Here is a 57,671-nt window from a genome sequence, read left to right on the forward strand (position 1 = left end):
ATACTATACAAAGTAATGAACGTATTATAGTTGAAGTACAACCTAATAAACCTGCTAATTATAAAAGTAAATTTTCAAAATCTAGAATTCCAATATTTAAATCACTTATAGATTCTGCCGATACCTATTTAAAAAAAGATGCAAAAAAAAGTATTCAATTTATTGCTGATGCTTTATTAGAAAGTAATTCGGTAAAAGAAAATAGTGAAGCTTACGAAGTTTTAGGCGACATCTATATGTACTGGAAACAGTATGATTTAGCAGTTTCAAATTATAGAATTAGTATTCAAAACCGAGAAACTAATGATGCTAATTTGAAACTTGCGAATGCTTATAAATTAAATAAAAACTACCAAGAAAGTATACAAACGTATAAGGATATTAATAAAACAGAGCTATCAAATTGGCAATTAGTGTCTTTATATGAAGGCCTAGGCGATATTTATCTTTTAACGAAATCTTATGATCTTTCTGTTAGTGCTTATAAAGAAGGGTTACAGGTAGCACAAAAACATTTAATTACACCCAAAATAACCGATTTAAACTCGAAAATAGCTCAAACTTATAATGAGAAAGGAGAAATAAATGAAGCAAAAGGGTATTTTAAAAATTCATTAAAATTAGCTAATACAGAAAATAAAAAGCGCGCAGTAGAAGAAAAACTTAAAGTCGCCGATTTTCGAAATAATTTAAACGATTATTCTAACGAAATAATACTTAGAAAAGAAGCCTTAGATGATATAAGTGACATAGAACATGATTCTGTTTTTGATAACGAAAGTGCGTTGACACCGCAAAAGCAGAATTATAAAATTGGTAATGCCTATGCTTTACAAAATGATTTTCCTAATGCCATTACTTATTTAGAAAAAAGTATTGCTGAAGCTGATAAAAAGGAAGATGTTATTGTACAAAAAGATGCAACCAGAAAGTTATCTGATGTATATCGTGATGCTGGAGATTATAAGAAAGCGTTAAGTATTTATCAAGATTACGTAAGCTTAGTAGATAAAGCTTATATTAAAAAAGAACAAGAAATATCTCAAGCGGCCAGATTTAGTAAAGATATTGTAAGTAAACAAAATAGAATTATAAGTTTAGAAAGCGATCGTGCATTATCTGAAAGTAAATATCAACTTACTACAGAACAAACTAAAAGACAAAAATTAATTATTTATTCATTAATAGGTGGTTTAATTTTATTGTTGATTGCAGCCTTTTTAATGATGAAATATATTAAACAACAACGTTTAGCAAATAATTTGTTGGCATTAAAAAGTTTGAGAAGTCAAATGAATCCACATTTTATTTTTAATGCTTTAAACTCGGTAAATAGTTTTATCGCTTCAAACGACGAGCGAACAGCCAATAAATATTTAACCGACTTCTCCTTATTGATGCGTGCTGTTTTAGAAAATAGCGAAGAAGATTTTATTCCGTTAGAAAAAGAAATAGAACTCTTGCAATTATACACCAAATTAGAGCATTTTAGATTTAAAGATAAGTTTGATTATAGTATTAAAGTTGATGAACATATTAATATTAATGACTTTGTAATTCCTCCAATGCTATTGCAACCCTATATCGAAAATGCCGTTTGGCATGGGTTGCGTTACAAAAAAACAAAAGGATTTTTAGAAATAAGAATTACACAATCTAACACAGATGAAATTGTTATTACAATTACCGATGATGGTATTGGACGACAAAAATCTAAAGCTTTAAAAACTGAAAATCAACAAAAACAGAACTCAAAAGGCATGGGTAATATTAAAAAACGAGTAGCGATTTTAAATACGATGTATAAAGATAAAGTAGATGTTTTTATAGATGATTATAAAAATGAAGAAGACTCAGGTACAAAAGTTGTTGTAACACTTAAAAAGGATTAACGAATTGCGGTTAACGATTTTTGAATTAAGAATTAAAAAAAAAGAATCTATTTGTCACCTCGAGCGCAGTCGAGAGGTCTCATAATTTATGAAAGATGAAGTTTAAAGTGTTTTTACATTATTAATTTTTATGATGAATTCTTGTAAAACAGCAAGAGAAAGAAAGGCATGTATTAAATTAGTTAATGAAAATAAAAGTTTAGGAATAGAAAATTTTGATGAGTTAAGAGAATATACAGGTGTAAATTGGGTTAAATTATTAGCTGCTGTTTGGATACTTGATGGAGAAGTTTTCACTGAAGATGAAATCAAATATAAGATAAATGAAAAAAAGTTTGACATATTAAAAGTTCAAATTTTAGATGGTGATTCCATACAATTTGTTTGTAAACGAGTGCCTTTTTATGTTATAATTTCAACGAACAATTGTTTAAAAAACCATTAGTGTCAAATTTAAAAATATGAAATTAACCTCCATTATAGTAGAAGATGAAGAAATAAGTCGAGATATTCTAAAAAATTATCTCAAAAAATATTGTCCTAATGTACATGTTATAGGAGAAGCATCAAACATTGAAGAAGCCTTAGTTTTAATTCGGAATAACGATTTAGATTTGGTGTTTCTCGATGTAGAAATGCCTTATGGAAATGCTTTCGATTTGTTAGATAAAGTAGGCGATGTGAATTTTGAAACCGTGTTTGTAACGGCATATAATCATTATGCTATTGATGCCCTAAACGCACATGCTTCATATTATTTAATGAAACCTATTTCAATTGACGAACTTATTAAAGCAGTCGATTATGTAGCCGAAATTAAAACCAAAGAAGATGCCCTTCAAGACGAAGTTTTAATACCAAAAACCAATAGTGTTCATGGTAAAATAACCATTCCGCAACAAAACGGGTTTGAAGTTATTAATACGGCAGATATCTTGTATTGTAAAGCCGATGATAATTATACGAATATCTATCTAAATAATAATAAAAAGAAACTGGTAAGTAAAACACTTAAATATTTTGAAGACGCTTTAAACAATGCTAATTTTGTACGTGTACATAAATCGTATTTAGTAAACGTAAACGAAGTGGTAAAATACTTAAAAGGAAAAGGAGGAAGCGTTATATTAAGTAACGGACAAGAAATTATGGTATCAGCTTCAAAGAAATCCGATTTATTATCATATTTTAAATAATATATTCCTGCGAAGGCAGGAATCTCATAAACAGAAAATAAAACTCAATATTAATTAAAAGGAAACTTATGTGGTAAATATATGATTCCTTTTTTCAAAGGAATTTAATATGCCAGTAATAAAATCAGTAAAAGGAAAATTACCTCAAATACCAAATGATTGTTTCATAGCCGAAAATGCGACTATAGTAGGCGATGTTGTTATGGGAAATGAATGTAGTGTTTGGTTTAGCGCCGTAATACGAGGCGATGTAAATTTTATAAAAATGGGTAATAAAGTCAATGTGCAAGATGGTGCCGTTATACATGCTACATACAAAACAGCTCCAACAACCATTGGTAATAATGTATCTATAGGGCATAATGCTTTAGTACACGGTTGTACCATTCATGATAATGTTTTAGTAGGTATGGGAAGTATTATTATGGACGATTGCATTATAGAAAGCAATAGTATTATTGCTGCAGGAGCCGTATTAACTCAAAATACACATGTAGAGTCAGGAAGCATTTATGCAGGTGTTCCAGCAAAAAAAATAAAAGATATTAGTCAAGAATTAATTTCAGGGCAAATAGATAGAATTGCTAATAATTATATAAAATATTCTAGCTGGTTTAAGGAAGAGTAGGGCGTTACCCTTTGGGTCGCGCTTTAAGCAGTCGCTCTTTTCAAGGAGCTCCAACAAATGCTTCAATCGCTAACGCAGTTTATAACTTCAATTAAAAATTTAGATATTGTACTGCAAATTTAGAATTTAATAGTGATGCCAAAACATCAGGATTTGAATTTGTGTAAAATTTATTTTTAGTTTTTAAAAATTCGGTATTTAGAAGATTGTGTTTTTCTAATACAGCTTTTGTTTGTCGTGCTACGGCTTCACCAGAATCTATAATTTTAACATGATTAGGAAGTATATCTATAAGTAATGGCATTAAGTAAGGGTAATGAGTACAGCCTAAAACCAAATAATCAATATTGGCATCTATCATTGGTTTTAAATAGATATCTAAAAGTGTTTGCATCTCTTCAGAAAATAATTTACCATTTTCAATAAGCTCAACAATACCTACGCCTTGTTGCTCTATAACGTTAACATTACTAGCAAATAGTCCAGAAGTTTTAGAAAATAGCGCACTACTTAATGTTCCTTTAGTTGCTAAAATACCAATAGCGTTTGTTTTTGTGTTAAGTGCAGCGGGTTTTATGGCAGGTTCAATACCTATAAACGGTACGTGGTATGTTTTTCTAAGAAAGTCAATAGCATTTGTAGTTGCCGTGTTACAAGCCACAACAATTAGTTTGCAACCTTTATTAATTAAGTATTCTGTGTTTTTGATGCTTAAGTTAATAATAGCATCTTTCCCTTTTAAGCCATAAGGTGCATTGGCACTATCGGCTAAATATATGGTATGCTCGTTTGGTAAAAGATTATGAATTTCTTTCCAAATTGAGGTGCCACCAACACCCGAATCAAAAATACCAATAGGGTTTGTATCCATATATTACAAAAATAAAAAAGCTGCCTTGTAAAAAGCAGCTTTTAATATATTTATTTTAGGTTCTCCGATTTTATATATTGGAGTATTCTTTAATCAATTAGATACCTAATTCTTTTTTAACGTCGTCAAGTAAGTTTTTACCATCAGCTAAAATAGTAACACCTTGTGAAGAATCTAAAACATAGTCATATCCTTGAGCTCTAGATACTTTTAAAATAGCAGCTTTTGCTTTTTCTGAAACAGGTTGCATTAAATCAATTTCTTTCTTCTGTAAATCTTTTTGAGCATCTGCTTGAAATTGTTGAATACGTTGTTGTTTCTCTTGAAGTTCTTGACCTCTTATTGCGTTTTCTTCTTGAGTTTTTGTTGCAGCTTCAGCTTCAAATTGTTTTACCGTATTTTGATATTCTGTAGCCATAGCTTGAAAATCTGTTTGGTACGTTTTGCCTAATGCTTCTAATTCTGTTTGAGCTGCTTTAAACCCTGGCATCGCAGCAATTAATTCTTGTGTGTTTATATGGGCAACTTTAGTTTGAGCTTGTGTGAAACTGATAGTTCCAATACATAATGCAGTTGCTAATAATAGAGTTTTTAATTGTTTCATTTTAAATAGTATTAATGTGTTATAAATTATTAATTGTTTTTAGTTTATACTGTCTTTTGCCTTTTGGCGATCTTCTAAAATTTTTCTTTTTCTTTCTTCCAATTCTTTTTTACGAGCTTCTCTTTCAGCTAATTTTTTTTGTCTGTTTTCTTCAATGAGTTGTGCTCTTGTTTTGGTTTCAACTTCGCCTTCTTCTTCACCTTTTTTTGTTGTTTCAGATTTTGCGGCTTCTTCTTCTCCTTTAGCTGTTTCTGTTATTGTGTTTCTTTCAGCTAATTTTTCTTGCTTTACTTTTTCTCTGTCGTCTAATATTTTTTGGCGTCTAGCTTCAGCTTCTTTTACCTTTGCTTCTCTAGCGGCTAATTTTTCTTGTCTAGCTTTTTCAATAGCACTTTCACGTGTTTGTTTTCTTTCTTCTAATGCTTTTTCACGTGCTTCTTGCTCATAATTAATTTCTGGAACTAATTCTTCTTCTTTAGCTGCTTTTCTTTCAGCTTTTGAGGCTGCCTGTGTTCGTTTTGCAGACCTTGTAATACTTCTTATTATCTGATCGCTTAAATCATATTGCCTTGCCGAATATAACATAACAGCGTCAGATGATTTATCAAAAATAAAATCATATTTTCTGCTTGCTGCTAAATCTTGTACCGCTGCAAAAATTTGATCTTGTATGGGCTGCATTAATTGCTTTTTCTGAATAAACAAATCACCATTAGGACCAAAACGCTTTTGTTGATAATCTAAAATTTCTTTTTCTTCAAAAGAGATATCTTCTTCACGTTCGTTTATAAGTTCATTTGTTAAAAGTGCTTTTTCATTGCTTAAATCTTTTCGTCTTTGCTCGATAGTACTTAGTTTAGCTTGAACTTCATTTTTCCATTTATCAGCTTTAGCATTTAATTGTGTTGTTGCTTCTTGATATTCTGGAACATTCTCTAAGATATATTCTGTATCTATATAAGCTATTCTTACCCCACGTTGTGCATGTGTTGAAAGGCATAACATAAAAACTATTGTTAGTAAAAAAAGAACGTAATTTCGCATCTGTTTAATATTTTTATAATTTATCAACTCATAAATTCTAAAAAAAAGACAGATGATTTTTTTAAGTCTGTCACTTTTTTGAATTGTGTTTTCAAAATTAACGAATTTTAATCTTAAAAATTTCAATTCTCATTTAAATCATCATAGTGTTATTAGAAAATATCGTGCCAAAATTAAAATTGTTGTCCAATAATGAAATGAGTTTCCCAACCATGCATACCTGTTTCTCCTGGTAATGAATCGAATCCATGACCAAAATCGATACCTAATAATCCGAAAGCAGGCATGAAAATACGAATACCTAATCCAGCAGATCTCTTAATATCGAAAGGGTTATAATCTCTAAAATTATTAAATGAAGCACCGCCTTCTAAAAACCCTAAGGCGTAAATTTTTGCAGATGCAGCTAAAGTTATTGGATAACGAAGCTCTAATGAGAATTTATTATAAATAGTTCCTCCATCTTGGTTAGATAAAGATTGATTAGGGTAGCCTCTTAATGCAATGGCTTCTCTACCATCTAAACTGTAACTACCTAAACCATCACCACCAACAAAGAAACGTTCAAAAGGAATAACACCTCTATCATTATTATAAGCGCCTAAGAATCCAAACTCTACACTTGGTCTCAACACTAAATTTTTTGCTAATTGTGTATACCATTCGCCTTTAAATTTAACTTTATAAAATTCTAACCATTTATAACGTTCTTGGTCTATCTCGGCTATTTTAGTAGATGCATTAGTTTTTTGTACATCAGTTGTTGTTGCATCATTAATAATAGATTGTTGAGCCTCACGGTCTTCAGCAATTGCTTTGTAATCAATTCCATTTATTAAAGAATAAGGAGCTGAAAATTTTGCTGTTGCAGAAAAACTAGATCCACCAGTTGGGAAAATAGGATCTACACTGGTGTTGTTTCTGCTTAACCCTACTGTGTATGATAAATTATTAGAATATCCATTTCCGAACGTAAATAATCCAGTATTGTAATTTTTTAAATCGTAACGTTGAAAACTTACGGCTTGAGATAATGTAAAGAAATCATCTGGAACCGATAAACGTTTTGCTAAACCAAAAGTAATTCCGGTAATATTAAAGCTTTTGCTTTTATCTGCATTACCAGTTCTATAATCATATAAAAACTGTTTGGTATGAGATAAAGATGTTGAAAATTGTACAGGGCGTTTTCCTCCTAGCCAAGGTTCTGAAAAAGAAAAACTATAAGTTTGATAAAAACGACTGGCTTGTAAACGCAACGCTAGTTTTTGTCCGTCACCCATTGGTATTGGCTTGTAGGCGTCTTTTTTAAAGATATCTTTTATAGAAAAGTTATTAAATGATAAACCAAGTGTACCTATAAAGCCACCACCACCATAGCCACCTTGTAATTCGATTTGGCTAGATCCTGTTTCTTTTACAGAATACTCCATATCAATAGTTCCTTCGTTAGGGTTTGGGTTGTTAAAGTTTGGCGATATTTCTTGAGCATCAAAAAATCCTAATTGCCCTAATTCTCTAACGGTACGTACTACATTGGCTTTACTGTATAATTGTCCTGGTCTAGTGCGTATTTCTCTGTAAATAACGTGATCATTCGTTTTATCGTTACCTACAATAGATACGTTATTAAAATAAGCAGGTTTTCCTTCAGAAATTCTTATTTCTAAATCTATTACATTATCATCTGCACTAACTTCAACAGCATTAATGCTAGAAAATAAGTAACCATGATTTTGATATTCATTTGTTATATCAAAAGCATCTGGTTTACTACCGTCTGCAATTCGTTTTTGTAATAAAACACCATTATAAGTATCGCCTTTATTTATTCTTAAAAGTCTACTTAAATATTCGTTACTATAGACTGTGTTGCCAATAAATGTAATATTACCAAATTTATATAGGTTTCCTTCAATTACATTAATGTTAAGCGAAATGGTTTTATCATCATTTATAATAATACTATCTGATAAAATACGAGCATCTCTATAGCCATTTTCTTTATAGGTATCTATTATGTGACCTAAATCTGCTTGATAAGCCGAATCAATAAACTTAGAGCGTTTTAATAATCGTAAACGATTAATTTTTTTTGTGGTCTTCATGCTTTTTCTAAGCTTTTTAGCACTTAAAACATCATTTCCACTAAATACGATATCTTTTATTTTAACTTTTTCGCCTTTATCAATATTAAGAACCATGTTAACTCTAGCCGTTGGTATAGAGTCTTTTACGTCTATGGTGTTAATATGTACTTTAGAATTTAAAAACCCTTCTTTTTTGTATTTTTTCTCAAGAAAATTTTTGGTAGTTGTAATCAGGTTTTCGGTAACTTTAGTTCCCTTTTTTAATTTATTGTCACTAATAATACCTTCTTTTTTACTTTTTTTACACCATTAATTTTTAATTCATTTAGTTGAGGTAAATCTGAAAGGCGTATTTCTAAATAGGCAACATTACCTTCAATTTTAGTAATGTAAAGCTCAATGTCGCTAAATAGTTTTGAATTCCAAAGTTTTTTTATGGCTGTACTTATTTCTTCTCCTGGAATGGTTATTTCTTTTCCTTTTGTTAATCCTGAATAGGTAACTATAGTTTGTTCGTTAAAGCTAGTATTGCCTAATACAGATATGCCTCCAAGGGTATATTTTTTACCATTACTATAAGGTAATTCTTGTGAATGAATATTAACACTACAAGCAAAAAAGAGTGCTATTAAAAAATACTTTAAATATGTTAAAGGTAAAATGCTAGTTAAGTTGTTCACTTGTTTTCCCAAATCGTCGTTCTCTTTTTTGATATTCAATAATAGCTTCATACAAATGCTGCTTTGTAAAATCTGGCCACAATACACTTGTAAAATACAATTCAGCATAGGCAATTTGCCAAAGCAAAAAATTACTTATACGTTGTTCGCCACTTGTTCTTATGAGTAAATCTACATCTGGTAAATTTTGCGTGTAAAGATGCTCATTTATAATTGATTCATCAATTTTATCGGGCGAAATTATATTATTTTTAACTTTAATACTAATCTCTTTAACAGTATTTATGATTTCCTCACGCGAACCGTAGCTTAACGCTAGTGTTAGAGTCATTTTGTTATTGTCTTTTGTGTGCTTAATAACTTCATGTAGCTCTTTAAAAACCTTTTTCGGTAATGTGTTTAAATTACCAATGGCCTCTAGTTTTATGTTATTGTCTTGTAGTGTTTTAATCTCTTTTTTTAACGAAGTCACTAACAGTTTCATAAGTGTTTGTACTTCTAGTTTGGGCCTGTTCCAGTTTTCTGTAGAAAACGCATAAAGCGTTAAGTTTTTAACACCAAGTTCGGCACAAGCTTCAACGGTTTGTCTGACCGATTTTGTGCCATTTTCATGACCAAAAGCCCGTAACATACCTTTTTGTTTAGCCCAACGTCCATTACCATCCATGATAATAGCGATGTGTTCTGGTAATTTTGTGCTTATTATGTTCTCTTTTAAATCCATTTTAGTTTATGCAATAACATGGGTTTTCTCCAAAGGTATAGGTTAATGTAATACCAGAAAAAACATACCAGTCGTTATTGTTTATATTTCCAAATCTATATGGTAGATGCGATTGGGTGTCTGGAAGACTACCGTCTAATTCATCAGTAAATGTATAGCGGGCTCCTACTTCAATTCCTAAAATAAGATTACCCATGAAGTTCGTTTTAAATCCTAATGCCATGGGGATACCAAAAGCCCAACTTGTATTGTTTTCTGAAGTTTGTAAACCATTTAAAAAATAGTAGTTATCATGGTGTGCAACACTTATACCTGAATATAGATAAGGTGTTGCTATTTTTTTTCCGGAATGCAAATTAAAATCAATAAAAGTAAATTCCATTCCTGCTGAGCCTTCAATTATTTTACTTGAAAACTCATAGCCTCTTTGAATACGTCTTGGGTCATCTGAATTGACATCAACACCTTCTAAATCAGTGAAAATTAGGGAAACTCGATAGGAATGTCTTCGGCTTCTATTCCATTTATAAAGGCCTCCAACCGCCAATTGGTTTGGTGAAATATAATCGGTTGCTCCAACATCACCAATAAAATTACTTCCACCAACAAATATTCCTATTTCATTAATTTGAGAATGGCTTAATTGGATGCTTAAAATACTTAAAATCAATACGGTTAAATGCCTCATAAATATTCAAAAGTTTGCAAATATAATAAATAAGATTAGCCTATTATAATTTGAGCTAATTTGTATGAGTTTAAAACAGTATTTCTGTTAAATTATTGTTTAACCTAAATTATGTGTAAAAAAATCTATTATGTCTTATAACTATTGCAAAATATAATGTTTCACTACTTTTTTAAGTTTAGCCGTAGCGATGCTTTGCTAATATTTATAAAAAGTCATATTTAATTATAGATTTAATCTTCATGACGATTTTTTATGCTTAATTAGGGTTTAATTACGGTTGTCTTCGCCCCAAAGTAGTTTTTTACGGAGTGTTACTAAAAAGCTTTCATCTAAAAGGTCAATCATTTTAATTTTAAAATCAGCTTTTTTAATTTTGATAATGGTGCCATTATCTAAAGTTGCAATTCTAGAGTCTAATGAAACTAAATGCTGTTCTTCGCGACCATCAACTTTTAATTGGATCTCTGTAGAATCGGGTAAAATTAATGGACGTGCACTTAAATTATGAGGAGCAATAGGAGTTAAAGCAAAACTATTAGTGCTAGGTGTAATTACGGGTCCGCCACAACTTAAAGAGTAACCTGTAGACCCTGTTGGAGTTGAAACAATTAAACCATCACTCCAATATGATGTTAGATATTCGCCGTCTAAATAGGTTTCAACAGTAATCATTGATGTGGTGTTTTTTCTACTAACAGCTATTTCGTTTAAAGCAAAATTTAAAGATTTGATATCTTCATTTTCTGGAGATGTTTCAATAGAAAGTAAACTACGCTCTGAAATTTTGTAGTTACCATCAATAATATCTTGAATGGCTTTTTCAATTTGATTGACTTGTATAGTGGCTAAAAAACCTAATCGTCCAGTATTAATACCTATAATAGGAATGCCTAAATCTTTAACAAAAGTAATGGCTCTTAAAATGGTGCCATCGCCACCAACACTCACTAGTAAATCAAAAGTCTGGTCTAAAGTATCAAAAGTTTTAAATGATGAATAGTCTTTTTTGTTTTTTGATTCACATTTAATAAGGTTAGAAAATTCGGTTTCTATGTAAGCATCAAAATCTTTCTTTAAAAGATAATTAAAAAGTGTTTCTACCGAAGTTGTGGTAGTTTTATTGTAAAATCGTCCAAAAACAGCAACCTTCATTATTTACATGTTTAAATATTTGTTTAAATAATCCGATCGTTCTTTCAAGCTTTCAATATACCCATCTTCTTCGTGTCCAGATACAATGTTATAACTATATCTTCTAAATGTTTGAATAATATCATTAAGACCTGTGTTGCCAATTTTTAAAGTGATTTGAACTAAATCACTAGTCATTTTAGAGATAAAAGCACCAAGAATTTTTCCGTCATTAGACTCTATAATTTGGCTAACTTCACTAAACGAATAGTCATTAATGCCTTTTTCAACAACTAAAATACCTCCAGCTTCAGAGAAGAAAGGCGATTCGCTAAACAAACTAATAACATCATTAAGTTCGTAATATCCTAAATATTCATTATTGATATTTAAGACAGGCATAATGTTAGTCGAATTTACAGCAAAAGCTTCTAAAACATCTAGCCATAAAGTGTTGTCGCGAACAAAAAAGTCTTCAAGAGAATAAATGTATTCACTCAAAGGTTTTTCACTGTCAAAACAATGCGCGTCTGTTTCAAAAAAAGAACCTAAAAACACCCCTTCATCATTTTGAACTGGGATATGAGAATAAGTTAACTGATTAAATAATAATTGCAAATCTTTAATTTTGCTATTACTATTTAAAGGTTTTATATCGTTAATAATGTATTCTGAAAGTTTCATCGTTTCGCTTTAATACCTATGCAAATTAATCAAAAAAAAAGTACATAAGGCTGTTCTACTTTGTATTTTTGTCATTTAAAACAGTGATACATGACAAAATTAAGCGTAAATATTAACAAGATAGCTACTTTAAGGAATTCAAGAGGAGGCGATTTACCTAATGTGGTTCAGTTTGCAAAAGATGTTCAACGTTTTGGTGCTGAGGGAGTAACGATTCACCCTAGACCAGATGAGCGCCATATTCGTTATCAAGATGCGCGCGATTTAAAACCAGAGGTTTATACTGAATATAATATTGAAGGTAACCCCGTAGAATCCTTTTTAAATTTAGTACTTGAGGTGAAACCAACTCAGGTTACTTTAGTGCCAGATGCCGTTAATGCTATTACAAGTAATGCGGGATGGGATACCATTAAGCATAAAGATTTTTTAATAGATGTTATTAAAGAATTTCAGCAAAACGGTATTAGAACGTCTATTTTTGTTGACCCCGTTTTAGAACAAATAGAAGGCGCAAAAGCAACAGGAACCGATCGTATTGAATTATATACAGAATCCTTTGCTCATCAATATAGTTTAGGAAATAAAGACGCTATAAAACCATATACTGAAAGTGCCGTTTTAGCAGAAGAATTAGGGTTAGGAGTTAATGCAGGACACGATTTATCGCTTGATAATATTAAGTTTTTTAAAGAACATATTCCAAATTTATTAGAGGTTTCCATTGGACATGCACTTATTTCAGAAAGTCTGTATTTAGGTGTTGAGAATGTTATTCAAATGTATTTACGTAAATTAAAATAGAAACTTCAAAAACTGTTATTCGTTAATCAAAAATCATTATGCTATTACATTCAAATATTTTAGGAGAAGGAAAACCATTTGTTATACTTCATGGTTTTTTAGGAATGAGTGATAACTGGAAAACACTAGGCACACAGTTTAGTGAGCAGGGTTTTCAGGTGCATTTAGTCGATCAACGAAATCATGGACATAGTTTTCATGACGATGAGTTTAATTATGAAGTTTTAGTAGAAGATTTAAAAAACTATTGCGATGCGCATAAACTAAATAACATAGTGCTTTTAGGACACTCTATGGGAGGAAAAACAGCCATGTTATTCGCTACCCAATATCCAGAACTCGTTTCAAAATTAATAGTAGCCGATATTTCACCACGATTTTACCCTGTACATCACGATGCCATACTAGAAGGTTTAAGTGCTTTAGATTTTAATGATATTAAAAGTAGAGGACAAGCAGATAAACAGTTAAGTAATTATGTTCATGATTTAGGAACGCGGCAATTTTTACTTAAAAATCTATATTGGGTAGAAAAAGGTAAACTTGCATTGCGTATCAATATTGATGTGTTAAAAAATGATGTTGCAGAAGTTGGCGAACCCTTACCAAGTTATGCAACTTTTAATAAGGATACGTTGTTTTTAAGAGGCGATAGATCGGAATATATTGGTGTAGGAGACGAAGCTATTATTGCTAATCACTTTCCAAAAGCAAAAATAAAAACAATTTCAAATGCAGGACATTGGTTGCATGCTGAAAACCCTAAGGAGTTTTTTGAGGCTGTGGAGCAGTTTGTTTAGTGATATTTTTTTGTACATTTAATAAAAATATTCAATCATGAAACTAATAATTAAACTTTTATTAAACGCTATAGCCGTATTTGTAATTGCTCATTTTTTAAATGGTGTTAATGTAGATACTTATACAACTGCTATTATTGTAGCAATTGTTTTATCTGTTTTAAATCTATTGGTAAAACCAATATTAGTAATCTTAACATTACCAATAACCATACTAACTTTAGGTTTGTTTTTACTAATAATTAACGCATTAATTATCTTATTAGCCGATAATTTAATTGATGGATTTTCAGTTAGTAGTATTTGGATTGCTGTGTTATTTAGTATATTACTTTCTATTCTGCAATCTATCCTACATTCACTTTTAAAAGAAGGTAAAAAATAGCTTATAATCAAGCGATTAAAAACTTTGTTGGGATGTAAAAATATATTATTTTTGCATCCCAATTTTGGTAATAAAAAATTCTACGAGTATTTATCTCGGAATTTCCATTAAAATTGTCATTCTCGCAAAAACGAGAATCTATAAATTTAGACCAAAACCATTTGTTAAATAGCCTGTAAAGGTTTTATATCATTAAAATGAATATTACAAGAGAAAACGTAGATGCATTAAATGCTGTAGTAAAAGTAGATATCGCTAAAGAAGATTATAGCGATAAAGTAGAAAAGATCTTAACAGATTACCGTAAAACAGCAAATATTCCTGGGTTTAGAAAAGGACACGTACCAATGGGAATGGTGAAAAAACAATATGGAAAAGCTGTTTTAGTTGATGAGGTGAATAAGTTATTACAAGATGCTTTAAATAAATACCTTACTGAAGAAAAATTAGATGTATTAGGACAGCCTTTACCAAAAACACAAGATGAAATTGATTGGGATGCCGATAAATTTTCATTTGAATTTGAATTAGGATTAGCTCCAGAATTTGAAGTGGAGTTAAAAAGCAAAAAAGCAATCACACAATATCATATTATTGCTGATGATAAAATGATTGATGAGCAAATAGAACGTATTCAAAAACAATACGGAAAATTAGTTTCTCAAGACACTGTTGAAGTTGACAGTGAAATAACAGGAACTTATACAAATGAAGAAAAAGAAATAGATAATACAGTTACAATTACTTTAGATAAATTTAAAGGAAAAGCAACAGCTAAGCAATTTATTGGAGCTAAAGCTGGTGATGTTATTGTATTAAAAACAAAAGGTCTTTTTGAAGATGATCATGATTTAATGCATGCTTTAAAATTAGGTCATGATGAGGTTCATGGTTTAGATATTGAAGTGTCATTTACAATTTCAGAAATCAATAAAAGAGAGTTAGCAGATTTAGATCAAGATTTATTTGATAAACTTTTTGGTAAAGATGGTGTTACAACGGTTACCGAATTAAGAGATAAAATAAAAGAAGATGCTGAAAAACAATTTGTACAACAAGCCGATCAAAAATTATTAAATGATGTTACCGAGCATTTAGTTGATAATACTAAATTTGATCTTCCAGCAGAATTTTTAACAAAATGGATGCAAACAGCAGGCGAGAAACAAATTGATGCTGATCAAGCTAGAGAAGAATATGAGAAATCTGAAAAAAGCTTGCGTTACCAATTAATTGAAGGTAAATTAATTGAAGGTAATAACATTCAAGTTACTATGGATGATATTAAAAATCATGCAAGAGAAATGATTAAAGGTCAAATGGCTCAGTTTGGTCAATTAAACCCTTCAGATAAAGAATTAGATGATATCGCAGCTCGTGTATTATCAAACCAAGATGAAGCGCGTCGTATATCAGAACAATTAGTCAGTCAAAAGTTAATTACGCTATACAAAGAGAAAGCAAATATAAAGGTAAAAGAATTGAGCTATGAAAACTTTGTAAAAGAAGTTTATGGCGATAAATAAACCACCTTTTAAAGAATAATTCCTTATATTTAGGCGCTTCAATTTATAAATTAAAGCGCCTAATTTGTTAAGTGAATTCTATTTATTAAGAATAATTTTTTTTAAATGCTTTGTAGTTAAATCACTTATTATAAAAATTAGAATCTTAACCTAAATAAGAATAAATAAAATTATGGATTACGCTAAAGAATTTGAAAAATTCGCGATAAAAGATCAAGGTATAAGTAGTACATATTACAATAAAATTGTAAGCAGTATGTATCCGCAAAGTATGACTCCGTACATTATTGAAGAGCGTCAATTGAATATTTCTCAATTAGATGTATTTTCTCGTTTAATGATGGATCGTATTCTTTTTCTAGGAACAGGAATTGATGATAATATTGCTAATATTGTTCAAGCACAGTTGTTGTTTTTAGAAAGTGTTGACGCTAATAAAGACATTCAGATGTATATTAATTCTCCAGGAGGAAGTGTATATGCTGGTTTAGGTATTTACGATACTATGCAGTTTATAAAACCAGATGTAGCAACTATTTGTACTGGTATGGCGGCATCAATGGGGGCTGTATTATTATGTGCAGGAGCCAAAGGAAAACGTAGTGGATTAACGCATTCTCGTGTTATGATTCATCAACCTTTAGGTGGTGCTCAAGGACAAGCAAGTGATATAGAAATTACTGCTAGAGAAATCTTGATTTTAAAAGAAGAACTTTATAAAATTATTAGTAATCATTCAGGTCAAACTTACGAAAAAGTATATGATGATAGTGACAGAGACTATTGGATGAAAGCAGATAAAGCTAAAGAATATGGTATGATTGACGAGATTTTAGCTCGTAATTAAATAAAATTTTTGTAATTTTAAAGACTTGTCACAGAATGATTTGTGACGTTTTCTCTCAAAAACAAATTAAGATTAATGGCAAAAGAAGAGTTAGAATGTTCGTTTTGTGGTCGTAAAAAACCCGAAACAAATTTATTAATAGCAGGATTAGATGCTCATATATGTGATAGATGTATAGAGCAAGCACACGGTATTGTTTTAGAAGAATCTAAACAAACAGATAGTAGTGATTTATCTGCGGAGTTAAAATTACGCAAGCCACAACAAATTAAAACATTCCTTGATGAATATATTATTGGGCAAGACATGACTAAAAAAGTTATGTCTGTTGCCGTTTATAATCATTATAAGCGTTTATTACAACAGCCTACAAATGACGATATTGATATTCAAAAAAGTAATATCGTAATGGTTGGACAAACAGGGACGGGTAAAACTTTAATGGCTAAAACCATAGCGAGAATGCTTAATGTACCTTTGGCAATTGTTGATGCAACTGTTTTAACAGAAGCGGGTTATGTTGGTGAAGATGTAGAGAGTATTTTAACACGTTTGTTACAAGCTGCCGATTATAATTTAGAGAAAGCCGAAAAAGGTATAGTGTTTATAGATGAGATCGATAAGATTGCTCGTAAAAGTGACAATCCATCTATTACTCGTGATGTATCTGGTGAAGGCGTACAACAAGCTTTACTTAAACTTTTAGAAGGTACTATTGTTAATGTGCCGCCAAAAGGTGGTCGTAAACATCCAGATCAAAAGTTTATAGAAGTTAATACTGAAAATATTTTATTTATTGCAGGAGGAGCCTTTGATGGTATTGAACGTCATATTTCAAAACGATTAAATATGCAAGCCGTTGGGTATAGTGCTTCTATGTCTGATGATGCCGTAGACCAAAGTAATTTACTTCAGTATATTATTCCAAAAGATTTAAAAGATTTTGGATTAATTCCTGAAATTATAGGAAGACTTCCAGTGCTTACGTATATGGATCCTTTAGATGCTAAAACATTAAGAGCCATACTTACAGAGCCTAAAAATGCCATTATTAAGCAGTATAAAAAGCTGTTTACTATGGATGAAATTGATTTTACAATTACCGATGGTGCTTTAGATTATATCGTAGGAAAAGCTATAGAATATAAATTAGGAGCTAGAGGATTGCGTTCACTTTGTGAAGAGATTTTAACCGATGCTATGTTTGAATTACCAAGTAGTGATGAGAAAAGTTTAAATGTTACAAAATTGTATGCAGAAGATAAACTAGCTAAAACAACTTTAAAGAAGCTTAAAGCCGTTTCATAATTAAAGTTGAGACTATGAGTTATAAAAAAAACCACGCTATTAGCGTGGTTTTTTTGTTTTATGGATGTTAATTAATAAAGGACATTATGGATAAATCTAAATTATCATTTGATGTAAATATTTAATGAGGGAACTAAATATTTACTGTCTTTATTTCAATTTGTTTTTTAAAACTTTGTTAAAAGTATACTTAATTAGCACACTTGCAAAGATTTTATTTTTGTTTTAGATAATGAGAAGATATATTCGTTTAAAATCTTTTATGATTGCATTTAATCGAAGATTAGTGTTCAATTATGAATTTAATCCAAGTAAATCGTCTATATAATCTCTAGTATTTGAAAGACGCGGTATTTTGTGTTGTCCACCTAATTTGTCATTTTGTTTTAACCAATCATAAAACAAATTTTCACGAGCAATATTTATTTTTGGCTTATTTAGTGTGATATTATTATAGCGTTTTGCTTCATAATCGGAGTTTAGTGCTTTTAGTGCATTATCAAAAAGTTCATTAAAATAATGAATATCTTTTGGAGGTGTTTTAAATTCAATAAGCCATTCGTGTCCTCCTTTTTCTTTGCCTTCCATAAAAATAGGAGCTGCTGTATAATCTACAATTTCAGACCTAGTTCGTTTACATACTTTTTTTAAAGCGTCTTCAGCATTTTCAATAATAAGTTCTTCTCCAAAAACATTAATATGATGTTTGGTGCGTCCTGTAACTTTTATTCTGTATGGGTTTGTTGAGGTAAATCTAACAGTATCACCAATTTTATAACGCCATAGACCAGCATTGGTGGTAATAATAACCGCGTAATTTTGGTTTAATTTGACTTCGCTTAGCGGAATAGCTTTTTCTTCAGGGGTAGCATAAATATCTATGGGAATAAATTCATAAAAAATACCATAATCAAGCATTAAAAGTAATTCGCTAGAATTGTTTTTATCTTGAATAGCAAAAAAGCCTTCCGAAGCATTATATATTTCGTAATATTTAAAATCTTTTTTAGGGAGTATTTTTTTGTATTGATCCTTATAAGGAGTAAAGCTTACACCGCCATGAAAATACACTTCTAAATTGGGCCAAACATCATGTATATTTTGTTTACCAGTAGTTTCTAAAACATTATTAAGTAATACAAGCATCCAGGATGGTACACCTGCAAGACTGGTTACCTTTTCATTAATAGTTTCATCAACAATAGCTTGCATTTTATATTCCCAATCATTCATTAAAGACACCTTATTGCTCGGGGTGCTGCTAAATTCTGCCCAAAAAGGCATATTGTCAATTAAAATAGCCGACAAATCGCCAAATATAGTGCCGTTTTCTTTTAGTAATTCTTTACTACCACCTAAGCGTAAACTCTTTCCTGTAAATAATTGTGAATCTTCATTATTATTTAAATACATGCATAATAAATCTTTACCAGCAGCATAATGACAATCTTCAAGCGATTCTTGACTAACGGGGATGAATTTACTTTTTGCTCGCGTAGTGCCGCTAGATTTTGCAAACCATTTTATAGGCGTAGGCCAAAAGAGATTATTTTCGCCTTTCATAGCACGTTCAATAACATTTTGCCAACCATCATAGTTTTTTATAGGAATACGTTCTGAAAATTCTCTATAATTTTTTATTGAAGCAAAATCATATTCTTTGCCAATTTCTGTGTCTTTAGCCGTATCTATAAGACTTAAGAGTAATTCGTTTTGTACTTCGTTAGGGTATTTTAAAAACAATTCTATTTGATGAAATCGTTTTTTTAAAAACCAAGAAGCAACAGAATTAACTAATGGTATTGGCATATTTGTTTTATATTTAAGTTCTTAAAAATAATACTTTTTTTTATGACCTACCAAGGTGTTTTAACAAAAATGGAAACAGAGTTTTCTCAACCTATTCAATACTATTTAGTATTTGAAAATGACTTTTTAAATATGAATCAGTTATTAAATAAGGATATTACGATTCAATTTGTTAAATATCAATGTTTAAATTGCGGATTAGACATACCAATTTATAGACAAGGTTTTGATAAACAATGCTTTTATGAAGTGCCTCAAGCAGCCGACTGGATTATGCGACCAGAGCTAAGTAAAGCGCATTTGGGTATAGAAGATCGTGATTTGGAGTTTGAAAAGAAAGTGCAATTACAACCTCATATTGTGTATTTAGCTAATTCTAGTAATGTAAAAGTAGGGGTTACAAGGAAAAACCAAGTGCCAACCCGTTGGATAGATCAAGGTGCGCATGAAGCTATTGAAATTGTTGAGGTACCCAATAGGTATTTAGCAGGTGTAACAGAGCTTGCTTTAAAAAACTATGTAGCAGATAAAACGAATTGGCGTAAGATGCTTAAAAATGACATAGAAGATGAAAATTTAGTTGAGTGGCGTGAGCGTTTAAAACAATATATTCCTGTTGAAGCAAAAGATTATTTTATAGAAAGCAATACAGAAACAAATTTAGAGTTTCCAGTTTATAAGTATCCAGAGAAACCTAAGAGTTTAAATATTGTAAAAGAACAGCAGTATTCAGGGAAATTAGTAGGAATAAAAGGGCAGTATCTTATTTTTGAAGACAATACAGTTTTTAATGTGAGATCCAATGAGGGTTTAGTTGTAGATATTACTGTAAAATAAAAATCCCATTTATAAAGGTTATTATAAACGGGACATATATTTGGTAGAGAATTAAAGACTAAATTTCTTCTTGGTCTCTTAAGTTTTGAATGTATTCAGCTTTTTGAATTTGACGACGTCTTTTTACAGATGGCTTAGTGAAAAATTGACTTTCTCTTAAGTTCTGCATTACTTTAATATTTCTGTGTTTACGTTTGTAACGTTTTAAAGCGCGTTCTATGTTTTCGCCGTCTTTAATAATAATTTTTAACATATATAATTTTTAATTAATTGATTTGTTATTTTAGGATTGTCCTAAAATGAATTCTTAATCGAGGATTTATAATTTAATAATCCCGTTTATTTCTGTGTTAAAACGATTTTGTCTGTTATCCAAAAGCGTCATTTCTATGAAGTTAAAAATGTAATATTTCTTACTGTAGAAATTTTTTCTTGAAAAAGAACGCTACAAAGATAAGGTTTTATTTTTGTAATAACAGAAACTAATTTAGTAAACGGTTAAAAGAGATTATATTAATTAAAAAGTGATATAAGCTTAGTTTATTGTTTAACAGTATCTTTTTGTTTTTTATTTCCACCTAATAAACCGCCTAAAACATTTTTAACAGCGTCTTTAGTTGTGTTTGTTTTTGTAGAATCAGTTTTTGTTTTATTGTTACCAACAATATCATTTAAAACATCTTTAACCGTATTATTTTGTTGCTGTTTTACAGAGTCGGTTTTAGTTTTATTGCCTCCAATAACATTTCCAATTAAATCTTTGACTTTGTCTTTGCCTTGATTTAGTAGTTTTTGTTTTTCTATCTCAACAAGTTGCTTCGTTAAATTTGAAACACCACTTGTTAAATCGGTTTTTACTGTTGGACTCGTAAAACTTCCACCAATATTGGCAGTTATCGGAACAGTAATTTTGTTTACCTCACTATCATTTATTTTACCAATAAGTCTGTTTACCTCGCTACCTAAATATTTTGCAGGAACATTAAAAATAGCACTATACGCTAATGTTTTGTCAAAACCATGACTTCCCGAAACGGTAATGGCAATATCTTCATATTTTAGGTCAAAAGGTTTAACACTTACTTTGCCATTTGCGAATTCTAATTTTGTTTTTAAGTCTTTTAAATTCAGTTTATCAAAATCAATAAAGCTTAAGGCTCCTTCAAGTTTATTCATTAGCTCACCTTGGTCGTTACCAATTCTTGTAGCTAATAATTCTGCCAAAGCATTACCAGAAACGGTGCTTAAATTTGGTGAAAAATCATCATCTAAATCTCCAGATAAACTTATACCGGTGTTTAGTTTTCCTTTAAGTAATCCTGCAATGGGAGCAAGGTTTTGAAGTAGCTCTAAATCTTTAAAAGATTTTGCTATATCAAATCCATCAGCTCCTATAATCATGTTGAAAGTTGGTGTTTTATCTTTGGTTGAAACCTCTCCAGAAATAGATAATGCTCCATCAAAAATATTAGATTTCATATTTTGAAGCGTTGCTTTTTGATCTTTCAATAAAAGAGTTCCAGTAACATCTTTTAAATTTAAATTATCGTAAACGACTGTTTTTGCATGGGCATTAATAGTACAATCTAAAAAGTCGGGTATTTTTAACGATTCGGTATCACTTGTTGTTTTGTCTTCTTCTGAACTTTTATCTTCCGACATAAAATCACTCACTTTAAATAGGTTTGAGTTTACATCAAAATTTCCTTTTAAAGTGTTGTTGCTTAATAAAAATCCAAGTAAATTTTTAATTGTTCCTGTGGCGTTTAAATCGCTATCACCTGTTTTAGCTTTAAAATTATTTAATGATACAGTTCCTGGATTAAAGGACATACTTGCTTGTGAAATATGAATGGGATTAACAATATCTTCCGAAGAAAAAACAAAATCAGTAATACTTGCAGAACCATTATTTTTAATGCGTTCATATGCATTGGTTTCAATTGCTTTCATATCAAAAGCAGTATTTAATTTTGCCTTCAATATACCTGTAAGCGCATTTTCTAATTCAATAGGATAGGCTTTGGTTATGTTAGCTAAATTTAAAACACCATCAATATTTGCATTTACTAGCATGTTTTTTGTGATGTTTTTTAAAGTTGCAGAAGATTTAAAAACATCATTATCAATTTTAAAATTTAACTTTTCGATATTTACATAGGTGTCATCTAGATTTCCTGTTGTGTTTTTAATTGAAGTATTTATGGAAATGTTTTCAACACGTTTTGGTAGATCTGGGTATTTAAATGATGCGTTGTTTGAAGTTATATTGATATCTAAATTAGGAATGGTTTCATCCGAATTTATTCCTTTTATAACGCCATTTACTTTAAAATCGCCAGTAGTTTGAACGTCTTCTATGTTTTTTGAATATTCTTTAGGTATTACCGCTAAGAAATTTTTGAAATCAGATTCTGGGTTTTCAAATGTAATATCTATGTCTTGTCCGTTTTCTAACAATTTTAAATATCCTTGAAATTCTAATGGCAATTGGTTAATGAAACCTTTGTTGTCTTTAAAGGTATAAACGCTGTTAGTAAGGTCTAAACCAATTATAGCATCTAATTTTATTGGGTTATTGTTTAAATAATTAGTGCTATCCATGGTAATACTAATGTTCGCATCACTTTTGGTGTTTAGCTCAGATTTATCAGTAGAAAAAACACCATTGCCTTTATGGTTAAGTTCTGAAATATGAACCAAAATATTAGCAGCTTCATCTATATAAGTAAAGGCGCTATTATTAATACTATAATCTTCTAAACTAAATGAAAAATTACCTTGGCTTGTTGGAGTTGTATTCGCATTTTTATCTTCTTTTGTAATGTCGTAATTATTGTTGCCAAATTTATCTGTTTTTAAGGTGATTAGAGCTTCGTCAACGTTTATAGAGTTAATAACAATAGGCTCGTCACTAGCGCTTTTAAACAGTTCTTTTATAGACATGGTGAACGAAATGTCTTTAGCAGTCGCAAAGGTTTCGTCTTTAAAAGGTTCAAAATTAGTAATGGTCAAATCACTTACGCTTACATGCGCTTGCGGAAAACTTTTAATAAAACTTAAACTAACATCGCTAAATTCTACTTGGGCGTTTACGTTTTCGTTTATAAAACGTTTCACTAGGTCTTTAATTTGACCTTGAAAAGCAAAGGGAATAGCAATTAAAAGTGCAAAAATAATTAGAATGCTAATACTGAATATTTTTAAAGCTTTTTTCATGTGTTTTTAATTATTGTTTTTTAGCGGTCACTTGTAACATTCATTTAATTATTTCCTTGGGTGTTGAAAATTTAGATATGAATGTTTCAAGAATTTTATTTTTTCATTAGTAAGGATTTGGTCTTCTTTACTTTGAGGTTTACAAAGATATACGTAAAAATGACGATAAAAGCTTACGTATGCGTTAATCTATTGCTAAATTTTATTTAGAGTAAATCTATTTCTTCATTCACTTTTAAGTTGAAACGTTTTCTGAATAAATACACGCCTAAATATAAAAAAGGCGTGTCACAGGCAGCAATAATAACTTTAAAAAGAAATCCACTTATAAGTAAGCCTTTAAAGTTTACCCAATCAATAATACCAAAAGAACAAAGAAGTGTTACTATGGTTAAAGTATCTACAAACTGGGAAAACCAGGTTGAAAAATTATTTCGTAACCATAAATGCTTGCCTTTGGTTAAGCGTTTCCAGAAATGATAAATTTGTATATCTACAAATTGTGCAAATAAATAGGTAAGCATACTTGCAAAAACAGCAATTGCCGAATTACCAAAAACGGTATTAAACATGTGGTCTTTTACGTAAGACCATGAGGTTGCTGGCACATTACTAGCGGTATAAATAATTAGAAGTGAAAATAAAGAAGCGAAAATACCAGTAATAACAACATCGTTAGCACGTTTTTTACCGTAAATCTCACTTATCAAATCGGTTATTAAAAAGGTAATGGGATAAGGTAAAATACCAACGGAGATTTCAAAAAGCTTATTTCCAAAAATTTCAATATCGAACGGATACCAATAAAAGAATTTTTGAAAAATTAAGTTCGAAACTACTAACGAGGTTATAAATAAAGCACCTAAAAGGATGTAAATACGTTGTGCAGCAAGTTTATCTTTTAATGTCATACAATTTGTGAATAAATGTTTTTTGTCAGTTCGAGTGATGCGACGATAGGAGCATTGTATCGAGAACTAATGTTAACTAAACTTCTTTTTTGCTAAGTTAGGAAGCTTTTCAAATTCATTTTTAATTAAAGCTTCTTTTTTAGCCCTTGACCATTTTTTAATTTGTTTTTCTGTTTGTATTGCTAATTCAACATTCGTGAATTCTGCATAAAATTCTAAACTAATTGGTATGCGCTTGTAAGTATAACTATTTGGGTGTTTCCCTGATTGATGTTCTATAGTTCTCTTTGTTAAATTAGAAGTTATACCTGTGTAGTAAGTTTTATCAGAACATTTTAAAATATAAACATAATATACTTTCATATTTAAAGAAATATAGCTTCTCGATACAATTCCGATAAAAAAATCGAAATTACTCGAAGTGACATTCGATTTCTCATTATGGTGTCAGTTAGAGCGATATGACATAAGAATATTGTATCAAGACAATTTGTGAATAAATAGCTTCTGTAAATATAAAGTAAACCATTTACTTTTCATTATTTTGCTTTTCTATGGTGAAACCAACAACATATTATATAGCATTAGGAAGTAATAAAGGCGATAAATTGAAAAATTTACAAGACGCCGTAGATGTTATTTATATGCGTATAGGGAATATTAAACTGATTTCTAAAGTTTATAAATCGCCAGCTTTTGGGTTTGAAAGTGACGATTTCCTTAATTGTTGTTTGGTTTTAGAAAGTGATTTTCAACCTCAAGAGGTGCTTGATAATTTGCTGGATATTGAAACTCAATTGGGAAGAACACGAAGTGAAGATGCTGGTTACGAAGCCAGAACTATAGATTTGGATATTGTTTTAGCTGAAGATGAAATTATCGATACTAAAACCTTGCAAGTGCCACATCCTGAAATGAGTAAGCGCAAGTTCGTGTTGTTGCCGCTTAGCGATATCGCTCCAAAAGTAAAGCATCCAAAATTTGAAAAAGAGGTATCTGTTTTATTAAATGAAAGTGAAGATACATCGGTTTTAGAGCCTATTAAAATCGGGTTAAAAAACCCAAATATGGCTTGCAATTTAGCGAAGTATAATTACATCGCAATTGAAGGTAATATAGGTGCTGGAAAAACCAGTTTAGCAACGAAAATAGCACAGGATTTTAATGCGAAACTGATTTTAGAACGCTTTGCCGACAATCCGTTTTTGCCAAAGTTTTACGAAGATCCTCAACGTTATTCGTTTCCTTTAGAAATGTCTTTTCTTGCAGATCGGTATCAGCAAATTTCTGACGATTTATCGCAACTCGATTTATTTAAAGATTTTATTGTAAGTGATTATGATGTGTTTAAATCACTCATATTCTCTAAAATCACCTTGCAAGATGATGAGTTTATGTTGTACCGAAAACTCTTTTATTTAATGTATAAAGAGTTGCGGAAACCAGATTTATACGTGTATTTATATCAAAATACAGAACGCTTACAAGCCAATATTAAAAAGCGCGGACGCGATTATGAGCAAAATATTGCCGATGATTACCTTGAAAAAATAAACACAGGCTATTTAGAGTTTTTAAAAACACAAACCGATTTTAACGTTAAAATTATTGATGTTTCTGATAGAGACTTTCTTCAAAACCGAGCCGATTATTTATGGGTTTTGAGTGAGATTTGCGGGGAGTGATTGGAGTTGCTTTTATCGGTTATTTATATGAAATGTTACGTGTTTGAGTGCGAGGATTTTTCGAAGGAAAATCAGAAGCTAGCAAACGAGCAATTAACATTGGTTTAGCTAAATTAGAAATTTTTTATGCATGGTGTTACCAAACGTTATTTATTTCTGTTAAACGGAGGCAATTCGCCAAATTCTTGTTCGTAATTGTTTAATAGTTCTTTTTCTTTTAAATGAATTTCCTCATATCCATTTAATTCAATTTCCAAATGCTGAAATTGAAATTTGCTTTTAATTAAGTCCGAATTTTTATATCTAATACCGCATTCATGATTTTCAGAGTAATAATCTGGGGAAATGGATTTTTTTAAATTAATAACTCTGTCTAAAAAGGAAGTTGCCTTTCCAATATACAAAATTCCGTTCGGGTCAGTTTTTAAAAGTCAGATTCTATTTTGTACCATAATTGAGAATCAGAAATTTTATACTTTTTTGAAGTCATTTGCTATTTGTTTTTTATTGCGGAAACTATTTTGTTAGTTCTTCTGTCCGCATACATTCTATTCAAAGCTGATATTGCCCAAATACTTGCAGGAATCCAACCAATAAATGTAATTTGCAGGATTAAACAAACAATTCCTGCTCCAATTTTTCCCTGAAGCATTAGAGAAAGCCAAGGAAGAAATAATGCTAAAATATATCTCATAATTTTTAAATTTAGTTATTCGGTTCTAATGTGTGGTAATATTTGAAATATAAATCCGTTTTTAATGTTTATATGTGCTAATAAGCGAATTTAAATTTTTTAAACTTTAGAATCAAGTTAAATTGTATATAAAAACTTTCAAGAGAAACAATTGTCATTCCTGCGCAGGAATGACAAAAAAGGTTTAGATTAAAACATAGAGGTTATTTAAAATACTCTAAACAAAGTCGTCAAAATTCGTCCTTTTCCATTTTCTAGAACATATTCATTAAGTTGTTTTTGTTCTTTAATTTTTAAATTAAAAGGAGACTTTAATATATTAACACCACTGTTTTGTTTTATTCTAATACCTTGCCCAGAAATAATGTCTTTGTTAGGTGTAAAGTCTCCCAGCGGGATGTGTTCTGTTAGAATAATGTATTTGTAAGCGCTTAATTTTTTTGTTATATCTTCTATGTCTTTATTAGACAAATGCTGTAATACTTGTCGTAATATAATACAGTCTCCAGATGGAAGTTCATCTTCTATAATATCTAAACAATAAAACTCTAAATTGTTTGCTTTGTATAATGTTTTGTTTCTGTTTATAAGGCTTTCAACAATATCTACAGCAATATACTTTTTCGCATATTTAGTGAGTTGTTTTCCAATATTAAAATCGCCACAACCTAAATCGCAAACCACTAAGGTGTTATTGTGAGATTCTAAAAATGCTATAATAACTTTTAAATAGGGATTTATAATTTCTGGATTATGTGAACCTGCGCCAGAATAAAAATCGAATTGGTTTCCTCCCCAAAGATGCATGTCGTAAATCTGGTTCATGGCATCTTTGGTTGGCCAAGGCGTCTTTATTTTTTTTGTCACTTAATATATTCTTCTATAAACGAAATTATAATTTTTAAGCCTTAGAGTCAAGTAAAACTTAGTAGTTTCTTCAGTAGTAAAAAGAATTCGCATTCAGTATAAGTCTTTTTATGATAAATAGTTAAGTATTGTAAATGTATTGCTATTTAAATTCACAATCTTTAAAAGTAATATCGTTAACTTTTCCAGTTATATTTTTTGTTTTTAACTCAGCACCATTCAAATTAAATAGCACATTTTCAAAAGCTATATTTGTACCATTAAGAACATTTATTAAAGAATCTGGTGTTTTTATACTGGTATTTTTAATGTTTATATTTTTAGCATCATTTATAATAATAAGATTAGAGCAGTTTGCATCTACATTATCTATGGTTAAGTTTGTTAGCGGTGATTCTGGAATGCCGTATACTTTTAAAAAATGTGTGCCATTTTCAATAATAATATTCGATATGCTAATATTTTTGTAAAAAGGAGTTAAGCTATTTACGTCTCTTATGGGTAATCTTTCTGCTAATTCGCCAACATAAGCAGGTGTGCCTAACATATCCCATTTAATACATGTAGCTTTAAGGTTCATTCGGATTCTATCATAATACAAATTTTCGCCACCGCCGCCTCTTGGTCGTCTGGTTTTAAATCGGATACCTACACCAGTGCCATCAAATACACAATCGTGTACATATAAATTACGAATCGTTCCTGCTGTTTCGCTTCCGCAAGTTACACCACCATGTCCCTTTAATGCTAGACAGTAGCGAACTACAATGTTTTCGGTAGCTTTATTTACTTTTAAACCATCTTCACCACGTCCAGATTTCATGGTAAATGCGTCGTCGCCAGTACTTAACGTGCAATATTCAATAAGGACATTTTTTGAGGATTCTATATCGATACCATCACCACGAGGAATGCCTACAGAATTTACAGAAACCCCTCTTATAATGACATTGTCGCAATACACGGGGACAATATTCCAGAATGCTGTATTTTCTAAAGAAATACCTTCTATATACACCTTTTTGCAATTAATAGGCGATATGAATTTTGGTGGAAGTATCCAGTCTTCTTTTGATCCGTCATGAATACGTTCTCTAGCAGGTTTGTTTAAATTTACAAGGCTTTCAATGGCTTTCGTATATGAACGTGCTTTTATTTCGCCATTGTAAGGCCCTATGAGTTTTCCTTTTCCCGTAATGGCTATATTTTCTTGGTTGTTGGCATAAATACAAGACGCAAGCGACATAACCTCTAAGCTTTCAACACGCGTAAATACAGCGGGCTGATAATCTTTTACATCGGTACTAAATGTTAATACAGCACCATCTTCAAGATGTAGATTGACATTGCTTTTTAAAGCAATACGCCCTGTTTTCCATTGGCCTTGAGGTATAACAACTGTTCCGCCACCTAATGCACTTAGTTCATCTATCGAATTTTGAATATGGGTTGTAACCAATTTTGAGGTATCAGCATCTCGATCTAAAATATTGATGCTTCTATCTGGAAACGTAGGTTTTTCAAATGCAGGCATTTCAAAAGGAGCAGATACAGGAGCAATCGTGTCTGGTAAAACCAATTGTCCTACTTGTTCTTTGGTAGGGATTGATTCAAGTTTACTATAATCTACTCCAGAAATAGTGTCGTTTTTACAATTAAAAAATACTACAATTGAAATTAAGGCAAGAAAAGGTCTCATTTTAAGAGGTGCGTTTAGTTTTAGAAAGATAAAACTATGCTTTTAAAAACTAAATAGATAATTGTTTTGTTCAATGGTTTATTTTATAAGCATAAAAGGATAGAGATTTTAGTACTAAGTATTTAATTTATTAGCTTTTCAACTTGCTAAAAATATCCCAGATAACAATTCCAGCACTTACCGAAATATTAAGAGAATGTTTCGTTCCAAATTGAGGAATTTCAATAACAACATCGCTAGTACTAACCACATCTTGAGCAACGCCTTTTACTTCGTTACCAAATACTAAAGCATATGTAGAATCTGCTTCAGGTTTAAAATCATTTAGCATGGTGGCATTTTCAGCTTGTTCTATAGAACATATTTTAACGTTTTCAGATTTTAATTTTTCAATTAAATCTATGGTGTTTTCAGCATATTCCCAATCTACGGTTTCGGTACTGCCTAAAGCTGTTTTGTGTATGTCTTTATGTGGCGGGATTGCTGTTATTCCGCAGAGATAAATCTTTTCAATTAAAAAGGCGTCACTGCTTCTAAATACCGAACCAATATTGTTTAAACTTCTAATGTTGTCTAGAACAATAATAATGGGTGTCTTTTTTGCGTCTTTAAAAGCATCAACACTTAATCTATCTAATTCGTTATTTTTCAGTTTCCGCATGTTACAAATATCCAAAAAAAAACTCCCTTTTTAAAAGGAAGTTTTCAATATGATTTTTTAAAATAGAAATTATTTTTCAGCCTCTACAACAGGAGGATTAACTTTACCTTTTATATGAAGTACTTTTGTAGGTGCATTAACGGCATTTGAAATTAAAGTAACGCTTTTTGAAAAAGCTCCTGTTCTGTTAGTAGCATATTTTACTTTAATTACAGAAGATGCTCCTGGAGCAATAGGTTCTTTAGGCCAAGTAGGAACAGTACATCCACAAGATCCTTTGGCATTTGTAATTACTAAAGGGGCATTACCTGTATTAGTGAATTTAAATTCTCTATTTCCATCAGAATTATTCTCTATAGTTCCGTAATCTATAGTTTCTGTTTCAAATTTAATTTTAGCACCATCTTTATTAGTAACAGTTTTTTCAATAGGTGTTGTTTTTGCAGCGGTTTGGGCAATACTTATGGTTGTCATACCAAGTAAAGCAAAGCTTAATAAAATTACTTTTTTCATGTTTGAATGGGAATATTATATTAATATGTATATCAAAACTAAGAAAACTTATTTGATCTCATAGATATTAGCAAGTAGAATTTTATTTTTAACATAATTTTATAACATCTTTTGAATTGACTAAATTCGCCAAGAGACAAAATCTGAATTAAAATTTTACTTTTTTGACAGCAAAAACCAAAACTAAGAAGGAAACACCGTTAATGAAACAGTATAATGCGATTAAGGCTAAATACCCTGATGCTTTGTTGTTATTTCGTGTCGGCGATTTTTATGAAACCTTTGGTGAAGATGCTATTAAAACAGCAGGTATTTTAGGTATTATTTTAACAAAGCGAGGTGCTGGTAGTGAAAGTGAAATTGAGTTAGCAGGGTTTCCGCACCATTCTATAAATACCTATTTACCTAAACTGGTTAAAGCAGGACAGCGCGTTGCCATTTGCGATCAGTTAGAAGACCCAAAACAAACTAAAACCATCGTAAAACGTGGAGTTACCGAATTGGTAACACCTGGAGTTGCTTTAAACGATGAGGTTTTGGTTTCAAAATCTAATAACTTTTTGTGTTCTGTTTATTTTGATAAAAAATATATTGGTATTTCGTTTTTAGATATTTCTACAGGAGAATTTTTAACCTCTCAAGGAAATGTTGAATATATAGATAAGCTATTACAAAACTTTAGTCCGAGTGAGGTCTTGGTTTCTAAACAAAAGCGAAGCACTTTTAGCGACACGTTTGGTGACGATTTCCATACGTTTTATATGGAAGATTGGGTTTACCAGACCGATTATGCATACGAAACTTTAATAAAACATTTTGATACTAAAACCTTAAAAGGTTTTGGTATTGAAGATTTACATGAAGGCATTATTGCATCAGGATCTATTTTACATTATCTAGGCGAAACACAGCATAATAAATTACAACATATTGCTTCTATTTCTAGAATTGCAGAAGATGATTATGTGTGGATGGATAAATTCACTATTAGAAATTTAGAGCTTTATAATTCTACCAATAATAATGCGGTTACCCTTTTAAATGTTATTGATAAAACCATTTCGCCTATGGGCGGACGACTTTTAAAACGTTGGTTAGCGCTGCCTTTAAAAAACGTTGAAAAAATAAAGCAACGCCACGAAGTGGTTAGTTTTTTAACTAAGGAAAATACCGTACTTCAAAAAATTCAAAATCATATTAAGCTTATTGGCGATTTAGAACGGTTAATTTCTAAAGTAGCCACAGCAAAGGTAAATCCGCGTGAAGTTATTCAGCTTAAAAATTCTTTAGAAGCTATTGTGCCTATTAAGGCATTGGCATCAAATTGCAATAACGACTCTTTAAAAATTATTGGAGATACGTTACAAAGTTGTGAAGTGCTTCGCGAAAAGATAAAGGAAACACTTAATGAAGAAGCGCCTGTAAATGTTTTAAAAGGGCATAGTATTGCTGCTGGGTTTTCTGTTGAATTAGATGAATTAAGAGGTTTGTCTAAATCTGGGAAAGATTATCTTGATAACATGCTAAAGCGTGAAAGTGAACGGACAGGTATTACATCACTTAAAATAGCATCTAATAATGTATTTGGATATTATATTGAAGTACGTAATAGCCATAAAGACAAAGTACCAGAAGAATGGATTAGAAAACAAACTTTGGTGAATGCAGAACGTTATATTACCGAAGAACTTAAAGAATACGAAGCCAAAATTTTAGGTGCCGAAGACAGAATTCAAGCCATTGAGCAACAATTATTTTCAGAATTAGTAAGTTGGTTAAGTCAGTATATAAAACCAGTACAACAAAATGCGTTCTTAGTAGGGCAATTAGATTGTTTGTGTGGGTTTGCACAATTAGCAAAAGACAATAAGTATGTGTATCCTATTATCGATGATTCTTTCGATTTAGATATTAAAGATGGTCGACATCCTGTTATTGAAAAACAACTACCAATAGGTGAAGCCTATATTGCTAATAATGTGTTTTTAGATAGAAGTGCTCAGCAAATTATCATGATTACAGGACCTAATATGTCTGGTAAGTCGGCTATTTTGCGCCAAACAGCCTTAATTGTGTTACTCGCTCAAATGGGTAGTTTTGTTCCTGCAAAGGAAGCGAGAATCGGTTTGGTAGATAAAATTTTTACTAGAGTAGGAGCCAGCGATAATATTTCGATGGGAGAATCTACATTTATGGTAGAAATGAATGAAACAGCCTCTATATTAAATAATATTTCAGATAGAAGTTTAGTATTGTTAGATGAAATTGGTCGTGGTACGAGTACTTATGATGGTATTTCTATAGCTTGGGCTATTAGTGAATATTTACATGAACATCCTGCAAAACCGAAAACGCTTTTCGCAACACATTACCACGAGCTTAATGAAATGAGTGAAACATTTGAACGCATTAAAAATTTCAATGTTTCGGTAAAAGAATTAAAAGACAATGTGCTTTTTTTACGGAAGTTAGTTGAAGGAGGCAGCGAGCATAGTTTTGGTATTCATGTGGCAAAAATGGCGGGTATGCCACAACAAGTTTTACGTCGTGCTAATCAAGTTTTAAAGAAATTAGAGAAGTCGCATTCTAGTGAAGAGCTTACAGATAAGGTGAAATCGATACAAGATGAGATGCAACTCAGTTTTTTTAATTTAGACGATCCTTTACTTGAAAATATTAAAGAGGAAATATTACACATTGATATTGATACACTTACGCCCGTTGAAGCGCTAATGAAATTAAATGAAATTAAGCGTATGTTGGTTAAGAAAAAGTGAGCTTAAAAATAATTTCATTTATTTTTAAAAAAGGCTTTGCAGTTTCTATAAAAGTTTTAAATTTGCATCCGCAATAGCGATGTTGCTTCGTTCATTAAAAGACTGCGAAAGTAGCTCAGGGGTAGAGCATCACCTTGCCAAGGTGGGGGTCGCGGGTTCAAATCCCGTCTTTCGCTCTGATACTTTTTAAAATATACCAAGCTGAAGTGGTGGAATTGGTAGACACGTTGGACTTAAAATCCAATGTCCATTAGGACGTACGGGTTCAAGTCCCGTCTTCAGTACAAAGCCTTATCTTTTATTAGATAAGGCTTTTTTTGTTTTTATATGTTTGTTTTGTGATTTACAGGAGTTTTTTAAGCCAGAATTTTGTTTGCATTAGAATTGTTCAATGTACTCGATTCATTTTACTTTGTCTTATAATAGTCTTGTAGAATGTAAAATGCTTTTTTCTTAACACCTTTTTCTGAAATTAAACCTTTTCGGTTCCATCCGTCTTGTATATCTGGTAATTGTCTAAGGGGAGACATGAAGTCGACTAAAATCCAAGGAGTCATACCAGCCAATCCATCTATCTTATTAAACATTGCAAGGTTCTCTATATATAAATTTTCTTGATATTCTTCGCTCCATCTGGTAAGTTTGTCTGCATAAAACCCTTGAAGAGCTCCACCACCAAATTCGCTAACTATTATGGGTTTATTAGCACTTGATGTAATTGTTTTTTTTCTACACTCTTCAGGTAAACCTCCGTACCATCCTAAATATTCATTAAAGCTAACAATGTCGAGATATTTCATAATAGGATCACTAACGGTATAGTGGTTTTCAGGATTTCCATCACCTGCCTGATCTTTTTTACAGGCAGCACTTAGTAAGCGTGTATTATCTAAAGATTTGACATGTTCTGCTATCGCTTTTAAGAATTCGTTTCGAGCTTTTGTTGGTGTTGTTTCATTAGCTATTGACCAGATAATTGAGCTCGCCCTGTTGTAGTCTCGATTTATAAGCTCGGTATATTGTTTTTTTGCTTTTAGAAGAACTTTTGGATTGTCCCATTCAATACCCCAATATAAGGGTAATTCTTCCCAAAGCATTATTCCCATTTCGTCTGCTAATCTAACAATGTTTTCTTGATGTGGGTAGTGTGCTAAACGAATAAAGTTACATCCTAATTGTTTTGCCCATCCTAAGACCAATTTTGCATCATCTATAGAGTTGGCTCTGTCTCTACGAAGTGGATTCTCATCATGAAGAGAAATACCTTTTAAGAATACAGGATTGCCATTTAATAATATTTGCTTGCCTTTTGTATCAATGGTTCTAAATCCTATCCTATCATTAATTTTTTCAGTTTCAGTTTCAATAGAAACCTTATATAGTTTTGGAGTTTTTGGAGACCATAGGTCAAGATTTTTAACACTAATAGTAAAGTTACAAGTGCCAGTTGAATCAACAATAATCTCTTTGTTAACTTTTAATTCAGGTATAATAACTTTAACTTTTTGAGAAAATGTTCCTCCTGTAAGGGTTAAACTTCCATCAATTTGTTTGGTTTTGAGATTAAGTGTCGATTTATTAAGTGACAGAAAATAATTGGAAACAAATGCAGTTGGTACTTCTAATAGTTTAACATCGCGTGTTATTCCTCCATGGTTAAACCAATCAGTAACTTTTGCTGGTATCTGATCTTTCGAGCGGGTATTGTTTACTCCTACTATTAAATAGTTGTCTCTTTTTTTAATGAGATGTGTTACTTCGTAGCAAAATGGGGTAAAACCACCTTCGTGTTCACCTAGAATCTCTCCGTTAAAAGTAATAGTACTATTGTAATTGGCAGCCCCTAAGTAAATATAATAGCGTTTGTCTTTAGCAATGTTTTCTTTATCAAAAGTCTTACGATACCATATACTACCTTCGTAATATAGAAGCTCAGGTTTTTGAACATTCCAACCTCCAGGAACCCAAAGTGTTTGTGCAGAATCAAAACTATATTCCACTCTGTCTGTTTTATCCTTTTGTTTTATGTTTTTATAAAGTGGCATAAAACCAATTTGTCCAGTTTCATAAGGATCCATTACATATTTCCACTTACCGTTTAAACTGGTAAAAGTTCTGTTTTGTGTATTGGAAATAAATACTTCTTGACTATTTACTTGAGATATATTTGTAAGTAATGATAGTAAAAAAAATAATATGGAATTTTTAATTTTAGGCATAGTGTATAAATTAAGATGTTACAAATAGATGAGTTAAGTTATTTGGTTTTCTGATGTTTATAAGGCTGATATACACAGAACGAACTCAGTTTTTTATAGCATGGTCAATTGGAATATTTTGACCTGACCATATTTTCTTTTGAGTCCAAGCTTGGTAGGGTGCGTTCCAAAACTCATTATTTGATGGTAAACCAAGAATTAAAAATGCTTCAGAACATAAATATAAACTACCAGTAGAGATGTATCCTTCGCCAATATTTGGTTGATGACCATATAAGCCAATTTGAAGCCATCCATTTTTATCGAAAGTATCAGGTGCATTTATTTGATTTTGAACCATAGTAAATAACGCAGAACGTACTTGAGCTGGAGTAACTTCTTTTGATAATTCTTGCCAAAGAGCTATTTGAGATAATAATTGAAATGCCCCAAATCTATATGCTAACGATCTGCCAATAGGAGGGTAAGTACCATCAGGAGAAATTAATCGTTCTTGAATAGCGGCATAGCGTTTAGCTCGTTTTAATGCTACATCATAATCCTTTTTGACTTTTTTGTCTTTTTCATTTAAGACTTTTAATATATCAAGAATCATAGGTTGAATTACGAAACTGTTATAATAATCCCAATGAAAATCAGGTCCGTCACCATACATACCGTCTCCTAAATACCATTCTTTATGTTTGTTTAATGGATAGTCTAATCGCATCATATCGGCTCCAGCATCAAACTTAAGTAATGCAGCTTCTACCATACCAGAAAAAAGTAACCAGTTGCTATAATATGGTTTTATAACTCTTGTAGATTTTAAAGCATTAATTACATTTTGTTTTGTTGTTTCGTCTAAAGGTTCCCACAATTGTTTTGGTGCTCTAATTAATGCTTGAGCAAAAAAAGCAGCATCAACTAAAGGTTGTTTATCATTGTTGAAATTCATAAAATCTGCAGCTTCAGGATTAGTTGCATTATGAATACTTTGTTGCGCTAAAGCAATATATTTTGCTCTTAATTTACCTTCTGGGGTTTTATCTGGACCCAATTCTAACCATGGCGCCATACCAGAAAGTAATCTTCCAAATCCCTCCAAATACGTTACATGTGTACGATCATCCCAAGCACCTGGAGATTTTTCAACAGGCATCAATTTTTTTAATTTATTTTTACTTAATGCAGTTAATAGAGGGTCGCCTATTTTAATTAATGAAGACACAAAAAATTCTCTGACCTCAATTGGAGTATCTTCTTGTAATTTGTTTTCTTGAGAATATGTCTTGTTTACAACTAGTAGCAAGGTTACTAGTATTATTATGCTGTTTTTAAATTGATTGACCATTTATATGATTGTTTTTTTGTTGATTATTGTAGCTATTTTTATTTTAAAAATCTATACATTTCACTTGCAGCTAATAAAAAAGCACCAACACCAAAGTCTGCCGTAGAATTAACATCTACAATTTGCCCAGGAATTGCTCTTTCTCCAATAGGTTGTACATAGCCAACTCTACCTTCATCTTGAAGTGCTACTTCTGTTAAATACTTCCAACTTTTCTCAATTATAGGTATATATGTTTTCTTATCTAAAATGCCGTTATTAACGCCCCATAAATAGCCATAAGTGAAGAATGCCGTCCCGCTAGTTTCTGGTCCTGGTGCGTGGGCTGGATCTAGGATACTTCGTGTCCAATACCCTTCTGGTTGCTGCGCTTCTTTTAAAGATTTTGCCATCGCTTTATAGCGTGTTATATACTCTTCACGATATTTCGCATCTTTAGGTAAATCTTGAATAACTTTAGCTAAACCTGCAAAAACCCAACCATTTCCTCGTGCCCAAAAGTCTTTTTTGCCATTTGCACTTTTATGTTTTGGATATACATATTTTGCATCTCTAAAGTAAATTTGTGCTTCTTCATCGTACATAATACTGTTAGAATAGCTTAAATACTCATGTAGTTTTTCTAAATAAAGCACGTTACCAGTGACGTTATATAATTTAGTCATTACAGGCATTACCATATAAAGTCCATCTGCCCACCACCAGTAATCATTCGCATCAGTACTCATTTGGTATTCCATGACTTCACGTGCACGTTGTATTTTTTCTGGGTCTTTTTGCCCTTCTAAATTATAAATATCAATATACGTTTGAAAGCAAATTTGCCAATCTCCAAAAAGCACGTGGTCATCTGTTTCACCATAGGTATATTTCCATTCAGATTGGTTATCAGACTTGGCACCTTTGTAATCGTTTTTTTCTGCCCAAGCTTTTGAATACTCTAAGAAATCTTGATTACCTGTCACTTTGTAAGCTTCAATATTGCCTGTGTGATATGCTGCAGGATTCCAAAAAGCACGATCTGGTTCAGGATTGGTTTTCTGCCAATGTGTATTTACTTTATTAATGATGTTTAAAACACTCTCTTTATTTTGGGGAATACTACTGGTTTTTTCAGCAGATGCTACGTTTGTTTTCTTCTTATCTATAGAATTACAAGCATAGAATAAAATTAAAACTAGTGATAAAAGACTAATTAGTTTACTGTTTTTCATTTTTTTTTGAATCTATTATTTTGGTAATTTATTTAATTGTAAAACACTTACTGTTGTTGGTGGTTTTTGAGCTAATCCTTCCCCATCTATTTGAGTAACCTCTTGTAAAAAAACGTTCAATTTATGATGATTTCTCCATAGATTAATGTCATAGTTAGGCTCCCATTGACCTAGAGATCTCTTGGTTAAATCTAAAATTTTCCAGTTGTTTTTTTTATTTAAATTACGGTACGCCAATGATATTTTATTGTTTCTTTCTTCATCTCTAAAAAGCAAATAAACTAACTTATTTGAATCTTCATTATCAATAAGAATATCAGGTCTTGAAATTGGAATTTGTTTTGTGCCACCTCCGCCTAAATAAAAAGCTGTTTTTCGGAAGCCTGTGTTTTGTTTTTTCCATTCTCCATTATCTAAATATACTATTTGAAACTGTGGATTTGCATTTTCGCTCCAATAAGAAACAATATAAGGATTCCCTTGCTTATCTATAGTCATAGCAGTTTGATTTATTAAACTACTTTTTTGTGGAATTCTCCAAGCGAGTTCTGCCGTTTCTATGGTTATTGGTAAAATATATCTTTCTCCTGTAGATTTTTGCCAAGTAATACCCCCGTCTTTAGATTGTGCATAGCATAAATCATGATTGGTTGATACATCCCAACTTTCTCGCCAAACCCATGACAAATGAATAACACCGTTATCATCTATACAGGCTTGCCAATAGGCGCTTCTATTTCCTTCACCATTTAACAAGTTTTGTTGTATTTGAGTCCACTCTCCACTTTTTATATCATACGAATTAATCACCATATTTCCTCTTCCTGAAGCTCCTGAACGATAAAAGAAAAGCAGATTTCCATCAGGTAGATTATAAAATTGAGGATAGGTGACTTTTAATTCTTCACGACCTGTCATGGAAACTTCTTTCTCCAATTCTAAGCCTAAAGGTGTTTTACTTTTAGCATACCTAAGTTTGGTGTCATGATGATCCCAACTTACATGCAAATACCCATTTCCATCAACAGCAATACTAATTGAATTATGGGCATCAGAAACATTACCTTTATAAAACGTTTTAACTTTTTCCCAGTTCTTTGTGTTTATTTTTCGTTTTCCGAGAACTAAAAAACCATCAGCATCATAGTAAGCAATGAATTGATAATCATTAAAAGTTGTTAAGGCATTTTTTCTGAATTTAACAGTATTAACCGAATTATTTGACCACCCTAATCCAATAGTTGTTTGTTTAACTTTTCCAGTTTTACATCCAAAAACAAGAAACAGTAAACTGTAAATGATGCTATTAAATATTTTTCTATTTTTTGTCAATCTCTTTTTTTTAACCATTATAAAAATGTAAAATTATTTATCAATAAAGTTAGTTTTCATAATTTAAAATATTGGTACAATTAAAAAGGAGTATTTATATTTTTTATCTAATAATTTATATTCATTATGAGTTTGTGCTCCCCAACTGGTATCACCTCCAACACCCATTTGTTTAAAATCTATATTTAAAGAGGTTAGATCTCTTGTTTTTACATCAATAGTGTGCCTGTTTTTAACAATATCACCTTCTCTTTGTCTGCCATCCGTTCTTTCTAATGATTCAAAATCTTCCATTATAGAATGATGTGCACTAAAATCTACAGTAGGAATCCCATAAATTTTTATTCCTTTACCATCGTTGTTTGTAAGACTCATCCATCTAACATCACTTTTATTTCCATTTTCTTGTGGACGGATATATTCCCAATTAAAATCTTCAACTAAACCTTTAAAAATAGCAATTTTTGCTCCTGATTTTCTATCCCAATAGTTTTCATAAGGACCTTTACCATACCAGGAGATATTGTCAAATTCTTTTAGTAATTGAATGTTTAAACCTACTCTTGGTATATCGGGTAAATTGTCTTGAGTTTTTTCAAAAGTATTATCTACTAAAATAGCGCCATCTCCTTTAATTGTATAATTAGTTTGAAATGTAGCTATTTTATTATTTTTTTCATTCAATAAATCAAAGTTGACAGAAACTAAAGTATTGGAATTTTGCATCTTAGCATTTATACTTCTTACTTTTCTGTTTTTGCTTGCATAGCGCCAAATGCTACTTTTTTTATGTAAATCATTACCAAAATCATTATCAATAGGTGCTCTCCAAAAGTTTGGTGTAAAACCATTTTCATCTTTTATAATGTTTTCACCTTCTTTAAAACTCAAATTTGTTAATATTCCTGTTTCTTTATTGAATAAAATATTGACATTAGCATTACTAACTTGAATGGTTTTTTCAGTATCAGAAATGATTATTTCTTGATTGGATTTTACACTGTTTAGTGGTTTTGGGGTATTTAAAATAAATTGTTCCCAAGCTATTTCATGATTATTAGGAATCAATCCTTTTTCTGTTTTAGTGAATGCAGAAATTGTTAAAATTAATTCTTTTGAAGCATCAAAATTATCAGGAGATTTTATATCAAGTATTCCTTTCTCTGAAGGAGCTACACTAAAGTTTTCTATGGTTTCAGTGAGAACCATTTCTCCATCCAATTCAAATGTATATTTAAAGTTGAATTGGCTTAAATTAGTAAAGTCGAAATTGTTTTCTACTTCGTAGTTTCCTTTATTATTTTTAAATTTAATATTTTGATATACTTTTTTAACTTCCCATAAAGAAGGTTTTGGTTCTCTATCAGGATTAACAAGACCATTTAAACAAAAATTACCATCTGAAGGCACATCTTCCGGACCAAAATCGCCTCCATATGCCCAATATTCTGTTCCGTCTTCAGTCTTTTTAATCAAGCCTTGATCTACCCAATCCCAAATAAAGCCACCTTGTAGTACGGGGTATTCTTCTATAACATCCCAATAATCTTGTAAATTTCCAACACTGTTCCCCATAGCATGTGCATATTCACACATAATATATGGTCTGTCTGTATGTGTTTGTGCGTAATTTTCTAATCTGCCTATACTTGGATACATAGGACAAACAATGTCTGTATTTCTATTTAAACCAGCTTGCTCAAATTGTACTAACCTTGTGGTATCTCTTTGCTTAATCCAATCATAACCATCATAAAATACTTTTCCGTTACCACATTCGTTTCCTAAAGACCAAATAATAACTGATGGGATGTTTTTATCACGTTCTACCATGTTCTTTATTCTATCTATGTGAGCGGCTTCCCATTCTGGTAAATAAGCTACATGTTTTGACTCATCAAATGGTGATTGATTGGTGGCTCCCATACCATGAGATTCTATATTTGCCTCGTTTACAACATACAAACCATATTCATTACACAGTTTGTAAAATGCTTCTGGTTGTGGATAGTGTGAGGTTCTTACAGCATTGATATTAAACATTTTCATGGTTTTAATATCTTTCAACATCGTTTCTTTATCTACATAATGACCTGTTTTATCATGATGTTCATGTAAATTAACACCTTTTACTAAAATTGCTTTTCCATTTACTAATAATTGACCGTTTTTTATTTCAACTTTTCTAAATCCAACTTCAGTTCCTACACGTTCAATAATGTTATCTGAATCATCTATAAGACTTATAACAAGTTGATATAAATATGGTTTTTCAGTATTCCATGTATTTACATTTTCAATAGTATTTTCAAAATGAATAGAAGTTGACTTATTTACTGATTTAGCATTGTTTAATATCTCTTTTCCTTCATTATCAAAAAGCTGTATTTGAACAGAAATAGTACTTTCAATGTTGTTTAAGATATCTACATCTAATGCATATTTACCATCTTTATAATTGTTTAAAAGATTGGCTTGAGACCAAAAATCTTTAACGTGGTTTTTTTCACGAGCTAATAAATATACATCTCTTGTAATACCGCTTAATCTCCAAAAATCTTGATCTTCTATATAACTAGCATCAGACCATCTATAAATTTCTACAGCTAATTGGTTTTCTCCTTCTACAATGTAATTTGAGATATTAAATTCAGCAGGTGTTTTACTATCTTCACTATAGCCCACTTTTTCTCCATTTACCCATATATACATGGCTGAACTTACGGCTCCAAAATGTAAAATCACATTTTTTTGTAATTGCTCTTTTGAAATCTTAAAAACGGTACGATAAGAACCAACCGGATTATAATCAGGTTGAATTTTTGGAGGAGTTTTATCATGCGGATATTTAACATTGGTATAAATAGGAATGTCAAAGTTTTGAGTTTCCCAATTCCCTGGAACTGTTATGTCTTTCCAATCGGAAATATCATAATCTGTTTTAAAAAAGTAAAAAGGTCTTTCTGAAGGGTTGATGGCTAAATTAAATTTCCAAGTGCCATTCAAAGAGTTGTAATAAGGTGACTTTGTTGCATCATCTTCTATTACTTGTTTTACAGTTTGGTATGGAATAAATGAAGCTCTTGGTTCTTCTTTATTAATTCTAAATACTTCTGGATTCTCCCAATCTCTTGGAGTCTTTTCTTCAAAAGCGATGCCCTCATATTTATGCTTGTTTTTACAAGCGATTAAGCATACTAAAATTAGTACTAAAAATTTTAATTTCATTAATTTATTTTTAATGTTCTTTCTCCTTTAATAAATACTGTAATATTCTTTTAATTTGGTTTTCTTTGTTATATACTTTAACAATTTTTATAAACTATAAATGTTTCAAATATGACTTAGACTTCTTTGAACCATGATATTAATGTTTATCTAAAGTTTACTTGTTTTTATTATTAGAAGTGTTATTTCATTTTTAGTTTCTTTACTACATATGCGCCTAAATTTCTGCCTTGTTGAACTCCTTTTTCAATAGCAGCTCTATAATGTATTCCACCATACATTCTACTCATTGCAGCCTCATTTGCAGCCTCATTAAAAGAGTTAAAACTTCGAATAGGAAGACCAAATTGCATTTCTGTATTATCATCAAACTTAAAATTATCACCAAAAATATCTGTTAAAACTACTGCTGCAGCACCAGAAACGACACTATGTCCACTAGAGTATTCTGGAAAAGGAGGTGTTTGTAATAATGGTTTCCAATTTTGATCAATATATTTATTGATTAAAGTTTCTGGTCTTACTAAATTACTTCTATATTTTTCATCCCAACAACTGATGAATCCATCAGCTATTGCTAGAGCCGTTTTTGTGTAAGCGTAAACTGTTTGATCAAAATTATAATTGGTTTTTCTACAAGCAATTTTAGTTATTCCAATCCAATGAGCCCCAGGAGTGATTTTTTTTACGGCGTACATCATGTGTCCATGTGTAACTGATACATAAGGATTACAATCCCAAAAACGTGCGGTTTTAATACCTACACATGTATCCCCTTTTTTCACAATCTCGTTTCCTACATCATATACTTCTTTTAATTCTTTATAAAAAAGACTGCCTTTTTCTAAAGAGAACTTCGGTGGTGGTGGTGGTGCAAATTGATTGGCCGAATCTATTACAAAAGTCCTGATTTTACTCCAATGTGGTTCAATTCCATCCATGTATGCAGGGGGTGTAGGTTGCCATTTTGATGGATCATTGGTTTTAATGGTATATTTAGGCATTGATCTAGTTTCTTTGTAATTATCTTTACTCAACCATTTTTTTATGTGATCAGCCACTTTTAATCCATATTCTTTAGCATTATTAAATTCGACTTTATTAATAGACTTCCAATTTGTATATAAACTATCCCTGTACTTAACTATTGGTTCTTCAGAAAAAATCAATTCATTACTTACATCTATATAAGCAACTAAAGAGGCCAATTGAACATTTAAAGGTCCTTTGGACTTGTCATAATTAGGAATTGCAGTCAATCCAGATAATTGTCCACTTATTGATTTAAAGTCTTTATTATTGCTTGCTATAATTTCATAAGCTGCTACATTAGGGTATGCAAAAATTCTACTTGCAACAGGTGGCGAAAAAATATCATGAATCATTACGCTAATAATTTGATCTATTGAATTATGGTAATTGTCTGGTGTAATTACAATTGATTCATCATCATTTTTGCACCCCCAAAACATTATTATAATTAACAGGGGGGTAAACTTCATTGATTTCATTCTTTTGAAATATTTAAGATTAAAATAGTCTATTTTGTAAATTAATTAATGTGATGTTTTTGGATTTAGGTACTCAATGGATTGCATTTTATCATCATTCTTTGAAAGCACTATATTAAGGTGTTTATTTCCTTTTAATAATTTCATATCCCTTATATCCCCATCTAGCCAAACCCCTAATTTATTTGTGTCTACAGAAGCGAAACCTCCTCGACCATTTCCTTTTAACAACAATCCTTTTCCAGCATCACAAGGGCCATATTGTACTCTAAAGGGATAATAGTTCCCTGAAATAAGAATATCCAAAATACCATCTCCAGTAAAATCATGTATAACTATTCCTTGTACTGCTGAGAATTGCGCTTTTATTGGTAAAGGATGAATTTTAAAACCATTTCCCGTATTTTCTAAATACAAACTTTGCAGTTGATTGATGGTAAAATGAGTCGACTTATTTAATTGATCTGTTGTGAATACATCATCCAAAGTTGCTGATGCATATTGGTTAAAGGTTAAGAATTTCTTTTTTAAGAACGGAAAAGCATCTTGCATCTCATCTAAAGAAGCAATAGGATGTCTTTTCCCTTGTATGTAATTACTATTAACTGTTGTTAAAAATCCATCTCCTCTAAAATCTCCTACAAATGCTTCTAGTGGCTCTTTTTCAGTTACTTTAAATGGAACGTTTAATCCCATATTTCCAACAATAAAATCTAAATCGCCATCTCCATCCATATCAGCTTTTTCTATACTCTGCCACATTCCGTTGGTATTAGAGAGATTGAATTCTTTTGTTTTTTCAATTAATTTCCCATTGCTATTGATAAAAATTCGAATAGGCATCCATTCACCAATTAAAATTAAATCTAATGATTTGTTATTGTCAATATCTGCCCACATTGCTCCAGTAATTAATCCAGCTTGTCTTAAAGTAGGGTTTACATCTTTTGTTGCAATAGTAAATTTGACTTCTCCAGTTAAACGGTTGCTGTCATTTCTTAAAATTCCCCCGAGAGTACTTAATGGATAGTTTCCAGAAACATTACCTCCACCTACAAACAAATCGTCATCGCCATCACCATCATAATCTCCTGTTGCAACGCAACTTCCATTAGAATAGGCTTCAGGTAAAGCACCCTGAGCTGCTTTTTTAAAATTCCCTTTACCGTAATTGATATAGAGACGATCCATTAATTGAGGAGCGCCTAATGCAAATTCACTTCCTCCGCTTACAACATAAATATCTTTATCACCATCACCATCAGCATCATAGAACACGGAAGCCGTGGTTTCAAAGTCTTTATCTTTTTCAAAGCACTCATTATTTGATTTATTATATTTTCCATCAGATCTTGATAAAAATAATTGATCACTTTGTCCAGTTGCTCCTCCTATAAAAACATCATCAATTCCATCATTATTTACATCCGAAACGGACATTTTAGAACCTGATTTTGAACTTTGTTTTAGCGTAAGGCGATCTGTTTTAAACTCAACATAATCATTTTCATGATGGATAAAATCTAGACCTAAAGAGGCTGTAACATCTTTAAAGTAAGTTTGGTGAACGGTTTTTTCTTTTTCTATATCGAACTTAACTTTGTTTTGGTCAAATACTAAAAGACTATTTAATTTAATGTTTTTACTAATAGATGTTTTTCCATCTGACCATTGAATTTTTAAATCTGCTTTTTTTGATTTCCCTAGTCCAAAATAAAGGATGGGGTCAACAGAAGATTGAAATCCACGAGTGGTATAATTTTCAAGAAATTGTGTTGTTGAATCGGTTGTAATCCAAATTTTTGCTCCAAGAGCATTCGTATTTTTATCTTTACCTTTTAATTTAATTCTAATAAAATTATTTTTTTTGCTTTCAATGGTGTTTTTATAAATACTAACTGCTTCATTTGAATTATTGACAATCAAATCTAAATCCCCATCATTATCCAAATCAGCATAAACAGCACCTGCAGAAACATTAGGATTCGATAAACCCCATTGATTGGTTTTGTTTTCAAAAGTAAGATTTCCATTGTTTTTGTAGATATAATTTGGGGTTTTTGATGAAGGCATCTTTTTTACTAATTCATAAATAAGATTTGAATATTCTTTTTTACCATTATTATCAAACAGTTCTCCGCCTCCATGAGACCTTATTTTCTCCATAGCATCATTGACTTCATACTTCATGAAATCTTTATTGGTATAATCACGTAAGTAACCATTGGTGATAAAAATATCTTTTTTACCATCACTATCAAAATCAGCTATAAGTGGCGACCAACTCCAATCTGTATTTGAAATTCCTGCTAACTCTCCAATTTCACTAAATATGGGTATATTCTCTGAGTCATTTCCTTGATTCAATTGTAGCATATTACGCATTTGCTGTTTGTGGTAACTACTATCTACAGCCAATTGGTACCGATCATATTCATCAGGTCCTTTTAATAATTGTTGTCTAAAATTATCCTCTGGCAACATATCTAATGTAATTAAATCAACAAGACCATCATTGTTCAAGTCTGTGGCATCATTACCCATAGAGTATTTTGAAATGTGACCAAATGATTTTTTGGTAGCATCTAGAAATGTCCCATCTCCTTTATTGAGGTATAAAAAATCTTGTTCATCATAATCATTAGAGACATAAATATCAGGTAAACCATCTTGGTTTAAATCACTTATAGCAACTCCCAATCCAAAGTTTAGTCCGCTACCATATATTCTAGCACTTTCACTAACATTTACAAAATGACCGTTGTTATTTTTGTACAAAGAATTCCCAAAATAGGGGTGTCTTGAATTTCGTAATTTAGTACTATTATAAAAAGGAGAATAAAAGGTTTTAGAATGGTTTAATAAAAACATATCTAGATCTCCGTCAAGGTCATAATCAAAAAAAGCTGCTTGCGTACTAAAACTTCCTGGTGCATCAAGTCCATATTCTGATGCCTTATCTATAAATGTGGGTACATTATCCTTGTTATTCCCTTTGTTAATAAACAATTGATTTTTACGATCTTTATTGGTCCCTAAACCTGAATAGCAAACATAGATGTCAAGAAGCCCATCTCCATTAACATCTGCTACACTTGTCCCAGTTTTCCACCCTTTTCTACCTCCAACACCAGCTAAATTTGTAATATCTTCAAATTTAAAATTTCCTTTATTGATATAGAGCTTGTTTTCTACAGCATTCCCTGTTAGGTATACATCAGCTAAACCATCATCATTAAAGTCTCCAATGCCAACACCTCCACCATTGTAAAGGTATTCGTATTGCATTATGTTTAATGATTCAGTCTCTGTAATTGTATTTATAAATGAGATACCTGTTTGATCTGGATCTAAAGCCACAAATAAAGTAGTTTCTTTATTTTTACAACCAGTAATTATTGAAAAACCAGTCAAGATTAAAATGATAATATTTTTTTTCATTCTTTATATATTATTGAATAATAATCAATTCATTTGAAATTAAATGACAAGGTTGACAATAGAAAGTCTTTTATTGAAAATAAATATAAAATAAAAAGCTGCAAATATTCTATTCACAGCTTTTTATTTTATATAAAACTACCATCCATTAATTTGCTTAGCAGCTGGGTTTTTATCTCTTTCACTTTGAGGTATAGGTAATACATATAATCTTTCTGGAAAACTACGTGTTTCAACTTCCATCTTTGTATATGAAAAACTTTCATCTGGATTTTTCGTTATTGTCATTCCATAGATTGGTTTTCCGTCTAGTAAACTTTGTGCAATTTTCCATCTTCTTATATCGAAGAATCTATGTTCTTCAAAAGCCAATTCTATACGTCTCTCATTTCTAATTTTATCACGCATTTCACTCTGACTTAATCCTGCAGGTAAATCAGGATTAGTAATTCCTGCTCTTTGACGTATTTCTTTAATAGCCTCGTAAACAGATGTATCAGGTCCTACATCTTCATTTTGAGCTTCTGCATAGTTTAACAATACCTCAGCATATCTTATAAATATCCAATCTTGATCACTTGAGTGGGAATAAAGAACCAAATTTTCATCATGAAATTTACGTAGAAAATATCTTGTATTCATAAAAGCACCTGGATCACCTTCTCTCCCTCCTTCAAACATTTCAATCACTCTTCCTCTAAAAGTAGAAGCGTTGTGAACCACAGTAGCTTCAAAACGAGGATCTAAATTATCATAAGGATTGTTAGAATCAAATAAAGTTGATGTTGCCTGCGGTTCTCCATCAGCCATATCATAAGAATCAACAAAATTTTGGGTTACCAAATTACCTCCCCATCCACCATCACTGGTTCCTTTAAATGTATTCGGGCTATTGTACACATCCCAACCAGCGTTAGGAGTGCCTCCTGCATTAGTTTGATGCGTTTTGTCAGGGTTTTGAAATTTTTTAGCAAAAATAATCTCATCATTATTTTTATCTAGAAATAATGTTTTATAATCTGGATAAAGTGTATATCCTACAACATTGTTTGCAGCAGTAGCAGCTTCTGCCCAGCGTTCTGCATAAAGCAATACGCGACTTTTTAATGCATATGCTGCCCCTGAAGTAGCTCTTCCTGCTTCTATATTTCCTTTAGATGGGAGCATAGAAGCTGCTGTATCTAAATCGGTAATAATAAAACTCACTACATCATCATAAGTTGATCTTGCAATTTGCAAATCGTCTTCCAGTGTTAGACTTTTATCTATAATTGGTACACCTGTTGGCTCACCTCCATTAGATTTAATTCCATATAATCTTAAAAGAGAGTGATAACATAGTGCTCTTAAAAAATAAACTTCACCTTTTAGCCTACTCCTAAGTGTTTCATCTTCTAAACGATCTAGATTTTCTAAAGCTAAATTTGTTTTACGTATTAATCCATAGTAATCTCCCCATGTTTGTCCCCAAGGCACATTGTCTGGTGTGAATTGGGCGTTTTGAAGCCTAGTTGAATGCGTCCACCCCATACTAACATCTCCATCATCGGTACATCCGTCTAATAAATAAAGTCCTTTTGCCCATCCATCGTAATTACGATCAAATCCAGATTGCATACCGCCATAAATACCATTTACAAACTGTATTGCTCCCTGTGGATCTGTCCATACCAATTCTTCTGTAAGTGAATCTTTAGGAGTTTGATCCAATAAATCATCACTACAACTAAAGAATATTGTAATGCACATTAATGTACATCCAAATTGTAATATATTTTTAATTTTTCTGTTCATTATAAATATTTTTAAAAATTAACGTTTAAGCCTACATTCCAAATCCTTAATTGAGGATAGCCCCATCCTCTACCTTGACTGTTTTCTGGATCGAAGTCTTTAATCTTTGAAATTGTAAATACATTATTTGCATTAACATAAATACGAGCACTCTGAATTAGATTTTGTTTTAATAGTTTTACTGGTACATTATAAGCAATTTCTACGTTTTTAAGACGTAAGTACGATGCGTCTCTTAGCCAATAAGTAGAACCTCTACGATTTTGAGATCCATCTATCAAGACACGTGCTTCACTTGCATTAGGATTATCAGGAGTCCAGCGGTCTAAATTGTGCTTATATGCAGGACCTGTTCCTAAAAAGAAAGGTAAGGCTGCTTCGCCACCATAAGACTGTTTTATTCTTCCAGCACCTTGAAATAAAAATGAAAATTCTAAATTTTTATACTGTAAACTACCATTAAAACCATAAATAATTTCAGGCGCAAATGCCCCACCAATCATCGTTTCATCAAATCTATCTACCACACCATCTGGCACACCATCTGGTCCATTAATATCTGCATATCTAATATCTCCAGGTGCTAGTACATCATTATACTGAGGTGGTGCATTATCTATTTCATCTTGCGATTGAAAAAGACCCGTAGCGATTAATCCTTGTTGTGACCCTATAGGATTTCCTGTTCTTCGTATGAGAAGATTATCTGATTCTGCCTCATCTTGATAAACGATTTTATTTTTAGTATACGTAAAGTTTCCGTTTATTGAATAACTCAAATTATTATTAATATAATTTTTATGTCCTAATTCAATTTCAAAACCTTTGTTGTTTACTTTAGCTAAATTTTCGATAGGTAAAGATGCTCCAAAAAGACTAGGAACAGAAAGGTTTCTTTGCCATAATATATCACTTCTCTTATCACTAAAATAATCAAAAATTACTGATAATTTATTGTCCCAAAATCTAGCATCAAAACCAACGTTTAATTTTTTTACCGTTTCCCATGTTACATCTGGATTAGGTAAGCGTCCTTCTACAATAGCTTGTTGCACATTTCCGTCACCAAAAACAGCATTGCCACTTGCGTTAAAAGATTGTAAATAAAGGAATCTTTGATCCTGATTATTTATTCTTAATCGATCATTTCCTAATACCCCATAAGAACCTCTCAGTTTTAAGAAATTTAAGTATGTTGCGTTCTGTAAAAAATCTTCTTTAGAAATAAGGTAAGCGAAAGACCCTGATGGAAAGAAACCCCATCTATTTCCAGGTGCAAATTGTTCTGATGCATCTGCTCTGAAACTTCCTTCTAAAATATACTTTTCATTATAGGTCCAATTTACCCTACTAACTATACCTTGTCTTCCACTGCTACCTGAATATCCATTATTTTCCCGAGTAGAAGCATCACCAAACCCCATTTCATCTACAGCTAATTTAAATTCCTGCCTTCTAGCACTTAAAAAATCCCATTTTTCTTCAGTCTGAGTGTATAAAACCAATCCAGTAAAATCGTTCTTTCCTATTATTTTTTTATAATTTAAATGCGCTTCGTAGGTAATTGACTGATAGTCGTTATGATCTTGGTAAAGAGACGATGCCGCATCAGCCCCAAATAAACTTTCTTCAAAAGTGTTATCTGTCTCATTTAGAGTGTAATATGGTGTTTTTATAAAAGACCAATTCTTATTATCTGTAAATGTTTTGTCGTAAGAAATAATTCCTTTAACAGAAAGCCCATCAATAGGTAATTGTTGTTCTATTTGAATACGTCCTTGAAATACTTGATTCTTCCTTCTTCTATATCCATTTTCTGGTAAGGTTAAATAAGCAGGACCACTAGAATAACCTCCATTAGAATATTTTATTGGAGCTAAATCTGGTTTTGCAGATACTAACCATCTAAATACTTCTTCACCAGCTATAGAATTAATTTTCTCGTCTCTACCTGAAACATCAAAAGATAGTCTCGTTGTATTGGTAACGTCTGCATCAATATTCGATCTAAAATTAAACCTTCTAAAATTATCTGTATCAAGAAGACCTTCTTGATCTAAAAGACTAATAGAAGTCGCATATCGTATTTTATCAGAACCTCCACTAGCTGACAGACTACTTGTTCTTATAGGTGATGTCCTATTTAATACAGACATCCAATTAACACTTGGGTGAGTATCAGGACTATTTCCATTTTGAAATTTTTGTAGGTCGTCATCTGTATACACTACAGGATCTCCATTATTAACACGCGCTTCATTATAAAGTTTAGCATATTCATATGACCCTAAAAACTCAGGGTCTCTTGTTCGCTCTTGAATTCCTAGGTTTGAAGAAAAACTAATTTGCATTTTTCCTTCTTTTCCTCTTTTTGTAGTAACCAAAATAACACCATTACCACCACGTACACCAAAAACGGCTGCACTTGCAGCATCTTTTAATATAGAAAAAGATGCAATTTCGCTTGAATTTAGCTGAGAAAAATCTCTAGCAGATCTTACAATCCCATCTATTACATAAATAGGAGAAGCATTACCCATCGTTCCTATACCTCTAATAAAAATATCTGAATCATCTCTTCCAGGCTCACCGGTTGTTTGTCTGGCAATTATACCCGTAGTCTGCCCTACTAAAGAGTTACTAATATTTGCTGTAGGGTTTTTAGCAATTTCTTCTTGACCAATCTGAGAGACAGATCCTGAAATATCACTTCTCTTTTGAGAACCATAACCAATTACTACAACTTCATTTAGTTTGGCTACATCTTCTTCTAATATAACATCAATTATTTTTTGATCGCCAACAGTAATTTCTTGGGTAGTATAACCTACATAAGAAAATACCAAGACATTAGATTGAGAGGCTTTAACGCTATAGTTACCGTCAAAATCAGTTGCTGCTCCAGTTGTAGTTCCTTTAACAATGACACTAACACCTGGAATGGGTTGCCCTTCTTTATCTGTTACGATTCCCGAAATAGTTTCGTTCTGCCCAAAAGCAGAACAAATTCCAAGTCCAAAAAAAATCATAAGGAATAGTCCTTTCTTTTTGAACACAGAAAAACATTGTAATAATTTCTTCATAAGTTTAATTATTTAGTTTAGTTTATATTTTAATAATAATGCTTTTAGAATATTGTTAAGTGGTGGGTTTTAATATAATTCTAAAATACATTATTTTCAATTGTAAATTAACTTAATTTTAACTCTTTAAAAGGGGCACAAATCAGCTAAAAAAAGGGTGTAAAACGGCCAGTATTAAGTTATTCGCATATTTAGGATGTTTTTTTGATAGGATTGTTGTTTTTTAGATGGTTTTATTTTATTATTATAATATTTTCTTATTGTTTTTAAATATATTATAATTGCTTATTAAATACCAGAAATAAAACTTTGCAAGTTTAAACTTAATCTCAAAGCATATATTTATAATCTTAATTTATGTTTGGCAACATATATCTAAATATCAAACAATTTCTGTTTTTTTAATTTAAATTAAAATCTGTAAATTTTATAATGATAAAAAATACTTTTATTTTTCTTTTCTGTTTGCTTAATACTTGTATTGTATATTGTCAGGATTCCCAATTGCCATCTAAATCAATTGAAGATATTCTAACTTTCCATTTGTTGGATGTAGAATCAGGGCTGTCTAACAATTATGTAAACAGTGTAGAACAGGATTCTCTTGGTTTTATATGGGTTGCAACAATAGAAGGAATAAACCGTTATGATGGTACAAGTTTTACTAAATTCAAAAAAGAGTATCAAAATCAAGAATCTAGTTTAATCAATAACCATGTTGAACAAATTACAGCAGATGATCATGGCAATTTATTATTGGCTACTGATGAAGGACTTAATATATATGATACAAAACATGAGACATTTAAAGTTTTAAAGCATAACGGCAAAGCAATAGAAAACGCTATAAGCAGTTTCGTTATTGGTCCTAATAATGAACTTGTTGTAGGTGCATCTCGTCACCATTGGGGTATTCAATTTATTGACAAAGATGGAAACTTACAGACCTTTAGCCACCAACCCAATAATGCTTCTTCTATATCTTCAAATAATGTTTCTAGTTTGACCGTACAAGGAGATTCTATTTTATGGATAGGTACTACTGATAGAGGTCTAAACAGATTTAATTTTAATACTAAGACCATAACCAGAATTCCTTATGGAGAAAATAGTGCTCTTCCTTCTTTAAAAATTAATTCACTTTACACAGATTCTAAAGACAATCTATGGATAGGTAGTGTTGATGGATTACAAGTTCTAACTACCAAAGGGGATACCTTAGGATTGAAAGCGTCTTCTTTTTCTGACAAAGGTTTAAGTGGTAATAGTATTCTTTCATTTGAAGAGGACAACCAAGGTCAAATGTGGATTGGTACGCTTAATGGAGGATTAAATATTCTTGATATATCTTCATTTTTATCAAAAAAAGATAGGATTTCTATAAAATGGTTTTTACCTAAAACTGATGGTTCCAGCGTATTTAACAGAACAGTATCCTCAATTAAAATGGACAAAGAAGGTAATATGTGGTTGGGAACCAGTACGGGATTAAACTTTGTTAACCCGAAAGGAGAGCCTATTAAACTCTTCCATAAAAACATAGAGACCCCGAATGCATTGTCACATGATAGAATTGGGGCATTTACAGAGAAAAAAGACGGAAAAATTTGGATTGGCACTGATGGAGGTGGCTTAAATCTTTTTGATCCAACTACTGGTGAATTTTGGTATTATCAGCATGATCCAAATGACAAACATAGTTTAAGTAATGACTATGTCCTTTCCTTGCTTGAGGATAAAGAGAGTAGGGTTTGGATTGGTACATACAGAGGCGGTTTAAATAAAATGGATATAGAAACTGGACATTGTAAACATTATTTACAAGGAAATACAGAAGATGGCAGTGATATTAGAAAAATTTTTGAGGATAATACAGGACAAATATGGGTTGGCACTAACCGTGGAGGTCTGTTTAAATATATAGAAGAAAAAGATCAGTTTGATTATATTGAAAGTCTTGGGAAGATAGATATAAGAGATATAAGAAATGGCGACAATGGCTCTTTGTGGTTGGCCACTTATGGAGATGGCATTATCAAGTACAAACCTAATAATGATAATGCTACTTTTTATAAGATAGCCAATACTAGGGGTATGACAAGCGATGTAATTTACTGTCTACTCCCTATAAAAAATGGAGATATACTTGCTGGAACTCGTTATGGTGGTTTAATAAGATTGAATCCTAAAACACATACCTGTTTGAGTTTTACAGAAAATGATGGACTTAGCAATAATAGTGTAAATAGTATTGTAATGGAGAATGAAATAGATATATGGTTAGGTACTTTTGAAGGTATTAGTCATTACAATATTATAACGAATAAAATTGATAACTTAAATACATTTAACAATATTCAACGTAGTGAGTTTAATATAGGGGCTGCCTTAAAAAGTAAAAATAGATACCTTTATTTTGGAGGAAACAAAGGGTTTAATATGTTTAACCCCAAAAACCTTCATAAAGATAGGACTCAAACATATCCAATTGTTTTTGAAAACATGCAAATACTTAACAAGAAAGTTCCTGTTACACCTAATCATAAAAAAGCCATTTTAGAGAATTCTATTTCCTATCAAGATCATATTACATTAAACCATGATCAAACCATGTTTTCTGTTGATTTTGTCGTTCTAAAGTTTCCTGTAGCAAAAAATATTAATTATTCGTACTTACTAGAGGGATACCATAATCATTGGATTGATACCAAAAGTAATGGCTCAGCTAATTTGAGCAATGTTCCTCCAGGAAATTATACTTTAAAAGTAAAAGCAAAATTAGGATCGGGACAAGAAGTTTATAATCAATTATTAGTGTCCATTACACCTCCTTTTTGGAGAACAGTCCCTGCCTACATCTTGTATTTACTATTAATAGCTGCTACCATATTTGTAGGCATGAAATACTATTCCAACCATATTAAATTAAAAAATTCTCTACTATTTGAGAAGAAGCAACGTCAGTTAGAACACGATTTTAATGAGGAAAGAATCCGTTTTTTTACTAGTTTCTCTCATGAGCTAAGAACGCCACTAACTTTAATATTGGGACCAGTTAATGATATGATCCCAGAATTGCGCAACAAAAAACATGCAGATAGTATGCGCTTAATAAAAAAGAATGCTACCTACTTATTCCAATCTATTAATAAACTTTTAGAATTTAGAAAGTCAGAAGTCGGGTTAAGCGACTTATTTATAGGGAAACACAATCTTTCTTCCGTTTTAAAGCAATTAATCGATAATTACCTTTTAATGGCTAAAAAGAAAGGAATTAAACTAAGTCTTACTTTGCCTAAAAAAGATTTGATAGCATGGTTTGATATTGAAAAAGTACAAATAATTGTTAACAACCTACTTTCAAATGCCTTCAAATATTCTAAGGACAAGGGAGAAATAAAAGTATCACTTATTAAAGATGAAGCTTTTTTTAAAATTATAGTTAATGATAACGGTTCTGGAATACATCCAAAAGACTTGGATCATATTTTTGAGTGGTATTATCAATCTAAATCCTTGCCAAGAAAAAAAGGATCAGGAATAGGGCTTGCATTATCCAAAAATTTTGCCGAATTGCATAAAGGTAAATTAGCCGTTGAAAGTGAACTTAATAAAGGATCTGTTTTTACTTTTAGTATACCCAGAGATGAATCATTGTTTTCTATGACTCCAATAGATAATGTTAATAGAGAGCCTTCTGAAGAAGTTGATATTTCTCCTTTAAATGCATGGGGGCCAACTGCAATTAAAGTTTCTGAGGAAAAAATAAAAACTACAATCAACCCCCATGAAGACCGATTGGTTATTTTGGTTATTGATGATAATCCAGACATACTTAAATATCTTGAAGGATTACTTGACAACCATTATGATATTCTTTATGCTGAAAATGGACAAGAAGGTATTGATAAAGCGATACAATATGTTCCCGATTTAATTATTTCGGATATTATGATGCCCAAGAAAAGCGGTATTGATTTATGTGAGATTTTGAAAAAAGAAATGACTACTACACACATTCCAATCATTTTGTTATCGGCTAAAAACAATATAGAAAGTATAAAAACAGGTTATATAACAGGTGCGGATGATTATATAGTCAAACCTTTTAATAGCCAACTTCTACAAGTTAGAATTAAAAACCTTATTAATAGTAGAATGTTACTAAGAAAGTATTTCTTAGAACAAGCAGAACCACTCGAAACTTTTTCAAAAGAACAATCAAATTTATTAGACAAGGAAAAAGAATTTTTAAGAAAACTGGATGGAATTATTCTCATTCACATGCGAGAAGAAAAAACTAGTGTAAATGATATTGTAATAGGTATAGGAATGAGTAGAACTTCGCTTTTTAGAAAGATTAAAGCCATCACTGGTAAAAATATAAATGAATATATTAACATGGTAAAAATAAAAAAAGCGGCGAATCTTATTAAAAATGAAAATCTTTCTATTTCGCAAGCTGCCTTTGAAGTTGGTTTTAATAGCCCAAAATATTTCAGACAATTATTTAAAAAACAGTTTGGTGTTGTGCCTTCAGATTATAAAAAATCAACTAAAAATATAGAATAAAAAGCAATTGTTTTTAAGTTTATTCATTCACTTTCTAAGCAATTAATTTATTACCATTGATAAAAAAGCATAAAAAAAGGAGAAGTTTTTAACTTCTCCTTTTTTTATATTTAAACTAAAAAATTTAGTGTTTAAACTCGTCAATTTTATTTTTCACAGGGTCACAACATTATCTATTCATCAGCAGAGCTATTATTAATTGCATCGCCAGTGGTATCAATAGCACTGTCTACAGCTTCAACCGCATCTCCTGTTGTTTCTGCAGCACTTTCAATAGCGTCACCAACATTTTCAATTACATCTTCAACAGATTCTGCTTTTTTTGTTTCTCTACAAGATGTAAAAGAAAGACTTAATACTAATAATA

Annotated in this window: 42 protein-coding genes, 2 tRNA genes and 1 pseudogene (2 of these 45 running past the window's edge); 16 read left to right on the top strand and 29 right to left on the bottom strand. The window is 31.2% G+C overall.

The features are described from left to right. From RHP49_08905 to RHP49_08920, 4 genes are all read left to right on the top strand, one after another. Nucleotides 1-1,892, top strand: the 3' portion of a protein-coding gene (locus RHP49_08905) for a histidine kinase (GenBank protein WNH14353.1). It extends 274 nt beyond the left edge of the window; the window shows 1,892 of its 2,166 coding nt (coding positions 275-2,166); its start codon lies off the left edge, out of view; it ends in the stop codon at nucleotides 1,890-1,892. A 130-nt stretch (nucleotides 1,893-2,022) separates the two neighbouring features. Beyond that, nucleotides 2,023-2,337, top strand: a complete 315-nt coding sequence (locus RHP49_08910) for a hypothetical protein (GenBank protein ID WNH14354.1) — start codon at nucleotides 2,023-2,025, stop codon at nucleotides 2,335-2,337. 16 nt (nucleotides 2,338-2,353) lie between these two features. Further along, complete coding sequence (locus tag RHP49_08915) at nucleotides 2,354-3,088, top strand: LytTR family DNA-binding domain-containing protein (GenBank protein WNH14355.1); 735 nt, start codon at nucleotides 2,354-2,356, stop codon at nucleotides 3,086-3,088. Nucleotides 3,089-3,197: 109 nt separating this feature from the next. Continuing rightward, nucleotides 3,198-3,716 carry a gamma carbonic anhydrase family protein gene (locus RHP49_08920; GenBank protein ID WNH14356.1) on the top strand — a complete coding sequence of 173 codons (519 nt, stop codon included), beginning with the start codon at nucleotides 3,198-3,200 and terminating at the stop codon, nucleotides 3,714-3,716. Nucleotides 3,717-3,807: 91 nt separating this feature from the next. Here RHP49_08920 and murI read toward each other — a convergent pair whose 3' ends face one another. From murI to RHP49_08960, 8 genes and pseudogenes are all read right to left on the bottom strand, one after another. Beyond that, nucleotides 3,808-4,587, bottom strand: a complete 780-nt coding sequence (murI, locus tag RHP49_08925) for a glutamate racemase (protein WNH14357.1) — start codon at nucleotides 4,585-4,587, stop codon at nucleotides 3,808-3,810. A 97-nt stretch (nucleotides 4,588-4,684) separates the two neighbouring features. Beyond that, nucleotides 4,685-5,191 (bottom strand): OmpH family outer membrane protein, encoded by a 507-nt coding sequence (locus RHP49_08930; protein ID WNH14358.1) that lies wholly within the window; start codon nucleotides 5,189-5,191, stop codon nucleotides 4,685-4,687. A 39-nt stretch (nucleotides 5,192-5,230) separates the two neighbouring features. Then, entirely contained in the window at nucleotides 5,231-6,196 is a 966-nt protein-coding gene (locus RHP49_08935; protein ID WNH14359.1) for an OmpH family outer membrane protein, read from the bottom strand. Between the two features lie 212 nt (nucleotides 6,197-6,408). Beyond that, nucleotides 6,409-9,056, bottom strand: a pseudogene (gene bamA, locus RHP49_08940) (outer membrane protein assembly factor BamA). Continuing rightward, entirely contained in the window at nucleotides 8,989-9,729 is a 741-nt protein-coding gene (locus tag RHP49_08945; protein WNH11053.1) for an isoprenyl transferase, read from the bottom strand. The pseudogene bamA and the gene RHP49_08945 overlap by 68 nt, the downstream one beginning before the upstream one ends. 1 nt (nucleotide 9,730) lies before the next feature. Beyond that, a complete protein-coding gene (locus RHP49_08950; protein WNH11054.1) occupies nucleotides 9,731-10,417 on the bottom strand; it encodes a DUF6089 family protein in 687 nt (228 codons plus the stop codon). A 270-nt stretch (nucleotides 10,418-10,687) separates the two neighbouring features. Beyond that, entirely contained in the window at nucleotides 10,688-11,572 is an 885-nt protein-coding gene (locus RHP49_08955; protein ID WNH11055.1) for an NAD kinase, read from the bottom strand. Between the two features lie 3 nt (nucleotides 11,573-11,575). After that, on the bottom strand, nucleotides 11,576-12,235 hold the full coding sequence (locus RHP49_08960) for an acetoin utilization protein acuB (protein ID WNH11056.1): 660 nt from the start codon (nucleotides 12,233-12,235) through the stop codon (nucleotides 11,576-11,578). Between the two features lie 90 nt (nucleotides 12,236-12,325). On the opposite strand from RHP49_08960, the gene RHP49_08965 reads away from it, so the two are divergent. The 6 genes from RHP49_08965 (at nucleotide 12,326) to clpX (ending at nucleotide 17,905) form a co-directional block, all read left to right on the top strand. Beyond that, nucleotides 12,326-13,039 (top strand): pyridoxine 5'-phosphate synthase, encoded by a 714-nt coding sequence (locus RHP49_08965; GenBank protein WNH11057.1) that lies wholly within the window; start codon nucleotides 12,326-12,328, stop codon nucleotides 13,037-13,039. A 38-nt stretch (nucleotides 13,040-13,077) separates the two neighbouring features. Continuing rightward, a complete protein-coding gene (locus RHP49_08970) occupies nucleotides 13,078-13,839 on the top strand; it encodes an alpha/beta fold hydrolase (GenBank protein WNH11058.1) in 762 nt (253 codons plus the stop codon). A 37-nt stretch (nucleotides 13,840-13,876) separates the two neighbouring features. Next, the gene (locus RHP49_08975; GenBank protein WNH11059.1) at nucleotides 13,877-14,224 is read left to right on the top strand and encodes a phage holin family protein; all 348 of its coding nucleotides are present in this window, start codon (nucleotides 13,877-13,879) and stop codon (nucleotides 14,222-14,224) included. A 197-nt stretch (nucleotides 14,225-14,421) separates the two neighbouring features. Further along, complete coding sequence (gene tig, locus RHP49_08980; protein ID WNH11060.1) at nucleotides 14,422-15,750, top strand: trigger factor; 1,329 nt, start codon at nucleotides 14,422-14,424, stop codon at nucleotides 15,748-15,750. 172 nt (nucleotides 15,751-15,922) lie between these two features. Then, nucleotides 15,923-16,597, top strand: a complete 675-nt coding sequence (clpP, locus tag RHP49_08985) for an ATP-dependent Clp endopeptidase proteolytic subunit ClpP (protein ID WNH11061.1) — start codon at nucleotides 15,923-15,925, stop codon at nucleotides 16,595-16,597. Nucleotides 16,598-16,672: 75 nt separating this feature from the next. After that, nucleotides 16,673-17,905: an ATP-dependent Clp protease ATP-binding subunit ClpX gene (clpX, locus tag RHP49_08990; GenBank protein WNH11062.1), complete on the top strand. Its 1,233-nt coding sequence runs from the start codon at nucleotides 16,673-16,675 to the stop codon at nucleotides 17,903-17,905. Nucleotides 17,906-18,199: 294 nt separating this feature from the next. On the opposite strand, the gene RHP49_08995 is transcribed toward clpX, so the two are convergent. Further along, the gene (locus RHP49_08995; GenBank protein WNH11063.1) at nucleotides 18,200-19,714 is read right to left on the bottom strand and encodes a GH3 auxin-responsive promoter family protein; all 1,515 of its coding nucleotides are present in this window, start codon (nucleotides 19,712-19,714) and stop codon (nucleotides 18,200-18,202) included. A gap of 42 nt (nucleotides 19,715-19,756) precedes the next feature. Here RHP49_08995 and RHP49_09000 point away from each other — a divergent pair, with 42 nt between their 5' ends. After that, nucleotides 19,757-20,551: a DUF2797 domain-containing protein gene (locus RHP49_09000; protein ID WNH11064.1), complete on the top strand. Its 795-nt coding sequence runs from the start codon at nucleotides 19,757-19,759 to the stop codon at nucleotides 20,549-20,551. A 58-nt stretch (nucleotides 20,552-20,609) separates the two neighbouring features. Here RHP49_09000 and rpsU read toward each other — a convergent pair whose 3' ends face one another. The 4 genes from rpsU to RHP49_09020 all read right to left on the bottom strand — a co-directional run bounded on the left by rpsU (nucleotide 20,610) and on the right by RHP49_09020 (nucleotide 25,044). After that, nucleotides 20,610-20,804: a 30S ribosomal protein S21 gene (gene rpsU, locus RHP49_09005; protein ID WNH11065.1), complete on the bottom strand. Its 195-nt coding sequence runs from the start codon at nucleotides 20,802-20,804 to the stop codon at nucleotides 20,610-20,612. A gap of 287 nt (nucleotides 20,805-21,091) precedes the next feature. Further along, on the bottom strand, nucleotides 21,092-23,770 hold the full coding sequence (locus tag RHP49_09010) for an AsmA-like C-terminal region-containing protein (protein ID WNH11066.1): 2,679 nt from the start codon (nucleotides 23,768-23,770) through the stop codon (nucleotides 21,092-21,094). A 206-nt stretch (nucleotides 23,771-23,976) separates the two neighbouring features. Further along, nucleotides 23,977-24,681: a queuosine precursor transporter gene (locus RHP49_09015; GenBank protein ID WNH11067.1), complete on the bottom strand. Its 705-nt coding sequence runs from the start codon at nucleotides 24,679-24,681 to the stop codon at nucleotides 23,977-23,979. Between the two features lie 72 nt (nucleotides 24,682-24,753). Continuing rightward, entirely contained in the window at nucleotides 24,754-25,044 is a 291-nt protein-coding gene (locus tag RHP49_09020; protein ID WNH11068.1) for a GIY-YIG nuclease family protein, read from the bottom strand. Nucleotides 25,045-25,235: 191 nt separating this feature from the next. Here RHP49_09020 and folK point away from each other — a divergent pair, with 191 nt between their 5' ends. Continuing rightward, complete coding sequence (folK, locus tag RHP49_09025; protein WNH11069.1) at nucleotides 25,236-26,366, top strand: 2-amino-4-hydroxy-6-hydroxymethyldihydropteridine diphosphokinase; 1,131 nt, start codon at nucleotides 25,236-25,238, stop codon at nucleotides 26,364-26,366. A gap of 146 nt (nucleotides 26,367-26,512) precedes the next feature. Here folK and RHP49_09030 read toward each other — a convergent pair whose 3' ends face one another. The 6 genes from RHP49_09030 to RHP49_09055 form a co-directional block, all read right to left on the bottom strand. After that, the gene (locus RHP49_09030; protein ID WNH11070.1) at nucleotides 26,513-26,770 is read right to left on the bottom strand and encodes a hypothetical protein; all 258 of its coding nucleotides are present in this window, start codon (nucleotides 26,768-26,770) and stop codon (nucleotides 26,513-26,515) included. 89 nt (nucleotides 26,771-26,859) lie between these two features. Then, nucleotides 26,860-27,060, bottom strand: coding sequence for a YqaE/Pmp3 family membrane protein (locus RHP49_09035; protein ID WNH11071.1), 201 nt, complete (start codon nucleotides 27,058-27,060; stop codon nucleotides 26,860-26,862). A gap of 207 nt (nucleotides 27,061-27,267) precedes the next feature. Then, nucleotides 27,268-27,927, bottom strand: coding sequence for a class I SAM-dependent methyltransferase (locus tag RHP49_09040; GenBank protein ID WNH11072.1), 660 nt, complete (start codon nucleotides 27,925-27,927; stop codon nucleotides 27,268-27,270). A 142-nt stretch (nucleotides 27,928-28,069) separates the two neighbouring features. Further along, entirely contained in the window at nucleotides 28,070-29,626 is a 1,557-nt protein-coding gene (locus RHP49_09045) for a glycosyl hydrolase family 28 protein (GenBank protein ID WNH11073.1), read from the bottom strand. Nucleotides 29,627-29,756: 130 nt separating this feature from the next. Further along, nucleotides 29,757-30,287, bottom strand: a complete 531-nt coding sequence (locus RHP49_09050; GenBank protein ID WNH11074.1) for an RNA methyltransferase — start codon at nucleotides 30,285-30,287, stop codon at nucleotides 29,757-29,759. A 69-nt stretch (nucleotides 30,288-30,356) separates the two neighbouring features. Next, nucleotides 30,357-30,800, bottom strand: coding sequence for a DUF1573 domain-containing protein (locus tag RHP49_09055; GenBank protein ID WNH11075.1), 444 nt, complete (start codon nucleotides 30,798-30,800; stop codon nucleotides 30,357-30,359). Between the two features lie 203 nt (nucleotides 30,801-31,003). Between RHP49_09055 and mutS the strand changes: the two genes are divergently transcribed. The 3 genes from mutS to RHP49_09070 all read left to right on the top strand — a co-directional run bounded on the left by mutS (nucleotide 31,004) and on the right by RHP49_09070 (nucleotide 33,861). Next, entirely contained in the window at nucleotides 31,004-33,577 is a 2,574-nt protein-coding gene (gene mutS / locus RHP49_09060) for a DNA mismatch repair protein MutS (GenBank protein ID WNH14406.1), read from the top strand. Nucleotides 33,578-33,681: 104 nt separating this feature from the next. Then, a tRNA-Gly gene (locus RHP49_09065) sits at nucleotides 33,682-33,753 on the top strand. Nucleotides 33,754-33,777: 24 nt separating this feature from the next. Beyond that, nucleotides 33,778-33,861 (top strand) — tRNA-Leu (locus RHP49_09070). 123 nt (nucleotides 33,862-33,984) lie between these two features. Here RHP49_09070 and RHP49_09075 read toward each other — a convergent pair. The 9 genes from RHP49_09075 to RHP49_09115 form a co-directional block, all read right to left on the bottom strand. Then, the gene (locus RHP49_09075) at nucleotides 33,985-35,796 is read right to left on the bottom strand and encodes a glycoside hydrolase family 2 TIM barrel-domain containing protein (GenBank protein WNH11076.1); all 1,812 of its coding nucleotides are present in this window, start codon (nucleotides 35,794-35,796) and stop codon (nucleotides 33,985-33,987) included. An 85-nt stretch (nucleotides 35,797-35,881) separates the two neighbouring features. Then, entirely contained in the window at nucleotides 35,882-37,129 is a 1,248-nt protein-coding gene (locus RHP49_09080; GenBank protein WNH11077.1) for a DUF2264 domain-containing protein, read from the bottom strand. A 38-nt stretch (nucleotides 37,130-37,167) separates the two neighbouring features. Then, nucleotides 37,168-38,343, bottom strand: a complete 1,176-nt coding sequence (locus RHP49_09085; protein ID WNH11078.1) for a glycoside hydrolase family 88 protein — start codon at nucleotides 38,341-38,343, stop codon at nucleotides 37,168-37,170. Nucleotides 38,344-38,358: 15 nt separating this feature from the next. Then, nucleotides 38,359-39,675 carry a BNR repeat-containing protein gene (locus tag RHP49_09090; protein WNH11079.1) on the bottom strand — a complete coding sequence of 439 codons (1,317 nt, stop codon included), beginning with the start codon at nucleotides 39,673-39,675 and terminating at the stop codon, nucleotides 38,359-38,361. Between the two features lie 63 nt (nucleotides 39,676-39,738). Continuing rightward, entirely contained in the window at nucleotides 39,739-42,903 is a 3,165-nt protein-coding gene (locus RHP49_09095; protein WNH11080.1) for a glycoside hydrolase family 2 TIM barrel-domain containing protein, read from the bottom strand. A 182-nt stretch (nucleotides 42,904-43,085) separates the two neighbouring features. Next, nucleotides 43,086-44,405 (bottom strand): vanadium-dependent haloperoxidase, encoded by a 1,320-nt coding sequence (locus tag RHP49_09100; GenBank protein WNH11081.1) that lies wholly within the window; start codon nucleotides 44,403-44,405, stop codon nucleotides 43,086-43,088. A 54-nt stretch (nucleotides 44,406-44,459) separates the two neighbouring features. Further along, the gene (locus RHP49_09105; GenBank protein ID WNH11082.1) at nucleotides 44,460-47,855 is read right to left on the bottom strand and encodes a VCBS repeat-containing protein; all 3,396 of its coding nucleotides are present in this window, start codon (nucleotides 47,853-47,855) and stop codon (nucleotides 44,460-44,462) included. Nucleotides 47,856-47,993: 138 nt separating this feature from the next. Then, nucleotides 47,994-49,649: a RagB/SusD family nutrient uptake outer membrane protein gene (locus RHP49_09110; protein WNH11083.1), complete on the bottom strand. Its 1,656-nt coding sequence runs from the start codon at nucleotides 49,647-49,649 to the stop codon at nucleotides 47,994-47,996. A gap of 11 nt (nucleotides 49,650-49,660) precedes the next feature. Then, nucleotides 49,661-52,732 (bottom strand): TonB-dependent receptor, encoded by a 3,072-nt coding sequence (locus RHP49_09115; protein ID WNH11084.1) that lies wholly within the window; start codon nucleotides 52,730-52,732, stop codon nucleotides 49,661-49,663. Nucleotides 52,733-53,164: 432 nt separating this feature from the next. On the opposite strand from RHP49_09115, the gene RHP49_09120 reads away from it, so the two are divergent. Continuing rightward, entirely contained in the window at nucleotides 53,165-57,304 is a 4,140-nt protein-coding gene (locus RHP49_09120) for a two-component regulator propeller domain-containing protein (GenBank protein ID WNH11085.1), read from the top strand. A 173-nt stretch (nucleotides 57,305-57,477) separates the two neighbouring features. Here RHP49_09120 and RHP49_09125 read toward each other — a convergent pair whose 3' ends face one another. After that, nucleotides 57,478-57,671: the 3' portion of a hypothetical protein gene (locus tag RHP49_09125; GenBank protein ID WNH11086.1), read on the bottom strand. 28 nt of this gene lie beyond the right edge of the window; 194 of the gene's 222 nt are visible here — the last part of the coding sequence; its start codon lies off the right edge, out of view; it ends in the stop codon at nucleotides 57,478-57,480.

The sequence above is a fragment of the Flavobacteriaceae bacterium HL-DH10 genome, assembly GCA_031826515.1.
GTDB classification, from domain to species: domain Bacteria; phylum Bacteroidota; class Bacteroidia; order Flavobacteriales; family Flavobacteriaceae; genus Thalassobellus; species Thalassobellus suaedae.

What these genes read in the sequence shown, in the direction of transcription:
- RHP49_08910 (WNH14354.1), top strand. Translation starts at nt 2,023, where the DNA reads ATGATGAATTCTTGTAAAACAGCAAGAGAAAGAAAGGCATGTATTAAA.
- RHP49_08915 (WNH14355.1), top strand. Translation starts at nt 2,354, where the DNA reads ATGAAATTAACCTCCATTATAGTAGAAGATGAAGAAATAAGTCGAGAT.
- RHP49_08920 (WNH14356.1), top strand. Translation starts at nt 3,198, where the DNA reads ATGCCAGTAATAAAATCAGTAAAAGGAAAATTACCTCAAATACCAAAT.
- murI (WNH14357.1), bottom strand. Translation starts at nt 4,587, where the DNA reads ATGGATACAAACCCTATTGGTATTTTTGATTCGGGTGTTGGTGGCACC.
- RHP49_08930 (WNH14358.1), bottom strand. Translation starts at nt 5,191, where the DNA reads ATGAAACAATTAAAAACTCTATTATTAGCAACTGCATTATGTATTGGA.
- RHP49_08935 (WNH14359.1), bottom strand. Translation starts at nt 6,196, where the DNA reads ATGTTATGCCTTTCAACACATGCACAACGTGGGGTAAGAATAGCTTAT.
- RHP49_08945 (WNH11053.1), bottom strand. Translation starts at nt 9,729, where the DNA reads ATGGATTTAAAAGAGAACATAATAAGCACAAAATTACCAGAACACATC.
- RHP49_08950 (WNH11054.1), bottom strand. Translation starts at nt 10,417, where the DNA reads ATGAGGCATTTAACCGTATTGATTTTAAGTATTTTAAGCATCCAATTA.
- RHP49_08955 (WNH11055.1), bottom strand. Translation starts at nt 11,572, where the DNA reads ATGAAGGTTGCTGTTTTTGGACGATTTTACAATAAAACTACCACAACT.
- RHP49_08960 (WNH11056.1), bottom strand. Translation starts at nt 12,235, where the DNA reads ATGAAACTTTCAGAATACATTATTAACGATATAAAACCTTTAAATAGT.
- RHP49_08965 (WNH11057.1), top strand. Translation starts at nt 12,326, where the DNA reads ATGACAAAATTAAGCGTAAATATTAACAAGATAGCTACTTTAAGGAAT.
- RHP49_08970 (WNH11058.1), top strand. Translation starts at nt 13,078, where the DNA reads ATGCTATTACATTCAAATATTTTAGGAGAAGGAAAACCATTTGTTATA.
- RHP49_08975 (WNH11059.1), top strand. Translation starts at nt 13,877, where the DNA reads ATGAAACTAATAATTAAACTTTTATTAAACGCTATAGCCGTATTTGTA.
- tig (WNH11060.1), top strand. Translation starts at nt 14,422, where the DNA reads ATGAATATTACAAGAGAAAACGTAGATGCATTAAATGCTGTAGTAAAA.
- clpP (WNH11061.1), top strand. Translation starts at nt 15,923, where the DNA reads ATGGATTACGCTAAAGAATTTGAAAAATTCGCGATAAAAGATCAAGGT.
- clpX (WNH11062.1), top strand. Translation starts at nt 16,673, where the DNA reads ATGGCAAAAGAAGAGTTAGAATGTTCGTTTTGTGGTCGTAAAAAACCC.
- RHP49_08995 (WNH11063.1), bottom strand. Translation starts at nt 19,714, where the DNA reads ATGCCAATACCATTAGTTAATTCTGTTGCTTCTTGGTTTTTAAAAAAA.
- RHP49_09000 (WNH11064.1), top strand. Translation starts at nt 19,757, where the DNA reads ATGACCTACCAAGGTGTTTTAACAAAAATGGAAACAGAGTTTTCTCAA.
- rpsU (WNH11065.1), bottom strand. Translation starts at nt 20,804, where the DNA reads ATGTTAAAAATTATTATTAAAGACGGCGAAAACATAGAACGCGCTTTA.
- RHP49_09010 (WNH11066.1), bottom strand. Translation starts at nt 23,770, where the DNA reads ATGAAAAAAGCTTTAAAAATATTCAGTATTAGCATTCTAATTATTTTT.
- RHP49_09015 (WNH11067.1), bottom strand. Translation starts at nt 24,681, where the DNA reads ATGACATTAAAAGATAAACTTGCTGCACAACGTATTTACATCCTTTTA.
- RHP49_09020 (WNH11068.1), bottom strand. Translation starts at nt 25,044, where the DNA reads ATGAAAGTATATTATGTTTATATTTTAAAATGTTCTGATAAAACTTAC.
- folK (WNH11069.1), top strand. Translation starts at nt 25,236, where the DNA reads ATGGTGAAACCAACAACATATTATATAGCATTAGGAAGTAATAAAGGC.
- RHP49_09035 (WNH11071.1), bottom strand. Translation starts at nt 27,060, where the DNA reads ATGAGATATATTTTAGCATTATTTCTTCCTTGGCTTTCTCTAATGCTT.
- RHP49_09045 (WNH11073.1), bottom strand. Translation starts at nt 29,626, where the DNA reads ATGAGACCTTTTCTTGCCTTAATTTCAATTGTAGTATTTTTTAATTGT.
- RHP49_09050 (WNH11074.1), bottom strand. Translation starts at nt 30,287, where the DNA reads ATGCGGAAACTGAAAAATAACGAATTAGATAGATTAAGTGTTGATGCT.
- RHP49_09055 (WNH11075.1), bottom strand. Translation starts at nt 30,800, where the DNA reads ATGAAAAAAGTAATTTTATTAAGCTTTGCTTTACTTGGTATGACAACC.
- mutS (WNH14406.1), top strand. Translation starts at nt 31,004, where the DNA reads ATGAAACAGTATAATGCGATTAAGGCTAAATACCCTGATGCTTTGTTG.
- RHP49_09075 (WNH11076.1), bottom strand. Translation starts at nt 35,796, where the DNA reads ATGCCTAAAATTAAAAATTCCATATTATTTTTTTTACTATCATTACTT.
- RHP49_09080 (WNH11077.1), bottom strand. Translation starts at nt 37,129, where the DNA reads ATGGTCAATCAATTTAAAAACAGCATAATAATACTAGTAACCTTGCTA.
- RHP49_09085 (WNH11078.1), bottom strand. Translation starts at nt 38,343, where the DNA reads ATGAAAAACAGTAAACTAATTAGTCTTTTATCACTAGTTTTAATTTTA.
- RHP49_09095 (WNH11080.1), bottom strand. Translation starts at nt 42,903, where the DNA reads ATGAAATTAAAATTTTTAGTACTAATTTTAGTATGCTTAATCGCTTGT.
- RHP49_09100 (WNH11081.1), bottom strand. Translation starts at nt 44,405, where the DNA reads ATGAAGTTTACCCCCCTGTTAATTATAATAATGTTTTGGGGGTGCAAA.
- RHP49_09105 (WNH11082.1), bottom strand. Translation starts at nt 47,855, where the DNA reads ATGAAAAAAAATATTATCATTTTAATCTTGACTGGTTTTTCAATAATT.
- RHP49_09110 (WNH11083.1), bottom strand. Translation starts at nt 49,649, where the DNA reads ATGAACAGAAAAATTAAAAATATATTACAATTTGGATGTACATTAATG.
- RHP49_09115 (WNH11084.1), bottom strand. Translation starts at nt 52,732, where the DNA reads ATGAAGAAATTATTACAATGTTTTTCTGTGTTCAAAAAGAAAGGACTA.
- RHP49_09120 (WNH11085.1), top strand. Translation starts at nt 53,165, where the DNA reads ATGATAAAAAATACTTTTATTTTTCTTTTCTGTTTGCTTAATACTTGT.